76 protein-coding genes (2 of these 76 only partly in view) are annotated in these 52,477 nt (G+C 66.2%); 65 read left to right on the top strand and 11 right to left on the bottom strand.

What is annotated here, in order from left to right:
• Both glp and ACNQR1_RS09760 read right to left on the bottom strand, forming a co-directional pair.
• Window positions 1-691, bottom strand: partial view of a gephyrin-like molybdotransferase Glp gene (gene glp / locus ACNQR1_RS09765; RefSeq protein ID WP_418045599.1) — the 5' portion only. Its footprint begins 548 nt before the window's first position; the window shows 691 of its 1,239 coding nt (coding positions 1-691); it begins with the start codon at window positions 689-691; its stop codon lies beyond the left edge, outside the window.
• A gap of 45 nt (window positions 692-736) precedes the next feature.
• Window positions 737-1,666: a UTP--glucose-1-phosphate uridylyltransferase gene (locus ACNQR1_RS09760; RefSeq protein WP_418045597.1), complete on the bottom strand. Its 930-nt coding sequence runs from the start codon at window positions 1,664-1,666 to the stop codon at window positions 737-739.
• 27 nt (window positions 1,667-1,693) lie between these two features.
• Between ACNQR1_RS09760 and ACNQR1_RS09755 the strand changes: the two genes are divergently transcribed.
• From ACNQR1_RS09755 to ACNQR1_RS09745, 3 genes are all read left to right on the top strand, one after another.
• Complete coding sequence (locus tag ACNQR1_RS09755) at window positions 1,694-2,293, top strand: 5-formyltetrahydrofolate cyclo-ligase (protein ID WP_418045595.1); 600 nt, start codon at window positions 1,694-1,696, stop codon at window positions 2,291-2,293.
• A gap of 139 nt (window positions 2,294-2,432) precedes the next feature.
• Entirely contained in the window at window positions 2,433-4,265 is a 1,833-nt protein-coding gene (locus ACNQR1_RS09750) for an amino acid permease (protein ID WP_418045593.1), read from the top strand.
• Window positions 4,262-5,149 (top strand): universal stress protein, encoded by an 888-nt coding sequence (locus ACNQR1_RS09745; RefSeq protein ID WP_418045591.1) that lies wholly within the window; start codon window positions 4,262-4,264, stop codon window positions 5,147-5,149. The genes ACNQR1_RS09750 and ACNQR1_RS09745 overlap by 4 nt, the downstream gene beginning before the upstream one ends.
• Here the strand turns inward: ACNQR1_RS09745 and ACNQR1_RS09740 are convergent.
• The gene (locus ACNQR1_RS09740; RefSeq protein WP_418045589.1) at window positions 5,146-5,784 is read right to left on the bottom strand and encodes an HNH endonuclease family protein; all 639 of its coding nucleotides are present in this window, start codon (window positions 5,782-5,784) and stop codon (window positions 5,146-5,148) included. The two genes, ACNQR1_RS09745 and ACNQR1_RS09740, sit on opposite strands and share 4 nt — an antisense overlap.
• Window positions 5,785-5,980: 196 nt before the next feature.
• Between ACNQR1_RS09740 and ACNQR1_RS09735 the strand changes: the two genes are divergently transcribed.
• The 3 genes from ACNQR1_RS09735 to mscL all read left to right on the top strand — a co-directional run bounded on the left by ACNQR1_RS09735 (window position 5,981) and on the right by mscL (window position 7,643).
• The gene (locus tag ACNQR1_RS09735; protein ID WP_418045587.1) at window positions 5,981-6,313 is read left to right on the top strand and encodes an FmdB family zinc ribbon protein; all 333 of its coding nucleotides are present in this window, start codon (window positions 5,981-5,983) and stop codon (window positions 6,311-6,313) included.
• 70 nt (window positions 6,314-6,383) lie between these two features.
• Window positions 6,384-7,043 (top strand): SAF domain-containing protein, encoded by a 660-nt coding sequence (locus ACNQR1_RS09730; protein ID WP_418045585.1) that lies wholly within the window; start codon window positions 6,384-6,386, stop codon window positions 7,041-7,043.
• A gap of 135 nt (window positions 7,044-7,178) precedes the next feature.
• Window positions 7,179-7,643 (top strand): large-conductance mechanosensitive channel protein MscL, encoded by a 465-nt coding sequence (gene mscL, locus ACNQR1_RS09725; protein WP_418045583.1) that lies wholly within the window; start codon window positions 7,179-7,181, stop codon window positions 7,641-7,643.
• Between the two features lie 77 nt (window positions 7,644-7,720).
• Here mscL and ACNQR1_RS09720 read toward each other — a convergent pair whose 3' ends face one another.
• From ACNQR1_RS09720 to rpmF, 6 genes are all read right to left on the bottom strand, one after another.
• Entirely contained in the window at window positions 7,721-8,356 is a 636-nt protein-coding gene (locus ACNQR1_RS09720) for an MspA family porin (RefSeq protein ID WP_418045581.1), read from the bottom strand.
• A 692-nt stretch (window positions 8,357-9,048) separates the two neighbouring features.
• Complete coding sequence (locus ACNQR1_RS09715) at window positions 9,049-9,543, bottom strand: MogA/MoaB family molybdenum cofactor biosynthesis protein (protein WP_003885700.1); 495 nt, start codon at window positions 9,541-9,543, stop codon at window positions 9,049-9,051.
• Window positions 9,544-9,623: 80 nt separating this feature from the next.
• Complete coding sequence (locus ACNQR1_RS09710) at window positions 9,624-11,021, bottom strand: S1C family serine protease (protein ID WP_418045579.1); 1,398 nt, start codon at window positions 11,019-11,021, stop codon at window positions 9,624-9,626.
• A 203-nt stretch (window positions 11,022-11,224) separates the two neighbouring features.
• Window positions 11,225-12,688: a HAMP domain-containing sensor histidine kinase gene (locus ACNQR1_RS09705; RefSeq protein WP_418050328.1), complete on the bottom strand. Its 1,464-nt coding sequence runs from the start codon at window positions 12,686-12,688 to the stop codon at window positions 11,225-11,227.
• Between the two features lie 40 nt (window positions 12,689-12,728).
• Window positions 12,729-13,415, bottom strand: a complete 687-nt coding sequence (locus tag ACNQR1_RS09700) for a response regulator transcription factor (RefSeq protein ID WP_418045578.1) — start codon at window positions 13,413-13,415, stop codon at window positions 12,729-12,731.
• 146 nt (window positions 13,416-13,561) lie between these two features.
• The gene (gene rpmF / locus ACNQR1_RS09695) at window positions 13,562-13,735 is read right to left on the bottom strand and encodes a 50S ribosomal protein L32 (protein WP_044521728.1); all 174 of its coding nucleotides are present in this window, start codon (window positions 13,733-13,735) and stop codon (window positions 13,562-13,564) included.
• Between the two features lie 206 nt (window positions 13,736-13,941).
• Between rpmF and ACNQR1_RS09690 the strand changes: the two genes are divergently transcribed.
• Window positions 13,942-14,853: a hypothetical protein gene (locus tag ACNQR1_RS09690; protein WP_418050327.1), complete on the top strand. Its 912-nt coding sequence runs from the start codon at window positions 13,942-13,944 to the stop codon at window positions 14,851-14,853.
• A gap of 65 nt (window positions 14,854-14,918) precedes the next feature.
• Here ACNQR1_RS09690 and ACNQR1_RS09685 read toward each other — a convergent pair whose 3' ends face one another.
• Window positions 14,919-15,215 carry a helix-turn-helix domain-containing protein gene (locus ACNQR1_RS09685; RefSeq protein WP_418045577.1) on the bottom strand — a complete coding sequence of 99 codons (297 nt, stop codon included), beginning with the start codon at window positions 15,213-15,215 and terminating at the stop codon, window positions 14,919-14,921.
• Window positions 15,216-15,356: 141 nt separating this feature from the next.
• Here ACNQR1_RS09685 and ACNQR1_RS09680 point away from each other — a divergent pair, with 141 nt between their 5' ends.
• From ACNQR1_RS09680 to ACNQR1_RS09435, 50 genes are all read left to right on the top strand, one after another.
• Entirely contained in the window at window positions 15,357-15,524 is a 168-nt protein-coding gene (locus tag ACNQR1_RS09680; RefSeq protein WP_418045576.1) for a MerR family transcriptional regulator, read from the top strand.
• Window positions 15,524-16,381: a phage antirepressor KilAC domain-containing protein gene (locus ACNQR1_RS09675; RefSeq protein ID WP_418045575.1), complete on the top strand. Its 858-nt coding sequence runs from the start codon at window positions 15,524-15,526 to the stop codon at window positions 16,379-16,381. Before ACNQR1_RS09680 ends, ACNQR1_RS09675 begins: the two co-directional genes overlap by 1 nt.
• Complete coding sequence (locus ACNQR1_RS09670) at window positions 16,378-16,545, top strand: hypothetical protein (RefSeq protein WP_418045574.1); 168 nt, start codon at window positions 16,378-16,380, stop codon at window positions 16,543-16,545. The genes ACNQR1_RS09675 and ACNQR1_RS09670 overlap by 4 nt, the downstream gene beginning before the upstream one ends.
• Window positions 16,542-16,988: a hypothetical protein gene (locus ACNQR1_RS09665; RefSeq protein ID WP_418045573.1), complete on the top strand. Its 447-nt coding sequence runs from the start codon at window positions 16,542-16,544 to the stop codon at window positions 16,986-16,988. Before ACNQR1_RS09670 ends, ACNQR1_RS09665 begins: the two co-directional genes overlap by 4 nt.
• Before the next feature lie 75 nt (window positions 16,989-17,063).
• Window positions 17,064-17,468 (top strand): hypothetical protein, encoded by a 405-nt coding sequence (locus ACNQR1_RS09660; protein ID WP_418050326.1) that lies wholly within the window; start codon window positions 17,064-17,066, stop codon window positions 17,466-17,468.
• The gene (locus ACNQR1_RS09655; protein WP_418045572.1) at window positions 17,465-18,043 is read left to right on the top strand and encodes an exonuclease domain-containing protein; all 579 of its coding nucleotides are present in this window, start codon (window positions 17,465-17,467) and stop codon (window positions 18,041-18,043) included. The genes ACNQR1_RS09660 and ACNQR1_RS09655 overlap by 4 nt, the downstream gene beginning before the upstream one ends.
• On the top strand, window positions 18,040-18,276 hold the full coding sequence (locus ACNQR1_RS09650) for a hypothetical protein (RefSeq protein ID WP_418045571.1): 237 nt from the start codon (window positions 18,040-18,042) through the stop codon (window positions 18,274-18,276). Before ACNQR1_RS09655 ends, ACNQR1_RS09650 begins: the two co-directional genes overlap by 4 nt.
• 100 nt (window positions 18,277-18,376) lie before the next feature.
• Window positions 18,377-18,724 carry a hypothetical protein gene (locus ACNQR1_RS09645; protein ID WP_418045570.1) on the top strand — a complete coding sequence of 116 codons (348 nt, stop codon included), beginning with the start codon at window positions 18,377-18,379 and terminating at the stop codon, window positions 18,722-18,724.
• Window positions 18,721-19,794, top strand: coding sequence for a PD-(D/E)XK nuclease-like domain-containing protein (locus ACNQR1_RS09640; RefSeq protein ID WP_418045569.1), 1,074 nt, complete (start codon window positions 18,721-18,723; stop codon window positions 19,792-19,794). Before ACNQR1_RS09645 ends, ACNQR1_RS09640 begins: the two co-directional genes overlap by 4 nt.
• On the top strand, window positions 19,787-20,098 hold the full coding sequence (locus tag ACNQR1_RS09635; protein WP_418045568.1) for a hypothetical protein: 312 nt from the start codon (window positions 19,787-19,789) through the stop codon (window positions 20,096-20,098). The genes ACNQR1_RS09640 and ACNQR1_RS09635 overlap by 8 nt, the downstream gene beginning before the upstream one ends.
• A 26-nt stretch (window positions 20,099-20,124) precedes the next feature.
• Window positions 20,125-21,441 carry a hypothetical protein gene (locus ACNQR1_RS09630; protein WP_418045567.1) on the top strand — a complete coding sequence of 439 codons (1,317 nt, stop codon included), beginning with the start codon at window positions 20,125-20,127 and terminating at the stop codon, window positions 21,439-21,441.
• A gap of 32 nt (window positions 21,442-21,473) precedes the next feature.
• Complete coding sequence (locus ACNQR1_RS09625; RefSeq protein ID WP_418045566.1) at window positions 21,474-21,896, top strand: hypothetical protein; 423 nt, start codon at window positions 21,474-21,476, stop codon at window positions 21,894-21,896.
• Complete coding sequence (locus ACNQR1_RS09620; RefSeq protein WP_418045565.1) at window positions 21,893-22,270, top strand: hypothetical protein; 378 nt, start codon at window positions 21,893-21,895, stop codon at window positions 22,268-22,270. Before ACNQR1_RS09625 ends, ACNQR1_RS09620 begins: the two co-directional genes overlap by 4 nt.
• On the top strand, window positions 22,267-22,512 hold the full coding sequence (locus ACNQR1_RS09615) for a glutaredoxin family protein (RefSeq protein WP_418045564.1): 246 nt from the start codon (window positions 22,267-22,269) through the stop codon (window positions 22,510-22,512). The genes ACNQR1_RS09620 and ACNQR1_RS09615 overlap by 4 nt, the downstream gene beginning before the upstream one ends.
• A complete protein-coding gene (locus tag ACNQR1_RS09610) occupies window positions 22,509-22,853 on the top strand; it encodes a hypothetical protein (RefSeq protein WP_418045563.1) in 345 nt (114 codons plus the stop codon). The genes ACNQR1_RS09615 and ACNQR1_RS09610 overlap by 4 nt, the downstream gene beginning before the upstream one ends.
• Complete coding sequence (locus ACNQR1_RS09605; RefSeq protein ID WP_418045562.1) at window positions 22,850-23,119, top strand: hypothetical protein; 270 nt, start codon at window positions 22,850-22,852, stop codon at window positions 23,117-23,119. The genes ACNQR1_RS09610 and ACNQR1_RS09605 overlap by 4 nt, the downstream gene beginning before the upstream one ends.
• A 1-nt stretch (window position 23,120) precedes the next feature.
• The gene (locus ACNQR1_RS09600; protein WP_418045561.1) at window positions 23,121-23,420 is read left to right on the top strand and encodes a hypothetical protein; all 300 of its coding nucleotides are present in this window, start codon (window positions 23,121-23,123) and stop codon (window positions 23,418-23,420) included.
• On the top strand, window positions 23,420-23,707 hold the full coding sequence (locus ACNQR1_RS09595) for a hypothetical protein (protein ID WP_418045560.1): 288 nt from the start codon (window positions 23,420-23,422) through the stop codon (window positions 23,705-23,707). Before ACNQR1_RS09600 ends, ACNQR1_RS09595 begins: the two co-directional genes overlap by 1 nt.
• Window positions 23,707-23,928, top strand: a complete 222-nt coding sequence (locus ACNQR1_RS09590) for a hypothetical protein (protein WP_418045559.1) — start codon at window positions 23,707-23,709, stop codon at window positions 23,926-23,928. Before ACNQR1_RS09595 ends, ACNQR1_RS09590 begins: the two co-directional genes overlap by 1 nt.
• A gap of 210 nt (window positions 23,929-24,138) precedes the next feature.
• Window positions 24,139-24,429, top strand: a complete 291-nt coding sequence (locus ACNQR1_RS09585) for a hypothetical protein (RefSeq protein ID WP_418045558.1) — start codon at window positions 24,139-24,141, stop codon at window positions 24,427-24,429.
• Entirely contained in the window at window positions 24,426-24,641 is a 216-nt protein-coding gene (locus ACNQR1_RS09580) for a hypothetical protein (RefSeq protein ID WP_418045557.1), read from the top strand. Before ACNQR1_RS09585 ends, ACNQR1_RS09580 begins: the two co-directional genes overlap by 4 nt.
• A gap of 123 nt (window positions 24,642-24,764) precedes the next feature.
• Window positions 24,765-25,376: a hypothetical protein gene (locus ACNQR1_RS09575; protein ID WP_418045556.1), complete on the top strand. Its 612-nt coding sequence runs from the start codon at window positions 24,765-24,767 to the stop codon at window positions 25,374-25,376.
• Entirely contained in the window at window positions 25,376-25,753 is a 378-nt protein-coding gene (locus tag ACNQR1_RS09570) for a hypothetical protein (protein WP_418045555.1), read from the top strand. Before ACNQR1_RS09575 ends, ACNQR1_RS09570 begins: the two co-directional genes overlap by 1 nt.
• Complete coding sequence (locus tag ACNQR1_RS09565) at window positions 25,743-26,786, top strand: hypothetical protein (protein ID WP_418045554.1); 1,044 nt, start codon at window positions 25,743-25,745, stop codon at window positions 26,784-26,786. Before ACNQR1_RS09570 ends, ACNQR1_RS09565 begins: the two co-directional genes overlap by 11 nt.
• Window positions 26,783-27,088 (top strand): hypothetical protein, encoded by a 306-nt coding sequence (locus tag ACNQR1_RS09560; protein WP_418045553.1) that lies wholly within the window; start codon window positions 26,783-26,785, stop codon window positions 27,086-27,088. The genes ACNQR1_RS09565 and ACNQR1_RS09560 overlap by 4 nt, the downstream gene beginning before the upstream one ends.
• Window positions 27,085-27,627 carry a hypothetical protein gene (locus tag ACNQR1_RS09555; RefSeq protein WP_418045552.1) on the top strand — a complete coding sequence of 181 codons (543 nt, stop codon included), beginning with the start codon at window positions 27,085-27,087 and terminating at the stop codon, window positions 27,625-27,627. Before ACNQR1_RS09560 ends, ACNQR1_RS09555 begins: the two co-directional genes overlap by 4 nt.
• On the top strand, window positions 27,618-28,136 hold the full coding sequence (locus ACNQR1_RS09550) for an NUMOD4 motif-containing HNH endonuclease (protein ID WP_418045551.1): 519 nt from the start codon (window positions 27,618-27,620) through the stop codon (window positions 28,134-28,136). The genes ACNQR1_RS09555 and ACNQR1_RS09550 overlap by 10 nt, the downstream gene beginning before the upstream one ends.
• 114 nt (window positions 28,137-28,250) lie before the next feature.
• Complete coding sequence (locus ACNQR1_RS09545; protein WP_418045550.1) at window positions 28,251-29,057, top strand: hypothetical protein; 807 nt, start codon at window positions 28,251-28,253, stop codon at window positions 29,055-29,057.
• A 326-nt stretch (window positions 29,058-29,383) separates the two neighbouring features.
• Complete coding sequence (locus ACNQR1_RS09540) at window positions 29,384-29,692, top strand: HNH endonuclease (protein WP_418045549.1); 309 nt, start codon at window positions 29,384-29,386, stop codon at window positions 29,690-29,692.
• A 24-nt stretch (window positions 29,693-29,716) separates the two neighbouring features.
• Window positions 29,717-30,154: a hypothetical protein gene (locus ACNQR1_RS09535; RefSeq protein ID WP_418045548.1), complete on the top strand. Its 438-nt coding sequence runs from the start codon at window positions 29,717-29,719 to the stop codon at window positions 30,152-30,154.
• Window positions 30,111-31,781 carry a hypothetical protein gene (locus ACNQR1_RS09530; RefSeq protein WP_418045547.1) on the top strand — a complete coding sequence of 557 codons (1,671 nt, stop codon included), beginning with the start codon at window positions 30,111-30,113 and terminating at the stop codon, window positions 31,779-31,781. The genes ACNQR1_RS09535 and ACNQR1_RS09530 overlap by 44 nt, the downstream gene beginning before the upstream one ends.
• The gene (locus tag ACNQR1_RS09525) at window positions 31,778-31,987 is read left to right on the top strand and encodes a hypothetical protein (RefSeq protein ID WP_418045546.1); all 210 of its coding nucleotides are present in this window, start codon (window positions 31,778-31,780) and stop codon (window positions 31,985-31,987) included. Before ACNQR1_RS09530 ends, ACNQR1_RS09525 begins: the two co-directional genes overlap by 4 nt.
• Before the next feature lie 6 nt (window positions 31,988-31,993).
• Window positions 31,994-33,298, top strand: a complete 1,305-nt coding sequence (locus ACNQR1_RS09520) for a phage portal protein (protein ID WP_418045545.1) — start codon at window positions 31,994-31,996, stop codon at window positions 33,296-33,298.
• Window positions 33,298-34,053, top strand: a complete 756-nt coding sequence (locus tag ACNQR1_RS09515; protein WP_418045544.1) for an HK97 family phage prohead protease — start codon at window positions 33,298-33,300, stop codon at window positions 34,051-34,053. The genes ACNQR1_RS09520 and ACNQR1_RS09515 overlap by 1 nt, the downstream gene beginning before the upstream one ends.
• A gap of 29 nt (window positions 34,054-34,082) precedes the next feature.
• The gene (locus ACNQR1_RS09510; protein ID WP_418050325.1) at window positions 34,083-35,396 is read left to right on the top strand and encodes a phage major capsid protein; all 1,314 of its coding nucleotides are present in this window, start codon (window positions 34,083-34,085) and stop codon (window positions 35,394-35,396) included.
• Window positions 35,397-35,471: 75 nt separating this feature from the next.
• Window positions 35,472-35,654: a hypothetical protein gene (locus tag ACNQR1_RS09505; RefSeq protein ID WP_418045543.1), complete on the top strand. Its 183-nt coding sequence runs from the start codon at window positions 35,472-35,474 to the stop codon at window positions 35,652-35,654.
• Window positions 35,644-36,126 carry a hypothetical protein gene (locus ACNQR1_RS09500; protein WP_418045542.1) on the top strand — a complete coding sequence of 161 codons (483 nt, stop codon included), beginning with the start codon at window positions 35,644-35,646 and terminating at the stop codon, window positions 36,124-36,126. Before ACNQR1_RS09505 ends, ACNQR1_RS09500 begins: the two co-directional genes overlap by 11 nt.
• Window positions 36,126-36,455: a hypothetical protein gene (locus ACNQR1_RS09495; protein WP_418045541.1), complete on the top strand. Its 330-nt coding sequence runs from the start codon at window positions 36,126-36,128 to the stop codon at window positions 36,453-36,455. Before ACNQR1_RS09500 ends, ACNQR1_RS09495 begins: the two co-directional genes overlap by 1 nt.
• The gene (locus ACNQR1_RS09490; protein ID WP_418045540.1) at window positions 36,455-36,757 is read left to right on the top strand and encodes a hypothetical protein; all 303 of its coding nucleotides are present in this window, start codon (window positions 36,455-36,457) and stop codon (window positions 36,755-36,757) included. The genes ACNQR1_RS09495 and ACNQR1_RS09490 overlap by 1 nt, the downstream gene beginning before the upstream one ends.
• Window positions 36,735-37,136 carry a hypothetical protein gene (locus tag ACNQR1_RS09485; protein WP_418045539.1) on the top strand — a complete coding sequence of 134 codons (402 nt, stop codon included), beginning with the start codon at window positions 36,735-36,737 and terminating at the stop codon, window positions 37,134-37,136. The genes ACNQR1_RS09490 and ACNQR1_RS09485 overlap by 23 nt, the downstream gene beginning before the upstream one ends.
• Before the next feature lie 96 nt (window positions 37,137-37,232).
• On the top strand, window positions 37,233-38,021 hold the full coding sequence (locus tag ACNQR1_RS09480; protein WP_418045538.1) for a hypothetical protein: 789 nt from the start codon (window positions 37,233-37,235) through the stop codon (window positions 38,019-38,021).
• A gap of 103 nt (window positions 38,022-38,124) precedes the next feature.
• On the top strand, window positions 38,125-38,451 hold the full coding sequence (locus tag ACNQR1_RS09475) for a hypothetical protein (RefSeq protein WP_418045537.1): 327 nt from the start codon (window positions 38,125-38,127) through the stop codon (window positions 38,449-38,451).
• Window positions 38,452-38,570: 119 nt separating this feature from the next.
• Entirely contained in the window at window positions 38,571-38,849 is a 279-nt protein-coding gene (locus ACNQR1_RS09470; protein WP_418045536.1) for a hypothetical protein, read from the top strand.
• On the top strand, window positions 38,846-41,149 hold the full coding sequence (locus ACNQR1_RS09465) for a hypothetical protein (protein WP_418045535.1): 2,304 nt from the start codon (window positions 38,846-38,848) through the stop codon (window positions 41,147-41,149). The genes ACNQR1_RS09470 and ACNQR1_RS09465 overlap by 4 nt, the downstream gene beginning before the upstream one ends.
• Before the next feature lies 1 nt (window position 41,150).
• Window positions 41,151-42,560, top strand: a complete 1,410-nt coding sequence (locus ACNQR1_RS09460) for a hypothetical protein (protein ID WP_418045534.1) — start codon at window positions 41,151-41,153, stop codon at window positions 42,558-42,560.
• Window positions 42,560-42,808, top strand: a complete 249-nt coding sequence (locus ACNQR1_RS09455) for a hypothetical protein (protein ID WP_418045533.1) — start codon at window positions 42,560-42,562, stop codon at window positions 42,806-42,808. The genes ACNQR1_RS09460 and ACNQR1_RS09455 overlap by 1 nt, the downstream gene beginning before the upstream one ends.
• Window positions 42,805-44,163, top strand: coding sequence for a hypothetical protein (locus tag ACNQR1_RS09450; protein WP_418045532.1), 1,359 nt, complete (start codon window positions 42,805-42,807; stop codon window positions 44,161-44,163). The genes ACNQR1_RS09455 and ACNQR1_RS09450 overlap by 4 nt, the downstream gene beginning before the upstream one ends.
• A complete protein-coding gene (locus tag ACNQR1_RS09445; protein ID WP_418045531.1) occupies window positions 44,121-44,621 on the top strand; it encodes a hypothetical protein in 501 nt (166 codons plus the stop codon). Before ACNQR1_RS09450 ends, ACNQR1_RS09445 begins: the two co-directional genes overlap by 43 nt.
• Window positions 44,615-45,046 carry a hypothetical protein gene (locus ACNQR1_RS09440; protein ID WP_418045530.1) on the top strand — a complete coding sequence of 144 codons (432 nt, stop codon included), beginning with the start codon at window positions 44,615-44,617 and terminating at the stop codon, window positions 45,044-45,046. Before ACNQR1_RS09445 ends, ACNQR1_RS09440 begins: the two co-directional genes overlap by 7 nt.
• Window positions 45,043-47,541: a hypothetical protein gene (locus ACNQR1_RS09435; RefSeq protein WP_418045529.1), complete on the top strand. Its 2,499-nt coding sequence runs from the start codon at window positions 45,043-45,045 to the stop codon at window positions 47,539-47,541. The genes ACNQR1_RS09440 and ACNQR1_RS09435 overlap by 4 nt, the downstream gene beginning before the upstream one ends.
• Here the strand turns inward: ACNQR1_RS09435 and ACNQR1_RS09430 are convergent.
• A complete protein-coding gene (locus ACNQR1_RS09430; protein ID WP_418045528.1) occupies window positions 47,538-47,966 on the bottom strand; it encodes a hypothetical protein in 429 nt (142 codons plus the stop codon). The two genes, ACNQR1_RS09435 and ACNQR1_RS09430, sit on opposite strands and share 4 nt — an antisense overlap.
• A gap of 65 nt (window positions 47,967-48,031) precedes the next feature.
• On the opposite strand from ACNQR1_RS09430, the gene ACNQR1_RS09425 reads away from it, so the two are divergent.
• The 8 genes from ACNQR1_RS09425 to ACNQR1_RS09390 form a co-directional block, all read left to right on the top strand.
• A complete protein-coding gene (locus ACNQR1_RS09425) occupies window positions 48,032-49,285 on the top strand; it encodes a hypothetical protein (protein WP_418045527.1) in 1,254 nt (417 codons plus the stop codon).
• Between the two features lie 27 nt (window positions 49,286-49,312).
• A complete protein-coding gene (locus tag ACNQR1_RS09420; RefSeq protein WP_418045526.1) occupies window positions 49,313-49,603 on the top strand; it encodes a hypothetical protein in 291 nt (96 codons plus the stop codon).
• 4 nt (window positions 49,604-49,607) lie between these two features.
• Window positions 49,608-50,036, top strand: a complete 429-nt coding sequence (locus ACNQR1_RS09415) for a hypothetical protein (RefSeq protein ID WP_418045525.1) — start codon at window positions 49,608-49,610, stop codon at window positions 50,034-50,036.
• Window positions 50,036-50,164: a hypothetical protein gene (locus ACNQR1_RS09410; RefSeq protein WP_418045524.1), complete on the top strand. Its 129-nt coding sequence runs from the start codon at window positions 50,036-50,038 to the stop codon at window positions 50,162-50,164. Before ACNQR1_RS09415 ends, ACNQR1_RS09410 begins: the two co-directional genes overlap by 1 nt.
• Window positions 50,165-50,248: 84 nt before the next feature.
• Complete coding sequence (locus tag ACNQR1_RS09405) at window positions 50,249-50,929, top strand: hypothetical protein (RefSeq protein WP_418045523.1); 681 nt, start codon at window positions 50,249-50,251, stop codon at window positions 50,927-50,929.
• Window positions 50,926-52,107, top strand: coding sequence for a hypothetical protein (locus tag ACNQR1_RS09400; RefSeq protein WP_418045522.1), 1,182 nt, complete (start codon window positions 50,926-50,928; stop codon window positions 52,105-52,107). Before ACNQR1_RS09405 ends, ACNQR1_RS09400 begins: the two co-directional genes overlap by 4 nt.
• Before the next feature lie 11 nt (window positions 52,108-52,118).
• Complete coding sequence (locus ACNQR1_RS09395) at window positions 52,119-52,373, top strand: holin (protein WP_418045521.1); 255 nt, start codon at window positions 52,119-52,121, stop codon at window positions 52,371-52,373.
• Window positions 52,370-52,477: the beginning of a hypothetical protein gene (locus tag ACNQR1_RS09390; protein WP_418045520.1), read on the top strand. 174 nt of this gene lie beyond the right edge of the window; 108 of the gene's 282 nt are visible here — the first part of the coding sequence; the start codon lies at window positions 52,370-52,372; its stop codon lies beyond the right edge, outside the window. Before ACNQR1_RS09395 ends, ACNQR1_RS09390 begins: the two co-directional genes overlap by 4 nt.

Here is a 52,477-nt window from a genome sequence, read left to right as displayed (position 1 = left end):
CCCGTGCGTCGGTGCTGATGATGCCGACGCGGTTGACCTCGGCACCGGCATCCCGGCCCGCCGCGGCCAGCGCATAGGAGTTCACGTCGTACACCTGCCCGGTGCCCGGGCTGCGGGATACGTCGACGAGCTCGCCGCCCACGCACATCACGGACAGCCTCGGCCTCGGGTGCACCAGCACCCGGTCCCGCCCGACGGCGGCCAGCAGTCCCACCTGGGCCGGGCCGATGATGGTGCCGGCGCGCACCGCGACGTCGCCGGGTTGCACGTCGTCACCGGTGCGCCGGACATAGGCGCCCGAACGCACACTGCGCAGGATCCGGACCCGGCTCTCGCCGCCGTCGGTCCACCGCAACGGCAGCACGGCGTCGGCCAGCGTCGGCATCGGCGCTCCGGTCTGCACCCGGGCGGCCTGCCGGGGCTGCAACCGGCTCGGGGTACGCGCCCCGGCTTCGATCGAGCCCATCACCGGCAGGCTGATCTCGCCTGCGCCGTCACCCACGGACAGCACGTCGACACTGCGCACCGCATAGCCGTCGATGGCGGCCTGATCGAATCCCGGCATCGGCCGTTCTGTGACGACCTCTTCGGCACACATCAGGCCCTGTGACTCGGCGATGGCCACTCGCACCGGTCGGGGGGCCACTGCGGCAGCGGCTACCCGAGCCTGCTGTTCCTCCACCGAACGCACAACACGCCTTCCTATCTACGGGCCGACGTGCGGGCCAGCTTGTTGCTAGCCCTCCTGTCCGGTCAGACCCAATCGTTCGACCAACCACCGCCGCAAGTCGGGGCCGTAGTCGTCACGTTCCAACGCAAAGTCAACCGCAGCCTTCAGGTAGCCGCCGGGATTTCCCAGGTCGTGTCGGGCTCCGCGGTGCACAACCACGTGTACCGGGTGGCCCTCGTCGATCAGCAGCGCGATGGCGTCAGTCAACTGGATCTCCCCGCCCACCCCGCGCGAAACGCGACGCAGCGCATCGAAGATCGCCCGGTCCAGAAGGTAGCGGCCTGCGGCCGCATACGGGGACGGCGCATCGTCGGGCTTGGGCTTTTCCACCATGCCCTTGACCCGCAGCACGTTCGGGTTGGCGGCGTCGGGCACGGTCTCGACGTCGAAGACGCCGTATGCGCTGATCTCGTCACCGGGCACCTCGATGGCGCACAACACGGAACCGCCGCGCTTGGCCCGCACCTTGGACATGGTCTCCAGCACGCCGGTCGGCAGCACCAGGTCATCGGGCAGCAGGACGGCGATCGCGTCCTCGTCGGGGGCCAGCGCGGCCTCGACGCAGCTGACGGCATGCCCGAGGCCCAGCGGCTCGGCCTGCACCACGGACTCGACCTTGATCAGCGCGGGCGCGCGCCGGACCTTTTCCAGCATCGTCTTCTTGCCGCGCGCCTCGAGCGTGCCCTCCAGCACCAGGTCCTCGACGAAGTGCGCGACGACGCCGTCTTTGCCCTCGGAGGTGATGATGATCAGTCGCTCGGCGCCGGCCTCGGCCGCCTCGGCCGCCACCAGCTCGATGCCCGGGGTGTCGACCACCGGCAGCAATTCCTTGGGGACCGTCTTGGTGGCCGGAAGGAATCGCGTACCCAGACCGGCCGCCGGGACCACGGCCGTGTAGGGAATCGGCACCTCAGGCGCCTTGTGAGACGTGCTCATCGTTCACACACTAACGTCCGTTCTGAAATGGTGGAGGGCGTGACCCCGCCGACGAAGACCGAGTTGCGAACCGGCGTTCTCCGTGCAAGACGGGCCTTACCTGCCGATTGCCGCGACCGTGAGGCGCAGGCGCTTTGCCGCTGGCTGCCCACTCTGGTGCGCAGCGGGCAAACAGTGTGCGCCTATGTTCCGGTGGGCTCGGAACCGGGATCGCAGGCCCTGTTGGACGGCTTGTCGGAACTCGGTGTGCGCGTGCTGCTTCCGGTCGCCCGCAACGACGAGGACGGCCGGGCATTGCCGATGCAGTGGGGCACGTACGAGCCCGGCACGTTGGTGGCCGCCGAGTTCGGCCTGCGCGAGCCCGCACCGCCGTGGTTGCCCGCCGGACGGATCGCCGATGCCGCGGTGGTCCTCGTGCCGGCGCTGGCCGTCGACCGCCACGGCAACCGGCTGGGCCGGGGCGCCGGGTTCTATGACCGGACCCTGATCTACGCCGCACCCGATGCGCGCCTGGTCGCGGTGGTACGTGACGACGAGCTGGTGGACGAGCTCCCCGCCGATCCCCACGACGTGCGAATGACGCATGCACTCACGCCGTCGGGCGGAATCGTGACGTTGCCGCGCTGAGCTGGTCCAGAATCGTCAGGTGTCCGAGTTTCCTACAGTTTCGGCCCGATTTCGGCTCCGTCGACACGTCACCGGGCATAGCGTTCACTTCTGGCCGCTTGTGACCTGAGTCACATATCACGGAGGAGTCGGTACGCACATGGGTGAAACACCCGCACTCAAAAAGGCGCTCAGTCAACGACAACTGCGGATGATCGCGATCGGCGGAGTCATCGGCGCCGGACTGTTCGTCGGCTCAGGCGTGGTGATCGGCAAGACCGGCCCGGGAGTCTTCATCACCTACGCCCTGGCCGGAGTGCTCATCATCATGGTGATGCGGATGCTGGCCGAGATGGCCGTCGCCAATCCGTCGACCGGATCGTTCGCCGACTACGCGCGCAACGCGATGGGCAACTGGGCGGGCTTCTCGGTCGGCTGGCTGTATTGGTACTTCTGGGTGATCGTGGTCGGCTTCGAAGCCATCGCAGGCGCCAAGATCATTCAGTACTGGATAGACGTACCGATCTGGCTGACGGCCCTGATCCTGTTGATCGCGATGACGGCGACCAACCTGTTCTCGGTGTCGTCGTTCGGCGAGTTCGAGTACTGGTTCGCCGGGATCAAGGTGGCCGCGATCCTGGCGTTCATCGGTCTGGGTTCGCTGTATGTCATCGGACTGTGGCCGCACAAGGACATGGATTTCTCGAACCTGTGGGCCAACGGCGGATTCTTCCCGCTCGGCGCCATGGCGGTCACGGTCGGTGTGGTGACGGTGATCTTCTCGATGGTCGGCGCCGAGATCGCCACCATCGCGGCCGCCGAGTCGGCCGATCCGGAGCGCGCCGTGGCCAGGGCCGCGAACTCCGTGATCCTGCGTATCGCGGTGTTCTTCGTCGGCTCGGCGTTCCTGCTCGTCACGATCCTGCCGTGGAACAGCGAGCAGGTCGCCGCGTCGCCGTTCGTGTCGGCCTTCACCGAGATCGGCATCCCCTACGCCGACCACATCATGAATGCCGTGGTGCTGACGGCGGTGCTGAGCTGTCTGAACTCGGGCATGTACACCGCGTCGCGGATGCTGTTCGTGCTGGCCGCCCGCCGCGAGGCGCCACCGCAGCTGGTTTCGGTGACCAGACGCGGGGTGCCCGCCGCCGCGATCCTGGCGTCGTCGGTGATCGGCTTCCTCGGGGTGATCGCCTCGGCATTCTCGCCGGACTTCATCTTCAAGTTCCTGCTGGATTCCAGCGGCGCGGTGATCCTGTTCGTCTACCTGTTGATCGCGATCTCGCAGATCGTGCTGCGGTACCGGACGTCGGCCGACAAGCTCAAGGTGAAGATGTGGCTGTTCCCGGTCTTGTCGATCCTCACCGCGGGCTGCATCTTCGCGATCCTGGTGCAGATGTTCGTGCAGGGCGGCGACAACCGCAAAGCGCTGACCATGAGCTTGTTGTCGTGGGCCGTGGTGATCGTGCTGTTCCTGGCCAACCGCTGGTTCATCGGGCACCGGCCCGAGGTGGCCGGGGTGGCCCCGACCCCCGGCGCCGCGCCTCCGCACCGGGTGTTGGTGCTGGCCAACGAGACCGTGGAGTCCAATGAACTGCTCGACGAGCTCCGGCGCATCGGCGCCGACCGCGACGCCGTCTATCACGTCGTGGTGCCCGCCAGCCCGATCGACACCGGCGTGGCCGCCACCCACGGTCCTCTCGACATCTCGGAAGCCACCACGCGCGCGGCCCAACGCCGTCTCGATCAGACCCTGAGCACGCTGCGATCCGAGCAGTTGCAGGCTGACGGCGAGCTGGGTGACTACCGTCCGCTGCGGGCCCTTGCCCATGCCGTCGAGACGTTCCGGCCCGACCAGATCGTGATTTCGACGCTGCCGCCGGAGGATTCGGTGTGGCACCGGTTCGACGTCGTCGACCGGGCCCGCGCCGACCATCAGATCCCGGTGACCCACGTGGTGTCGCGGGTGCGCACCCAGGAGCACGCGTCGTGACCATCCTGGCCGCATTCAGCGCGAGCCGGCACAGCAGCGCACCGCTGAATCTGGCCATCCAGCTCGCCCGCACCACCGGTGAGCAGGTGATCGCCGCGGCGGTGGTGGAGCGGTCCTGGCCACCACGCGACGACCCGGTCGAGGGCGAGTATCTGGCGTACGTCCGCGCGCAGGCCACGCAGGCGTTGCAACGCGCCGTCGCAGTGCTGCCCATCGACCTCGACGTCACCCCCGTGGTACACGAATCCACCTCGATACCAACCGGTTTGATCGAGCTTGCGGAAGCCCATCGAGCGACCGTGGTGTCTGTCGGCTCGTCCTCTTCGGGGATGATCGGCCGGGTCACGCTGGGCAGCGTCACCGAGCGCCTGGTGCACACCGCCCGGGTTCCGGTGGCGTTCGCCCCGCGCGGGTACGCCCAGACCGATGCCGCCATCCGCCGCCTCACCGCGGCCTACGGCGGAGAGGCCGACGTCAACGGGCTCATTCCGGCGACCGCCGAACTGGCCGCGGATTGGAAGGCCAAGCTGCGCATCGTGTCGTTCACCGTCCGCAACACCGCGGCGTTCGCCGGCACCATCGAAACCTCGGCCGAGGAGTTGGTGGTTCAGCAGTGGTCACGACGGACCATTGCCGAGATCACCAGGCAGCTCAACACCATTCGTGACCAGATGACGGTTCCTGACGTCGACGTGGTCGTCGGCGCAGGCCACGACTGGAACGCCGCCGTGCAGAGCATCGGGTGGGATCCCGGGGACATGCTGGTGCTCGGCTCGGGTGCGGCGGCCCCGACTGCGCAGGTGTTCCTCGGCTCGGCCGCGGGCAAGATACTGCGCCACTCACCGGTGCCGGTGATGATCGTGCCGCGTTACCAGCCGGGCTAGCAGTTGTTCAGCACCGCCGCCATGGCGTGCTTCTCTTTGGCCGACACCCACAGCTGGTAGGCGGCTTTCACCTCTACCTGGCGGGCCACGAACGCGCAGCGGAAGGCGGCATCGGGCGGCAGCCAGCTGGCCGCGTCGCGAAATGCCTTGTCGAAGTTGGGTTGCGCGGCAACCGCGATCAGGTTTCGCGGATCGTTCGCGAAGTCCTTGCGCCGCTGCGGGTCCCAGGCCCGCGCCCCCTTGTACCAGGCGTCCGACAACGACACCAGGTGGTCGATCTGCACCGCACCGGAGGTCTCGGGCCCACGGGTGAAGGCGATGTCGACGCCGGTGTAGGGGTCGTGCAGGACACCGGTGGCGGCGTAGCAGGTTCCGGGGCGGACAGTCAGCTGGGCCAGGTCGCGGCGCAGGATGTCGTCGCGAGTGTTGCAGCCGTTGTGCCCGAATTCGACGTTGACGTCGTCGCTCCACGCCTCGCCGAAGCGGTACCGGGCGTAGTCGGCGTCACGGTCCCAGCCCTTGACCGGCAGCCCCGACAACAGCGTGCGGGCGTGGTCGTAGCCGGCGCGTGCGCGGCATCGGCTGCCGCGCCTGACCGGTGCTCGGCGGCGGAACTGCAGGCGGGGCCGCCGCATCCTCGGGCCGGGCCTCTCGCATTCGGGCCACCACGAGCACGGCCAATACCGCCACGATTACCGCCACCACGAGCAGTACCGCTAACCTTCCGGTGCGCCGGCGCCGGCGGCCCGCGGGAATGACATGGCCCACGTAGCGGTTCTAGCACTTGAGCCGGTAGAGTGCTAACAAGTTTGACCAACTCGGAGGGTTTTCGTGCCTACCTATTCGTACGCGTGCACTGAGTGCGGCAATCGGTTCGATGCGGTGCAGGCCTTCAGCGACGATGCGCTGACCACCTGCCCCAAGTGCTCCGGAAAGCTGCGCAAGCTCTTTGGCTCCGTCGGAGTGGTGTTCAAGGGCAGCGGTTTCTACCGCACCGACAACCGCGAATCGGGCAAGAGCTCGTCCAACGGCTCGTCGGCCAAGAGCTCGGAGAGCAGCTCGTCGAGCACGTCCTCGGAGTCGTCGTCGAGTTCTTCTTCGTCGAGTGCTGCGTCTTCGACGTCCAGCAGCTCCAGCACCCCCGCCGCGGCCGCCTCGAGCTAGCCCCAGGGGTTATCCACAGGACGGCGAAGACGCCGTTCTCACCAGGCCGTCGCGCGCCTACCGTGGCGCCATGGCCGATTCACTCAACCCGCCCGCCTGGCGTCGGTTGACTGCTGCCCGGCCCGATTGGACCCGCACGGTGGCCGCCCGCCGCGTCGCCGCGGCCGGGTTGGTGGTGCTGGCGGCAATCGCGGCCCTACGCTCCGATCCGCACGGCGATTACACCGAGATCGCGGTCGCCGTCCACGACCTGTCCCCCGGCGTCGCGTTGACCGCCGCTGACGTGCGACTGGAACGCCGCAGCACGGCCACCCTGCCCGACGGCGCCCAGCGTGACGTGGGTCCCGTGATCGGGGCGACACTGACCGCACCCGCCCGCCGTGGCGAGGTCCTCACCGACGTCCGACTGCTCGGGTCGAGGCTGGCGGAATCGGCGGCAGGCCCGGATGCCCGGATCGTGCCGCTGAAACTGAGCGACACGGCGCTGCTCGACCTGATCCGCCCCGGTGACGTCGTCGATGTGCTGACGGTGAATGCCGATCAGGACGGCGAACAACCGGCCCGGCCGCTCGTGGTGGCCTCGGAGGCGGTGGTGGTACTTGTCTCGGAGAAGCCCCGCGGGGCCGGAGTGGGCACCGACCGTGTCGCGCTGGTGGCTCTTCCCGCCAGGTCGGCGAACGAGGTAGCGGCCACGAGCCTGGTGCAGGCAGTCACGCTGACGATCCACTGACACTGAATAACAGTGCCGGACAGCATAATTCGTTCTTTACGAAGATGTTGACCGACAATCCCCCAGCCATTCGACCAACTCGGTTACTGTTTGCTTGTCGCATTGAAAACACCACACTGCAGGAAGGGTCCCCGCATGTTGAAGGGCTTCAAAGAGTTTCTGTCTCGCGGCAACGTCATCGATCTTGCGGTTGCTGTGGTCATCGGCGCCGCCTTCACCGGCTTGGTCACCGCCTTCACCGAAAAGGTGGTCCAGCCACTGATCGATCGGATCGGCGCAGGCCCGGGCAAGGAGTACGGCATCCTCAAGATCTCGCTGGGCGGCGATCCTGAGACGTTCATCGACTTCAACGCCGTCCTGTCCGCCGCCATCAACTTCATCCTGGTGGCCGCGGTGATCTACTTCGTCATCGTCCTGCCGTACAAGAAGCTGCGCGAGCGCGGCGAGGTCGAACAGGCCCAGGACACCGAGCTCAGCCTGCTCACCGAGATCCGCGATCTGCTGGCCTCCAACGGTGACACCGGCAAGCACGTGACCGGCCCCGGCACCGGCCCCAGCCCTGACACCGCCAAGTACACGAGCGCCGACCGCGACAAGTAGGCGGCCCCGCACACGAAAACGGCCCCTGGATTTCTCCAGGGGCCGTTTTTGAGGCCTAGAACGTGACGTTCATGTGCTCAGTTCATATTCCAGGGCTCGCCGTAGGTGGTGACACTGTCACCGGTCGAGGCGATCAACCGGGCGAACGGACGCAGCAGCACACCACCGGCCGCACCGGTCACGGTGCCGTGCGCGTTGGACACCGCCACACCGCCGGCCGGACCCTTGACGTCCACCGAGAAGGTCGCCACTTCCTGGATACCCGGGCCGTTGCCCAGGTCCGCGCTGATCGACACACCCGGGAACAGGTTCGGGGTGATGACCGACTCCAGGCCGAAGGGCGGGCCGGTGATGTCACCATCGTCGATCAGGATGTTCGGGGTGGTGTAGGAGAAGTTGATACCCACACCGAGTGACCAGGGGAAGCCGATCTGGTAGCCCAGCTCCAGCGTGCCCTCGAAGTCGTCGGCACCCGGGCCCGCCACCACGTACTTGGCCCGGCCCGAATGGAACCACTCACGGGTCAACCGGTTGCGGTCCAGGGGGAACACACCGTTGAGGAAGGTGTCCCACTGCTGAACGGTCAGGGTCCGGTCCTGACCATCAACCAGGCTCAGTTCATTGTCCAGACCCGCATGTGAAGTGCCCGTGCTCGTAAAAAGCGCCGCGATGGCTGCAACCATCGCGACCAGCACCCGACTGAATGCCTTCATGTTCTCCCTAGCTATATCGCCGGTGGCCCCAGGGGCCAGCCGTTTGTGGTCGACGTCCCGGCCCCCGCAGACCGTACCGCCGCGCAAGACCTACATGTGATGCGGATTAGAAACCCCACACGTTGCTCTTACGTAATGCTCATCGTTGACACGAGGAACATAACGGCAGCCCATCGGGGCGGCAACGCAAGCACATATCTCCGGCGGTGCATACGGTCAATCGATCAAAATTTGCTGGAAACTGGCTGAGAGGTCGCGCACTACGTCGTGACCCTGCGATTTGGCCCACCCGGCAATGCTGTGATGCCGTTCGCCTCGATAACGATCTGAGGTCCAGAACACAGGGTTGACCACAGGTTTCCCGCCCCTCACAAGCCGCTCACCTTCTCAGTGATGATGAGGCGGAATGTTGTTCCTCAACCACCGGTCTCGGTCGGCATCGTCCTCCGGCGAAGCGCTGTCACGTTCGTCAGGAGCGATATCCGGGATCGCCTCACCGAAAATCTTGTTAACTGCGTGCGGGGACATTTTGTTCGCTTCAGGCATCGTCAATTCCCTTTGTGATGAAGATCACATCTCATCGTAGGTGACGCTGCAACAACCGTTAACCTGCTCTTAACCAGCACCATCACTCTGCCTAACATTCGCCTGGAAAAAGAAACGGCGGCCGGTGGCCGCCGTTTCGTTCTTGTTCAGATTTCCAAACTTGATAGCTGGCCTATCACTTGAGCGGCCAGTGGCCCGAGAGTCGCCATGCCGTCGCGAACGGCAGCACGCGACCCGGCGATGTTCACCACCAGCGTGCTGCCCGAGACACCGCACAGGCCGCGGGACAACCCCGCATCGACGATGCCGGCCGACAGTCCCGATGCCCGCAGCGCCTCTGCGATGCCCAGCAGCTCCCGGTCGAGGATGTCGAGGGTGGCCTCCGGCGTCACGTCGCGCGGTGTCACCCCCGTCCCGCCGACCGACACCACCAGATCGACGCCGCCGATCACCGCGGTGTTCAACGCGTTGCGGATCTCGACCTCGTCGGCGGCCACGACCACGACACCGTCGACGACGAACCCGGCCTCACCCAACAATTCCGTGACCAACGGACCGCTGTGGTCTTCCTCGCCGTGTGCAGTGCGATCGTCCACGACGACGACGAGCGCCCGCCCCACCAACTCCCCTGGCTGTTCCATGCCTGCAACCGTATATCCGGCGGCAGACAACGGTGTAGCCAGACGGAGTGTGGCGATCCCGCCGGGTCCGATCACGGTGCTCACTGGTCGGCCCTTCCCAGAGTGACCTCGAGGGTCTGTGGCTTGCCGCCCGGGTCCAGGAAGGTCAGCGTGACCTTGTCGCCGGGGGCCTTGGACCGCACCGCGGCCACGAGCGCGTCGGCGCTGCCGATCACCCGGTCATCGACCTTGGTGACCACCACACCGCTGGGCAGACCGGCCGCTGCGGCTGCTCCGCCGTTGGTGACCTCGACGATCTTGGCGCCGTCGCTGGTCTTGTCGTTGGCCACCTGCACGCCCAGCGAGGCATGCGAGGCCGTGCCGTTCTGGATCAGCTCGTCGGCGATGCGCTTGGCCTGATCCACCGGGATCGCGAAGCCCAGCCCGATCGAGCCGCTCTGCGCCTGCGGTGAATCTCCGCCCATGGTGGCGATGGCCGAGTTGATCCCGACCAGTTCACCGTTCATGTTGACCAGCGCGCCACCTGAGTTGCCCGGGTTGATCGCGGCGTCGGTCTGGATCGCGTCGAGCACGGTGTTCTGGTTGCGAGTGTCACCGCCCGCCGCGACCGGACGGTTCAGCGCGCTGATGATGCCGGTGGTGACGGTGCCTTCCAGGCCCAGCGGCGAGCCGATGGCCACCACGTCCTGGCCCACCCGCAGGTTGGCCGACGAGCCGATCGTGATCGGGGTCAATCCCGAGACGTCCTGTGCCCGCACGACCGCGATGTCACTGCTGGGGTCGGTACCGACCACGGTGAATGCCTTGGTGGTCCCGTCGGAGAACGTCACCTTGGTCTGGGCGCCCGCCGGTGCCGGTGCGCTCCCCGGTGCAGTTACGGGCGCGGGCTCACCCGGCTTGGCCGCCTGCACGACGTGGTTGTTGGTCAGGATGAGGCCGTCGGCGGTGAGGATGATGCCGGAGCCCTCCTCGGACGCGCGGCCCAGATCGGTCTCCAGCTTGACCACACTCGGCACCACCTTGGCCGCCACCTGCTCCACAGAGCCGGGGGGCAGGGCGGCCGCGGGCACGGTCGGCGCGGCACCGAGGCCCTGCGTGCCCAGGCGCGGGTGGTCGTCGTGCACCAGCGTGGCCACGCCGCCGCCGATGCCCGCCGACACCACGGCCACCGCGAGCGCACCGGCGACCAGGCCGGACCTGGAGCGCTTCTTGGCCGGGACGGGCTGCGGGCCGGCCGGAATCCGGTACGGGTCGAACGGCGCGCGGTACGCCTGCTGCTGCGGCTGGTGCTGCTGGGTCTGCGGCTGGTGCTGCTGGGTCTGGTGCGTCTGGGTCTGGTGCGTCTGCGGCTGTTGACGCGCGTAGCGCCAGTCATAGGGCTGTTGCTGGTAAGGATCAGGACGCGCACCGGCGTATCCGGGGGCAGCGCCGCCGGGATGCTGCTCCGGCTGCTGGGGGTACCTCGGGTGGTTCGTCATTGTGCTGCGTGCTCTTCTCTTGTAAACGGTCTGCCGGCCAGTGACGCCGGCCCGGTCCGACCCGTGTGTCCAACCCTCGTGTCTGTCAGTGCGTCCACTTCGTCAAACGAACTCGCCGCCACTCAGGTTGCCGAGATGGACTGAGAATCCACTTAGAGATTCCTGGTCCATCCGTGACTGGTCCCCCGACCGATTCAACTGTCTCATCTTTTGTCCGCGCCAACAGTGTGCCCACCGCCGACCCGGGGCAACTGTGTCGCATCGCCATTGGGGATCAGCTGGCCCGGCAGCACCATGTGGAAGGACGCCCCCGGCGGGGTGCCACCCGGCACGGTTTCGTCAATCCGCAGTGCGCCACCGTGTTTGAGCACCACCTGCTGGACGATAGCCAACCCGAGGCCGGATCCCGGCATCGCCCTGGCGGCATCCGAGCGGTAGAAGCGCTCGAACACCAGCGCGCGTTCCTGCGGCGGGATGCCGGGCCCGTGATCGGAGACCACGAGTTCGGCGTGCGTCGGATCGACCTGATGCAACCGGACGCCGACCCGTCCGCCGGCCGGACTCCATTTGGCGGCGTTGTCCAACAGATTGAGCACGGCCCGGCCGAGCCCGGGTGCATCGCCGAACACCTGCCAGCCGATGACGTCGACATCGAATTCGATGTCGTTGCGCCGCCGCCGGACCCGCTCCAAGCTGCGGTCGACGACCTCGGACATGTCGACCGCCTCCGGGGTGATGCCACCGGCATCGTCGCGGGTCAGGTCGACGAGGTCACCGACCAGCGTGGAGAGCTCCTCGATCTGGGCGATCACATCCTGCTGCAGTCCGTCCATCTCGTCCCTGGGCAGCGGCGGCGCCCCGGGCGCCTGCGAGGCCATCAGCAGTTCCACGTTGGTCCGCAACGAGGTCAACGGCGTTCTCAGCTCGTGCCCGGCGTCGGAGACCAGCCGGGACTGCCGTTCCCTCGATTCGGCCAGGGCCCGCAGCATCATGTTGAACGCCTCGGTGAGCCGGGCCAGCTCGTCGCTGCCGACCACCGGGATCGGCCGCAAGTCGTCGGTACGGGCCACCCGCTCGGCGGCCTCGGTGAGTCTGCCCACCGGTCTGAGCCCCGCTCTGGCCACCGCACCACCGGCCATGGCGGCCACCGCCACCCCGACGCCGCCGACGATGAGCAGCACGGTGCCCAGCCGTCTCAGCACTTGGACAGTGGGCGCCAGGCTCTTGGAGATCAGCAGGGAGCTGCCGTTGGCCAGATGCACCGCGAGCACCCGCTGATGGTTGGCCGTGCGCAGGGACATCAGCAGCTCGCCGGAGATGACGTCCTTCTCCGGCTTGCCCAGCGGCAGCATCTGGCCCTGCTGGTTCGCCGTGTAGATGGACCGGCCCGGGATCACCAGCATCGCGTTTACGTCCGAGTAGGCGGTGCCCTCGATCGCCTTGCCGGGGTCGGCGGCCAGCGAACCGCTCTCGATGAGCAGCCGGGCGCGGCTGTGCAGCTGGTTGTCCAGGTCGTCGTAGAGCGCGCGTGAGACCACGGCGTAGACGGCGACCGCCATCAGGACGACGACCATGGCCACCATCGACATCGCGAGCATCATTACGCGCCAGCGCAATGACAGTGAGCTGGTGTTCCGTAGGACGGCGGCGGGCCGCCCAATGTACATGGGGGTGGTGCGACCGTCGTTGTCGTTGAGCGCCATCAAATCAGGGGGGTGTTTCGCGCAGCACGTAACCGACGCCACGCACGGTGTGGATCAGCCGGGGCTCGCCTTCGGCCTCGGTCTTACGGCGTAGGTAACCGATGTACACCTCAAGGGCATTGCCCGAGGTCGGGAAATCGAATCCCCACACCTCTTCGAGGATGCGGCTACGGGTCAGCACCCGCCGCGGATTGGCGATGAGCATTTCCAGCAGCGAGAACTCGGTGCGGGTGAGGCTGATCTGGCGCTGGCCGCGGGTCACCTCGCGGGTCACCGGGTCCAGGGTCAGGTCGGAGAACGTCATCTTCTGCGAATCGGTGCCGTCGTCGTTGACCGTCCGGCGCAGCAACGCGCGCATCCGCGCCAGCAGCTCCTCGAGCGCGAACGGCTTGGGCAGGTAATCGTCAGCGCCGGCGTCCAACCCGGCGACCCGCTCGGAGACCGAGTCGCGGGCGGTCAGCACCAGGATCGGCAGATCGTCGCCGGTGCTGCGGAGCTGCCGGCACACCTCCAGGCCATCGAGCCGCGGCATCATCACGTCCAGAACCACAGCGTCAGGCCGGTCACTGGCAATGGCTTCGAGGGCCTCGACCCCATCCTGGGCGAGCTCGACCGAATAACCATTGAAGGAAAGCGACCGGCGCAGGGATTCGCGCACAGCGCGATCGTCGTCAACGACAAGTATGCGCACAGGCACAGTTTCAACCCGCTGTCTGAGAGTGGGCTGAGAGGCGCGCCGCAAATTCGCCGAGCGTTTTCACGGGGCCGCGACAACCCTGAGCACGACAAAAAGCGCTATCACGAGTGATAGCGCTTTTTGAGAAAGTGTTTGCGGTTCTAGCGCTTGTCGAGGTCGACCAGGCCGAGACGGGCGGCCTTGAGCAGACGGCGCGGCACCTTGTGCTGCTGACCGGCGACACTGACGCCGACGAGACCGGTGGCCTCGGCCTTCCACTGCGCGCGCCGGCTACGGGTGTTCGCGCGCGACATTCTGCGCTTGGGCACAGCCATGACGTGCATCTCCTTGCTTTGGGTTGTTGCCGCGCGAATCGCAGCGGCAGACGACTGTCCTACAGAGTAACGGTTGACCTGCGCAGGCTCCAAAACGTGGGATGGACCTGGCCGACCCGGCCGTAGCCTCGTGGCCGCCTCGTCGTCGTCTCGTGGCCGCCGAGATTGCACCGAGGTACAAAACCCCGGCCATTTGTGTCCCTGGAATCAATCTCGACGCCATGTCGGTGCCTCGTGCCAGCATTCCGCTCGTGGGCGGGGTGTTGATCGGCAGCGAAGCGTTGGCCAAAGGGGTCGTCACGCGCAACGACCTGAGGTATCACTGCCAACGAATCTTCCCGGACATATATGTACGCGGCGAAGCCACGCTTCGTGACCGAACTATCGGCGCCTGGCTCTGGTCGGGACGTCGGGCAGTGATCGCGGGGGCCGCCGCGTCAGCACTACACGGAGCCGCCTACGTCAATGCCGATATCCCGATCGAGCTCATCTGGCGCAACGGCAGGCCACCGCACGGATTGATCGTGCGCAACGAGACCTACGCCGATGACGAGATCACACGTGTGGCCGGCCTACCGGTGACGACACCGGCACGTACCGTGTTCGATCTGGGCCGTCACCTCCCTCGCGACGAGGCGGTCGCACGGATCGACGCGCTGGCCTGGACCCTGCAGGTCCGTGTCGACGATGTCGTCCCGCTGATCGATCGCTATCCGGGGGCCCGCGGAAGCCGGGCGCTGAGAATCGCACTGCCGCTGGTCGACGCGGGCGCCGATTCCCCGCGGGAAACCTGGCTGCGCCTGCAGTTAACCGACGCCGGAATGCCTCCCGAGCAGACCCAGATCACGGTGATTCACGACCGCCGCCGCATCGCGATCATCGATATGGGCTGGGAAAAGTACGGCGTCGGAGTCAACTACGACGGAATCTTTCACCAGTCTGACCGCAGGCGTTATGTGCAGGACCAGAAGACCATGCGCAAGCTGGAAGCCCTGGGCTGGATCGTCATTCGGGTGATCGCCGAGGACGACATCGTCGACGTGCTCACTCGTGTCGAACGAGCATTGCGCAGCCGTGGTTGGCACCCAAGTTGCACGCAGGGACAAAACGCGGCCTGATTCTGTCCCTCAGTGCAATCTGGAGGTGGGCCCGACACCCCTTGACGTGGTACCGACGGTACCCGCTAACCTACCGATTTGTTTTGGTCAGACCGGGTTCCGCCGTCGTCGGGTGGCGTTGATTGCCCCACTCCGGTCATCAGCCAGACGAAGTTGCATCCGCTGCGGTCGGAGATCTGCCGGCAGACGCCTTCGTAGTCGCGTGGCTTGCGGTTTTCCAGTTCCCACTCGCGCCATGACTGGGCTTTCACTCCGCACGCGAGGGCGGCCTCTTTGAGGTTCCAGCCCATCTGGTGACGGACCAGGACGAGGCGCGCAGCGAAGTCGCTGGTGCTCGGAATCCAATCCCTGAGTGTGCTCATAGCGGTAAGTCTGCACAAGTCGTGCATTGCGCGCAATACGTACAAGATCACATTTCTCTGGGTGCCATGGCCGGATAGCCAACACAAACACCCGTTAAGTCGTGCTTGACACGTATTACACGTGTGTGGCACGGTATCGACATGCCACAAGTCGTGTTACTCACGACTACCGAGGTCGCAGAACGATTCCGCGTAGACGCCTCCGTAGTCCGCCGCTGGGTCGCCAACGGCAAGCTCAAGCCCACCATCACCACGCCCGGCGGCCACTACCGCTTCGACGAGGCGTCGCTCGCGGAGTTCACCTCCTGATGTCCGCCGGCATCCCCGACCCGGGCGGCGTCTCGGGCACCTTCGCCGCGCTGGAGCGCACCAGCCCGATCGTGGAGACCGAGAGCGGCGTGCCCGTCACGACGTCGATTCGGATCGCCAACGGCACGCAGGTTCAGCACAAGAACGTCCTGGAGCTGGTGCGCAACAACCTGAAGGACTTCAGCGAGTTTGGGGTTGTCGCGTTTGAAACGCGGAAACTCGATGGCCCTGGTCGTCCCGAGCTGTACGCAGTGCTCAACGAGGAACACGCGACGCTGCTGCTGACCTACATGCGGAACAGCGACGTCGTCCGCGACTTCAAGAAGCGGCTCGTGCGCGCGTTCCACGATCTGCGGCAAGCCCGGTACGACGAGCTCCGCAAGTGGGCTGCCGAGCGCCAGCCGGCCACGCCCGCCATTCCGCAGACCTACGCCGAGGCGCTGCGGCTGGCCGCCGACGAGCACGAGGCCCGCGAGCTGGCCGAGGCCCGGGTCGCCGAGCTGGAGCCATCGGCCGAAGCGTGGGACACGCTGCAGGAGATCGGCGCCGACTACGAGGTGGGCGACGCGGCGAAGATTCTCAGCCGGGATCCGCAGATCAATATCGGTCGGAATCGGCTGTTCGAGTTCATGCGTGACCGGGGCTGGATCTACCGGGGCCGGCACAACGCGTGGAAGGCGTACCAGGGCCCGGTCGACGCTGGCCGGTTGGTGCAGCGCCCGGGTGCCCAGTACTTCTGCAAGAAGTACGACGAGTACCGGACCGGTGACCCGACGATCCTGGTGACGCCGAAGGGTCTGGCTGAGCTTCGGCGTCTGCTCGGTGGTGGCCAGCTCGAACTGGTGGCCGCATCGTGAGCGCCCGCCGTTACACCCAGGCCCAGATTGAGCGGGCATTCGCGGAGGCCGAAGCGTCGGCCGACAAGAACGGTGTCCTGGCTCGCAATCGGGACGCCTACGTGCTGGGTTTCCTTTCGTCTCGGTTCAACGTCACCATCGGCCGATTCGCGGTGTCCTCATGAGCGCGCTGGGTGAGACGGTCGGCAACTTCCGGTCGTTGGGTGCTGCTGCGGCTCGCCTGGTCGCGGACCTGTTGGACGGGCCCGAGCCGTGCGTCCACGACCTCTCCGAAGACGTCGAGTGGAGCCGCGGCTGGGATCGCGGCTGGAGGTCGGCCGAAGAGGCTTACGGCGTCGGCCCGTGCCAGAAGGAAGGGACGCGGCGTGCTGAGGGGACGCAGCACGCGCAAACCCCGGGGGAGGTGAGCGACGGCCAATCCCCCGATCCGTCGCCCTCCCCCGGGGACCTCGACCTTCCCGATTCCGCGCTGTACGACTACCTCGCCGACCTAGTCGATCGGCATTCCCGCCGCTATCTCGGCGATTCCTATACCGATTCGGTGGTCGCCATTGTGCGCGATCGCAGTGCGCAGTCCGCGGCGCTCGAATCCATCGACACCCCGTAAGTAAGTGGCCCCCGCGCCGCTTGCCTCGGCGGGGGGCCTTCACCCACCAAAAGGAGGTCAATCCCAGTGAGCAACATGATTCTACGACTCAGGCACCGCACGGTGCACAAGCGGACGGTCCGGCGGTTCCTGGCCGGGATGTCCGTGGGCGTCGTGCTGGCCACCGGCGTCCTACACGCGGCCGTGCCGGCCAAGGCCGCGCCCGGTGTGGGCTGCGAAACGATCCGCTGGGGTTTCCTCGGTACGCAGCGGCGCACCGTGTGCGACACCCCGCGCCGCCCGGACGGTTCGTGGACCCGGGCGCGTGAGGTGTGGGTGCCCGCGGGTTGGGTGCCCGGGTATTGCTCGCGCTACTCGTGCACGTCGGGCTACTACAACGCGGGCGGCACCGTGGCCTACGAGGAGTACCCGGTCACCGACGAGACGGTCCTGCCGGATGAACCGGGCTGGCTGCCAACAGGATCGGTGGTCATCCGATGAGCAAGCAGCGTCAACTCATCGTCGTGGACCTGGAAACCACTGGGCTCAACACGGCCACCTGCTGGCCGCTGGAGGTCGCAGCGATCAACACCGCAACCGGTCAGGAGATCCGGTTCAACCCGTTCGTCACGCGAAGTGCGCTCGGGGAAGCCGACTTTCAAGCCATGCAGGTGAACCGGTACTACGAGCGCGGCTCATGGGAAGACATGCTCGCCAGCCCGTCGGAGAACCATGCCGCGTATCAGGAACTCGAAAAGATGCTGACCGGCAACACCCTCGGCGGCTCCAATCCTCGGTTCGATGCTGCGGTCTTGGCCCGGCTCATGGGCGAGGTGTGGCACCACCGGCTGGCCGACCTTTCTGCCTACGCAGCGCCGGCAATGGGCCTCAGTCCCGACGAGCTCCCTGGGCTGGCCAAGGTCTGCGAACACTTCGGCATCACGAACCACGACGAGCACTCAGCCTACGGCGATGCGACGGCCACGGCGTCGTGCTTTCGGGTCGCTCGGGAGTGGTATCTCGACCGCGGCAGCAAGGCGGCTGTCGTTCCGATTGACCAGGTGGTGACGCGATGAATCACCTGCTCCGTTGCCCTGCGTGTGGTCCGTTCGGGATCCGTGGCCGGGCGCGTAACCGGCGAGCCGCGGACACCGCGCTGGTCCGGTTCTGGGCGCAGATGGTCGCCGAGGTTCGCGCCGAACGCCGCCAGCCGCGTGTCACGTTCTACGACAACCGGTTCCGTCGGATCGGCAGGCCGATGACATTCGACCAGCTCGCCGACGCCGGCATAGAGGTGGTGCCCGCGTGATCCGCGAAACCGTCATCCCGATCGCCTGGCTGATCATCGCCCTGTTGATCCCCGCCGTGCCCATCGCTCTGCAACTGGTCGGTGCCTGATGGGCCGGCGCATGACACTCGACGACGAGAACCGCATCGTCGAACTCACCAAGCAGGACCAATCAGCCGCCCTCATCGCCGAAATCATCGGCACCACAAAGCGAACCGTCCAACGGGTCCGTTCCCGCCGTCACGCCACCGTCAGCCAGCGCCGATACCCGCACCAGCTGACCGCCGAGCAGATCAGCACCGCGGAACAGCTACTCGACGACGGCGCCTCCTACGCAGAGGTCGGCCGCACGATCGGCATCGACCCACAGTCCGTCCAGTTGCGGTGGCCGAATCGCGGCTGGACACCGCAGATGCGCGGCCAGCACTCAGCATTCATCCGCAACATGCGGAAGAGAGGCATCGCATGACCGTCCCGAAGCGCCCGGAGAAGTGCCAGAACTGCGGCTTCTCGACGCGGCACTCGCACCAAAAGCGCGGCGAGGTACCGAAATTCGTGACGTGCTGCAACGCGTGGATGTGCGCATACTGCCGCGAGCTGCGTGGCTGCGTCGACCCGGCCAGCCCGCAGACCGCCGAAATGCGCAGCCGTCACGCCCTGGCCGCCGTCGTCCCGGTCAACGATGGTCTGTATCCGCGGATCCCCGACACCGTGTACCACGGCGACCCGCACAGCCTGTCCTCGTCCGGGGCCCGGTTGCTGTTGGCCAAGACGCCGGCCGAGTTCCTGCAGGAACGCATCGAGCCGCCGAAACCGAAGAAGCACTACGACGAAGGGCACGCCGCCCACTACGTGGTGCTCGGCGAGGGCACCCAGCTCAAGGTGCTCGATCCGGCGGTGCACGGGCTCAAGGCGGATGGGAAACCGGCCGACAAGCCGAGCGCGACGGCGAAGTGGAAAGCCGCTGAGGCTGCCGCCCGCGACGAGGGCAAGACCGTCATCACCAAGGCGCAGATGGACAACGTTCAGCGCATGGCGGGCAAGGTGTTTCAGAACCCGTACGCGGCGAAGCTGCTCGGTAAGGGTGATGCCGAGGTGTCCGCGTACTGGCACGACGACGCCACCGGGGTGCGGTTGCGGGCCCGGTTCGACTATCTGCCCGAGCGCAAGGGCCGGCAGATCATCGTCGACTACAAGACCGCGATCTCCGCAGCGCCGGCCGAGTTCGAGAAGGCCATCGTCAACTACGGCTACAACCAGCAGGCCGCCTGGTACATCGACGCGGCGATCGAGCACGGGTTCGACGATCCGGCGTTCATCTTCATCGTGCAGATGAAGGCCGCGCCGTGGCTGGTGTCGCTGCACCAGATCGAACCGGAGTGGATCGAGCTGGGCCGCAAGAAGAATCGCGAGGCCATCGACCTTTACGCCCAGTGTGTCGCGACGGACACGTGGCCGGGTCACAGCGATGAGATCCATACCGCGCAGATGCCGTACTGGCTGCGCCGCCAGATCGAAACGGAGACGGAAAATGCCTGACCTGTCACGCAACCCTGACGACTACGCCGACCCCGACGCGTATGCGCATGCCCAGGCGCTGAACGCCAAACACAGCGGCGACGCCGACATTTTCGCGATCGGTAACGACGACAGCCTTGATCGCAGCGGAACGGAATATGCGATCGAGCCAGCGCCGGGGTGGTGCTCCGAAGGTGTCACGGATGACATTGCGACCGCGATCGAAAACATCGTCGCGTATCGGGACGGTGCCCGCCTTATCACCCGCACCGTCACGTATGGCCCTTGGCGATATGTGACACCCGAAGAAATCGAAGCGCTGTAACCACCCACCACCGAGAGGAATCCCCCATGCCTTCAACCGATGTCGCGACCGTCGAGGAATCGTCGCTCGAACTGCTGCCCCCGACCCAGGCCCCGTCACTGGTGGCGCGGCAGATGCTCGTGGCGCACGCCGAGATGATGCAGACCGCCTGGGAACTCGCGTCGAAGATGTGCAACACCAAGATGGTGCCGGCTCGGTTCTTCCAGAAGCCGGAGGATGGCACCGCCGCGATCCTCTACGGCGCGGAGCTCGGTCTGAACCCGATTCAGTCGCTGCAGCGAGTGATCCCCATCCACGGCATGCCGTCGATGGAGGCCCGGACGATGGTCGCACTGCTTAAGGCTCGCGGCTACAAGGTCAAGACCACCGCGCAGAGCAGCGAGTCCGTCACGGTGCAGGGCATCGACCTCGACGGCGAGACCTACGAAGCCACCTGGACGATCGAGCGCGCGCGGCAGGCCGGATATGTGCCCGAGATCAACCCGCAGACCGGGAAGTACAAGACCAACGCCAACGGCAAGCTGATCGGCAATGAGAAGTACCTGACCGATCCGCAGGCCATGCTCAAGGCCAAGGCGCAGTCCGAGGTGTGCCGCGACATGGCACCCGATGTGCTGATGGGTATCTCGTACACCAGCGAGGAATTGCAGTCGGAGAACTGGGACAACGGCGCCACGTTGGCCCAGGCGCAGGTGCAGGCGCCGAAGGGTCGTGGCGCGGTGATCACCACGGACGACATCCTGGCCGATGAGGTCCCGGTCCCCGCCGCCGAGCCGGTGCCTGCGGAGGACGAGGCCCGGGCCGACGCGGTGCAGCGCGCCAAGGACCACCTCGACGCCGGAACGATGCCTGATCCCAGCGAGGACATCGAAGCGGCCGAGGCGTACGCCGAGCAGAACCTGAGCGATGACGAGGCTCTGACGTACCTGTCCGGGGGCGACGGTGTCGCGGAGTCGGATCCGGCCGACGAGCACGCCGACCATTTGCACGTCGCCACCGATACCGAGCCGGAACCGGCTGCCGCCGAACCTGAACCCGAGAACGCCCCCGCCGAGCCGGAGCCGGCGCCCGCACGGAAGGTGTCCAGTCGTCGCGCCGCGCTCGAACGCCGCCTGGTCAAGCTGATTGGCGCGGCTGACATCGGCGAGGACAACACGGAGGACCAGCTGATCGTCTACCGGTTCATCTTGGGCCGAAACGACGTTCAGTCGGTCGAGGAACTCAGCGATGAGCAGGTCGGAGTGATCTGCGACGCGCTCTACGACTGGCAGCAGAAGAAGCAGTTGGGCGAAAAGGTCACCGACATTTTGAACAACGCGACCCTCGCGTCCGAATCCGAGTAGTTCCCAACCAATTCCCGAAAGGAACCTTGCACATGCTCGTCAAAGATCAGCCCGAAGACCTGCCCACCACCAACGCCCTCGACGATGTCCCGGACGATCTGCTCGGAGGGCCGCAGCCTCCGGCGTACCTGAGCTTCGGCATGACCCCCGCCGCGATCGAGAACCCTCCCGCCAACGGCGATGTCGTGGTGTACATGGTGCGGGCCCGCTGCAAGGGTGAGCACGGCCCGCTGACCCGCGCGGACGGTGAGGAGCGGTACAAGCGCGACTTGCAGATCCAGGCGATCTGGCTGCCCGGGGAGCCGGAGCCTGAGGAGCCGAAGACGCAGGCCGAGTTGGACGCGGAGGCCGAGGCTGAGGCCGCCAAGGATCAGCCGCCGCTGTTCGGGGACGATCCGGACGCGGAGCTCGGCGACACGTTCGAGGGGCCCTCGTTCTCGGACGGTGAAGCGTGACCGCCCTGGTCTACGTCGACGTGGTGCGCGCTGAGCCGATCACGCGCGCCGAATGGGCCCAGGACCATCCCGGCTCGGACGTCGACGACGAGAACGCGGCCTACCGCAAGTACCTCGACGGTTTCCAGGCGTGGCGCTGGCTGGCCAAGTCGGGCGACAACCACGAGGTGCTGGCGGTCTCGTCCGAGCGGTACTTCAATCGAGGCGACTGCCTGCACGCCGTTGAGTTGTTGTTCGGCAACGGCTCTCACGTCTACCGGCGTGAGGCAGAGCACGGAAACGTGCTGTTGCGCTACGCGGATGGCAAGGCAGCTGAGGTGCTCAACATCGCCGACGACGGCACTGCCACGATTCGGCCGGAGCCGTCATCGTGACCGCCCCGGTGGTGACGGTGTACACGGCGACCGCGTGCCCGCAGTGCACGGCGACGAAGCAGCACCTGGTCAAGCTCGGCATCCCGTTCACCGAGGCGGCGATTGACGATCAGACGCGGGCCGCTGCAGCGGAGCTGGGCATCACGTCCGCGCCGATCGTGTGCGCGTCCGTGGATGGTGAGGAGCGCTGGTGGGGCGGTTACCGCCCGGACAGCATCAAGGCCCTGGTGAGTGCGGCATGAGCGGCCTGACACCGGAGCGCATCCGCGACGCCGCCGAAGTGCTGGAAACTCTTGCGTCGCGATTCAACAACCCGGACCCGGGTCTGGCTGTTTTCAGCGCCCACACCCTGAGGGGCGATGCCGACCACCTGGAGCGCGAGCAGGCCGAAGAAGCCAAGCGGGAGAAGCGCGTCGGTGATCTCGCAGCGGAACTGCGCGGCCTGTACTCCACACCCACAGCGGCGTGGTCTGACATCGCGCGCGCACTCCTGGAGCGTTACCCAGCTCTCGCCGATCCGGGCCCCTGCGATAAAGGGCCGTGCTGCCTCGCCAACCACCACGAGGGACGGTGCGAGCTATGACCGCCGTCATCGGTTTCCAAGTCCAGTGCGTGATCTGCCCGCAGCAGGCGCTCGTCGACGAGCAGCCCGACGGTGACTGGACGTGCCCGCGCTGCGCCGAGGTGACTGGCGGGTTCGGGGACGTCGACGTCGCGGCGGCTGAGCGTCCGGACGAGCGGCAGAACCGGCTGATCGGCGGCGCCATCGACATGGCCCACGCGACCAGCCAGCCAGCCGGTTGCGCCTGGGACGGCGACGAGTGGTGGCTGAACAAGGTGCGTGGCTGACATGGACACACGTGAAGTGGTCGAACACGCCGCCGAACTCGGATTTCTGAGTGGTGTGGATCTAGCGAAGGCGCGCAGGCTCGCCGAGGCACACCAGCAGGTGCGCAGCCTCATGCACACGCGCATCGACGCAATGGTTGGCGCGTTCGACAACCACGATCCCGGCATCCTCCGGGCCAAGGACGTCGACGCGGTGGAGGACATGTACCGGTGCCCGCGCGACTGCGGATTCGTTGGCACTGAGGCCGAGTGGAAGCGGCACCTGGCCGACAAACTCGCCGACGCACTGGCAGGTGCCTGATGGCCGACGAGTACGGGACCGACGAGAGCGGCGACCGCGGCTACCTCGTGCCGCGTGGGAGCGAAGCCCACTACCGCTACGGATACCAGGTTGGTGACGCGGCACCTCGCTACCTGGGCATCATCAGCGACTACAAGAAAGCCGTCGAGAAGGCCAAGACCGCCGCCGTCGAGGTACGCGAGGAACTGGCCAAGCTCGGCGCACCAACCGACGTGGCGTGGTGGACGCAAAAGGTCACCAGCACAACGACCGTCGACGGTGACGAGCCGAAGGTCGAGGCGATCTGATGACCGCCGCGACGCTCACTGAGGATCAGCGGTGGCTGCTGTACGTGGCTGCGCGGCACGTGATGCCGATCGCGCTGATCGATCCCGACTACGGGATCACCAGCATCAAGCAGAGCCACGCCGGCGGATGCTGGCCGCCCGGGCGTGGGTGTGGCCATCCCGTCCGCACCGCCAAGGACTGGGCCGAGCACGTCAACCAGGCGCTCGGCGGTGCCCAGTGAGCGCGCGCCGACCGTGGTTCGAGACCGGTGCCGCGCCAGCCGAACAGATCGACATGAAGCGGACAGATCGCCCGTGCGAGGGCTGTTTCCGGTCCTCGTGCCCGGCCGCCTGCCCGCACGCAATCCCGGAGCGTGCCCTGTGAGCGCGGAGTTTGTGCGTTGGTGCCAGACCCAGCGCGCCCTGTACGGATCAATGTGGAGGACAAGACGATGAGCGACCCGTACTGCATCGAGTGTGGCGAAATCGTGCCCGGGACCGAGTGCTACGACGACAACGGGACGCCCATGCACGCGAGCGGCGTCACCGGGCTTGCCGAACCGCACGAACTGGGGGACCGCATCAAGGTCCAGCCGGTCCGTGCCACCAACGGACGCATCCAAGGCTGGGCAATCAACCGAGGCAACAGAGAACTTGGGTTTTACACGCTTGACCGGCTTGACCGGAGCGCCCACGCACGCGCCATGATCCGCGCCCAACGCATCGCGCGAGGTGCCCGATGACGCGTCAGCTTCCGAAACCTGTTGCCGCCACGCTCGGCTGGGTCATCTTCGGCACCATCAACGCAGCCATCTACAGCGGCGGCTGGGCGCTCATGCGCATCGACGACCTGTGCGCGGCCCGGCGCCGAGCCTGGACCCTGCTGCTCAACGAATACCAGGCCCGCCGCGTCGGCGCCCACACCGAGAAATGGCTCAAGGACGGTGCCCGATGACAACTCCCGAAATGTGGTGCATGCGCCACCAAACGACCCGGGAACTGTGCCCGCGACTGGTCGGCTGCGACCCGCGGTGCCGTGCTGATGACCGCGCGGTCAGCTCGACGCACGAGGCCGCCAATGTCTGACATCCGGCCTCCGATCCCCGCCACATGCGAATCCCGTCCCACCATCGGCGGGCTCGTAATCCCTTGGATCAACGTCCAACTCGCAGACGGCGGGGTCGACTTCCGTTCCCAGCACAGCAGCCGCGCACAGAGCTGCTTTCTCGAATCCCTGTGCCAGGTCTGTGGAACCTTCATGGCCGGCCCGCCGTATGTGCTGATCGGCGGGCCCGGCCAGCTCGCCCGCCTGCAGTTCGACGAGCCGCCACTGCACCCCGAGTGCGCCGCGTACGTCTCCAGCGCCTGCCCCATGGTCGCCGGCCGAATGGAACGGTTCGCCGACCGTGACCCGATCAGTGAGAGCCACCGAGGCGAGGTGTGCCCCGACCCCGACTGCGACTGCGGCGGCTGGGTTCCTACCCCCGACTCAGCGCGAGTGCCGAACGGCCGCCCCGCGCACGACTGGTACGCCGTGTACGCCACCACCTACGCCGTCGGCGCTACCCCTGACGGCCGCGCACACTCCGCGATCCTGACAGCCGATCACGTCCGCGCCGTGCGTCACATCTCAACACCCGGCGTCGGCCGCACCTGGAAACGGGTCTCACTCGACGAGGCGGTGCGCTGATGCCGATCCGCCCCGAGAACCGCGACCGCTACCCACGCGACTGGAAACAGATCAGCGAACGGATCCGGTTCGAACGCGCCCAGAGCCGCTGTGAGTGCCAAGGCGAGTGCGGCCGCGGCACCCACACCGGACGGTGCCCAAACCGCCACGGACAGCCCGCATACGGCACCGGCAGCAAGGTCGTGCTCACAGTCGCCCACCTCAACCACACGCCCGAGGACTGCGCCGACGACAACCTCCGTGCGATGTGCCAGGGCTGCCATCTCCACTACGACATCGAGCACCACATGCAAACCGCCGCCCAGTCGCGCACCGCCGCGCTGGAGGCACAGATGGACCCGCTATTCGACATCCAGGAGGCCCACCGTGGCGCGTGAATACGCTCGCATCCGCATCAGCATCGCCGGCGACGACCACATCGAGGAACTCAGCCCCGCGGCCCAGTGGCTCTACTTCCGGATCCTCATCCCCGACCCACAGCTCACCCACTGCGGCGTCACCCGCTGGCTGCCCAAGCGGCTCATCCACAAGGCCGCCGGCCTCACCCTCGACTACATCCTGGCGGCCGCGGCCGAGCTCGAACGCGAACGCTTCGCCCTCTTCGACGACAACACCGAAGAGGTCTTGGTCCGGTCCTACCTTCGATCGGAGGAGCTGCTGCGCAACCCGAAGATGGCTGTCGCTGTGGGCGACGCGTACCTCGGTGTGGCGTCCCGTCAACTCAAGGCAGCGATCGCGTCAGAGGTTCACCGGGACAAGGCCGATCATCCGGATTACTCGTCGTGGACGCACTCGATCAGCCGTGAAGCGGTGGAGTTATTACTGACCGCGAAGACCTCGGATGAGGTTCCGTATGTGGACACGTTCACCAATCCGAACCCGGTGAGAAATGGTGATACCGAACCGGTCCCGACTACCAACCGGAACAGGAATCAGAAACCCAATCCCGACCGGGGTGACGAAACCCAATCGGAACACCAAGCGGATTCCCTGCACCTAGTACCTACTTCCCTACAGCCTGCACATGTAGAGGGTTACGTAAGTACGGAAGGTAACCAGGGCACCGAGCCCGATCCGAGCAGCCCCCCGCCCCGCTACTGCCCCAAGCACATGCCCAGCGGCACCAACGAATCGTGCCCACCGTGCGGGAACCACCGACGCGCATTCGACGCGTGGATGGCCAACGCCACCCTCGACGAGAAACGAGCCGAGCAGGAACGCGCCCAGGCCGAAGCCGCCGAACGCGCCCAGGCCGCCGCATCCCGGGCCATGTCCATCGCCGAATGCGAACTGTGCGACGACGACGGATACCGCGGCACCACGGTGTGCGACCACCAGGAGCACGCCGACACCAACGCTCGCGGCATGGCGATGGTCCGCGCCGCGATGGCCAAGGGAGACGACCAGTGAACGCCGCCGAGCACCTCGACAGCGCCAAAGCCGCCATCGCCCGCGGCAAGGCCCAAGACGCCACCGCCCACGCACTCATCGCCATCGCCGAACAAGGCCAACCCGTCGAGGTCGTCCTGGATCACAACGACCTCGCTGACGCGCCCGTGCCAGAGTTGCCGATCGGCAGGACCCGCACCGAGAAGCCCGACGCCGCAGCGTTCGTCCACGTGTGGGCGCTGTGCCCGTGCTGCGGCAAGCGCATGTGGATCATGTTCCGCGCGCAGAACAATCTGCTCGTAGCGGAGGCGAATCACCAGTGATCGTCGCCGGTATCGACCCCAGCCTCACCAGCGCAGGCGTCGCCATCCTCAACTGCGGCCGGCCCACCCTGGTCGCCAGATTCGGCCACGGCGGCCACAACGGCGCCACCTACCAGACCCGCAGCCGCCGCGTCCGCAAGCAAGTCGCCGACGTCACCCGCGCCATCGGCCGACCCGACCTCGCCGTCATCGAGGAACACCCCTACGCCGTCCGCATCAGCGCCGGCGAATTCGACCGATCCGCCCTCTGGCACGGCATCTACGGCCAACTCGACGCCAAAGGCATCCCCGTCGTCGTCATGAACAACACCACCGCCAAGAAGTGGATCACCGGCAAGGGCAACGCCAAGAAGCCCGACATCATCGCCGCCGTCAACGAATGGTGGAGCGCCGACTCGCTATTCGAGCCCGTCGACAACGACGACATCGCCGACGCTCTCGGCCTGGCCGCCATCGGCGCATTCCACCTCGGCGACCCCATGCCCTTCCCCGTGAAACCCCGCCACACAACAGGTCTGGAGAAAGTCCAATGGCCGTGACCGAACAATGGCGCCCAATCCCAGGATTCGAGGGCGCCTACGAAGTCAGCGACCAAGGCCAGGTCCGCAGCCTCGACCGAGTCACTGGACGACAGCGCCCCACCAAACGCCAAGGGAAGCTCCTCAAACAAGCGCCCACATCGAGCGGCCGATACCTGACAGTCAGCCTCTACGACGGCACCCGACGCACCAACGCCCGAGTTCACCGGCTGATCCTCACCGCATTCGTAGGCCCCTGCCCAGTCGGCATGGAATGCCTGCACGCCAACGACATTGGAACCGACAACCGACTCGAAAACCTCCGCTGGGGAACCCGCAGCACCAACACCACCGACAAAGTTCAGAACGGCCGACACCCAGTAGCCAACAGGACCCACTGCGACTTCGGCCACGAATTCACCCCCGAGAACACCGTCTACCGGAAAACCGGCTGGGGCACCTACCGACGCTGCCTGACCTGCAAACGCCGCGAAGACCGCGACGCCAAGCGCAAGAAGCGAGCCGCATAGATGACCACTCGGACTCCATGCGCCAGCTGCACAGCACCGTCAACGCTCTACCTGTGCTCTCACTGCACCAACAACCTGAGGGCACAACTACGGGCGCTCGTCCACGGACCCGAAGTGGCCGGCCGCCGCACCGCGGGCACGCTTGAGGATCTCGGCGACGTGGCACTTGGACGCACACGAATGGCAACCGGCGGAAGTGGACATCGGAAGCGCGGCGACGAATTCAAGTCGCTATTCGAGCCCGACACCGAAAACGGGCGCCGAACACGCCAAGCCGACGCGGCCATCCTCCTCGGCGAGATCAACACCACGCTCGTGCTCATCATCGAAACCATCCACACCGGCGTCATCACCCCACGCGCCACCAGCACCGACATGGCCATCTACCTCACCCACCACGTCCCGGCCATTGCCCAGCACGAACAGGCAGGCCACTGGCACAACACGCTCACCAGCCTGACCAAACGCATCGAACGGATCACCGACCGCCCAGCCCGACGCGTCTGGCTCGGCCCCTGCCCCACCTGGGATGAAACCACCCGCCATGCTTGCGGCGCAGACCTCTACGCACCCGAGGACGCCATCGAAGTCTACTGCCGCGCATGCCGCGCAACACACAACTGCAATCGCCTAAAGCTGTTGCAGCAGAACGATATTGAACGAAAGCTACTCACCTGGGATCAGGTACTCAACGCCAACAAGTGGCAGCCCGACGACTGCCGCGTACCCGAACGCACACTGCGACACTGGCGCAAGACCGGCAAGCTCACACCGAAAGGCTGGCTCCGACCCAACGGCCGACACGGCGGAACCCAACACAGCACCCAAGATCAGCCGCTCTACCGCTGGTCAGACGTCCGCCGCCTCCGCGCCGAGAAGCCGCAACGCGCAAACACGGGAGCCGCAGCACACAGGCGATGAACACCGCAGGTGCTACTCTTGCCGCATCAACTGGGACTGACCAACCGTGCCCAGAAACTCCCGCCCAGCAAACAACCAGCAGGGCAACCCAACCACCCCGATGCATGAATATGCACCCGCCATACGCATACTCATGCACTGTTTATGCACCGGAAACGCCACAAAACCGCAGGTCAGACGGGGTAAGGGGTCAAAATCGCTCTGACCAGCACCGATGGAAACCTCCCCGCGGTAGGGGTTCTCTCCCCCCGCGCGAAAATGTCGTTGCGTGGATGGTTATGCATGGGGTTTATGCAGGGTTTATTCACGTCTGGGGGTGCTAGCAAATGTCGGCTACGCACCAGGAGATTCGGGCGGTTCGGGAGTCGCGGCGGTACAAGAAGCTGCGTGGTGAGTTTCGGTCGGAGTGCGTTGACCTGCAGCTTCCGTGCTGGTTGTGTGGGAAGGCGATCGATTACGGCCTGCCGTCGGAGCATCCGGATGCGTGGAGTTTGGATCATGCGCACACGGTGAGTGAGTTCCTGGAGCTGGCGTTGGATCCGGCGAATTTCCGGCCGTCGCATCTGGATTGCAACAAGCGGCGTGGGAATGATGCGCCGTTCATTCAGCTGGGGACACCGAGTGAGGACTGGTGAGTTTGTGCTGGTCAGAGGCGTGTTGTGAAGGCTGCTGAGCGGGTCGAGCGGGAGCAGCGGATTCTGCAGCTGTGGATCTCCGGGGCGTCGTATCCGCGGATCGCGCAGGTTGTGGAGCTGTCGGCGCGGCAGGTGGAGCGGATCGTGCGGGCGGCGCTGGCGGCCGGGGCGTCGCGGCGCGCGCTGCTGACTGAGGAAGCTCTGGCGGTGCATCAGGAGCGGTTCGACACGCTGTTCGGCGCGCATTGGGGTCGGGCGTTGGAGGGTGATCACCGGTCGGCTGAGTTGTGCCGTCGCATGTTGGAGCAGAGCGCGAAGTTGCAGGGCCTGTATGCGGATGCTGCTCCGTTGCCGGCGCCGACGACCACGCCTCTGACCAGCGGTGATGGTGACGGTCGGGAGAGCGAGGAGCCTGTCGATGAGCTCTCGAAGCTCCGCGCTCGTCGCGACACCGCCGGCTAAAGGCTGCACGACTCCGCGGCTGTTCACGCCGCCGCTGCCGTCGAACTGCGACACTGAACGCACGGATGGCTGCTTGTGTGGCTGCGGGCTGAATCCGGACACGTCGTGGGGTTTCGAGTGCATCGAGTTCCTGGAGAACGTGCTGCGCTGGGAGCTGATCCCGTACCAGAAGTGGCTGTACATCCACGCCCTGGAGAAGGACGAGACCGGGCTGGGGTTCCGTTTTCGCACGCTGATCATCCTGATCGCGCGTCAGAACGGTAAAACCCAGTGGCTCAAGGGCCTTGGACTGTGGAAGCTGTATCTGGACGGCGCCGAGCAGGTGCTGATCACGGCTCAGAACCTGGAGCTGGCCGAGAAAACGCTGTCCGAGGCTGTCGCGGACGTGAAGGCGAATCGTCTTCTGCGGCGGGAGTATCGCCGGTTCTCGCAGACGAACGGCAAGTTCAAGCTGGTCTTGAAGTCGATCAACGAGTGCCGTCGGGCTCAGGGATTGGATCCGCTGGAGACGCCCAGCGCGGAGAACCCGCGGGAGTGGCGGACGACGCCGACGACCCGCAAGGGTGGCCGGTCGCTGTCGGTGGATCTGGCGATGCTCGACGAGTTGCGCGAGCACCAGAACTGGCTGGCGTGGAACGCGATCACGCCGACGACGAAGTCCCGGCCGCGGTCGCTGAATGTGGGTGCGTCGAACGCTGGCGATGCGTCGTCGGTGGTGTTGCGGTCGCTGCGCAACGCCGCGATCGGGAAGATCGAGGCCGGTTCGACGGAGAGCACTCAGGTGTTCCTGGCGGAGTGGTCGATCCCAGACGACGACGAGGCCGGCAACACTGTCGACTTCACGGATCCGCAGTACTGGCCGATGGCGAATCCGGGGATGGGTTACCTGCCTGGGCACACCATCCGTGACATGCAGGGCGTCCTGGAGGAGATGCAGGACAACCTGCCGGGGTTCCAAACCGAGTACTGCTGCATGTGGGTGTCGACGCTGAAGCCGGGCATCCTGCCGGGACCGGACTGGAAAGACACGACCGACACGGAGTCTCGGCGGCGCGAGGATGCGCCGGTGTGGGCGTCGCTCGACGTGAATTTCGAGCGGACCAAAGCGTACATCGGTGTGGCTGCGGAGCGTTCGGATGGGCGTTGGCACAACGAGGTGATCGCGGCGGCCCGCGGCACGGACTGGGTGTTGCCGTGGTTCACCGATCCGAAGCGGCTCGTCGAGGACGAGCTGGGCCCGATCACGGTGGACGGCAAGCAGTACCGGTCGAAGTTCGCCGGCGTGGTGATCCAGGCGCGTGGCGCTCCGGCTTCTGGGCTGATCGAGACGCTGACCGAGGCGGGTGTGCCGGTGGTGGAGCTCGGCGGCCCGGACCTGACGAAGTCGTACGGCGATTACTTCGACCTGCTGACTCAGCACCGGGTCCGGCACCGGCCGTCGCCGGCCCTGGATGAGGCGGCGGCGCACGCGCAGAAGAAGAACCTGGGCGATGCGTGGGTGTTGGACAGGAAACAGAACGACTGCTCGGCGGTGATCACCGTCGTGCAAGCGACGTGGGGCGCAACGAAACCCGTTGAGCCGGTACTGCAGTCGGCTTACGAAACTGAAGGGCTGATGGTCGTATGAGGCTGAAACGGCATCCAGGCCTGAACCGTGAGGTGCTGGTGTCGCTGTACTCCGGCAACGCGGTCCGCGGTGTGCTGACGAAGACACCGGGCCCGCTGCTCATCTTGCAGGGCTGCACCGTCCACGAGCCCGGTGCAGAAGCGGCGCCGGCGGACGGCGAGATCGTGATCGATCAGGCGAATGTGGACTACATCCAGCTACTTTGAGAGGCGGTGACCGTGGCTTTCGTCGCCTCCTCCGGCTCCGTGCAGAGTCTGTCTCGTCCGAATTATCGGGCGCCGCAGCGTATCGCGCTGTCGTCGACGTTCTCGGCGGACTACCACCAGATCTGGCGCACCCAGGCGTCGGTGCGGATGGTCGTCACGTTCCTGGCGCGCAACATCGCGCAGCTCGGCCTGCCGATGTATCAGCGCAACGGCGACGCGGATCGCACGCGGCTGCAGGACCATCCGCTGGCGAAGCTGCTGCGGCAGCCGAACCCGTGGACGACGCGGTATCGGTTCATCAACGCCCTGGTCCACGACTTCGCGATCCATGACGTGGCGTACTTCTTGAAGACCAAGGTCGACGGGTCGACGGCCGGTCTGACGCGTCTGCCTCCGATGATGGTGACGCCGAAGGGTGACAACTGGCTGACGCCTGAGAAGTTCGAGGTGGCCGGCACCAAGGGCCGCAAGTCCTACGACGCCGATGAGGTGTTGTATCTCCGCGGATACGGCGGCGGCGACGGCATCGACGACGCCGGTGTTTCGCCGCTGGAGTCGTTGCGACAGACGCTCCGCGAGGAGTGGAGCGGGTCGCAAATGCGCGAGCAGATCATGCGCAACGGCGCCCGGGTGTCCGGGTATCTGGAGCGGCCAGCCTCGACGTCGCAGTGGAGCAAGGAAGCGCGGGACCGCTTCCGTGATTCCTGGCGGTCGCAGTATCAGGGCGACGGCGCAGCGCAGGCCGGCGGAACACCCATCCTCGAGGACGGCATGACCTTCAAGGAGGCCAGCCAGACCGCGAAGGATCTGCAGTACGTCGAGGGCCGGAAGCTGACTCGAGAAGAAGTCGCCGCGGCGTACTTCATCCCGCCGCCGATGGTCGGGATCCTCGACAAGGCATCGTTCTCGAATATCACCGAGCAGCACAAGATGCTGTACCAGGACACGCTCGGCCCGTGGCTGGTGATGATCCAGGACGAGATCGCGCTGCAACTGATTCCCGATTTCGAGTCGAAGCCGTATGACTTCTACGTCGAGTTCAACCTGCGGGAGAAGCTGACCGGCAGCTTCGAGCAGCGCTCGGCGTCGATCCAGACGTCGGTGGGTGCGCCGTGGATGACCATCAACGAGGCTCGCGCGCTGGACAACCGGCCGCCGATCGAGGGCGGCGACGAACTGGTCCAGCCGCTGAACGTAACCCAGAACGGATCCCAGAACCCGATCCCCGCAGAGGACGGGTCGAACCCAACGACGAATCCCACCGAAGACGACGAGCCCGATCCGGACGACGAGGACGAGCAGGAGGACTGATGCTCACCAAGAGTGCACAAATCCAGGTGAAGGCCGGCCCCGACGACGGCCTGGCCGATGGCCAGTTCGTGGCCTACGCCTCGGTGTTCGGCAACAAGGACAGCTATGGCGACGTCGTGATGCCGGGCGCGTTCGCGAAAACCCTGGCCGAGTGGACGAAGTCGGGTGATCAGATCCCGGTCCTGTTCGGGCACAACATGAGCGATCCGGACTACAACCTCGGCGGCGTGCTGTCAGCCGAGGAGGACGCCGTCGGACTCAAGGTCACCATGCAGCTGGACCTGGAGAACCCGAAGGCGCTGCAGACCTACCGCATGCTCAAGGGACGTCGGATCCGGCAGATGTCGTTCGCGTATGACGAGATCGACTCCGGGCCCGCGGTGCACGACGGTGATCACGTCTGGGAGCTGCGGGAATTGAAGCTCTACGAGGTGTCGGTCGTGACGATCGGCGCCAATCAGGAGACCGAGATTCTGGCGGTGAAGTCGATGCCGTCGGTCGCGGAGCGCGCATTGCGCGACATCAAAGCTGGCCGCGTGCTGTCGGCCAAAAACGAGGGCGAACTACGCGGGGCACACGAGGCCATCGGCCGTGTCCTGTCCGCTCTCGACAGCACAGCAGACGAGGAGAAGGCCAGCGGCACTGGTCCGTCTCAGAAGGGTTCCGAGGCCTCGGAATCCGATGAGGCCAGCCAGGAGTCGTCCGTCGATACCTCGGCACTGGATCTGCTCGAAATCGAACTCGGTTCGAGCTAAACCCTCTACCAAGGAGATTCATCATGCCGATGACGGCAACCAAGCTGGCCGACCTCCAGAAGGCCGCGCTGGTACACACCACGAAGGCCCGCGAGATCATCGAGGCCAACGCCGACAAGGACCCGCACGACTGGTCCGAGGATGACCGCAAGGCCTACGACGAGGCCCTGGCCAAGGGCCGCGAGCAGCTCGAAGCGATCAAGACCGCCAAGGCTGATCTCGCGGTGATCGACTCGGCCAAGAGCTTGGCCGATGAGATCGGCCTGCCGGACTCGGCCAAGGATGACCTGGATGCGCTGGGCAACCGTCCCGTCCGCGAGCGGGTGAAGGCGCTGGGCCTGCAGGTCGTCGAGTCGCCGGAGTTCAAGGCGATGATGGCCCCGTTCGGCGGCGGCCGGATCCCCGAGAAGCAGCGGCTGCAGTCCGACCCGATCAGCGTCAAGGGCCTGTTCGTCGGTGGCACCGACACCAGCGCCGGCGCGTTCGTGGTCAACGAGCAGACCGGCATCGTGGAGATGCTGGGCCGCAAGGAACTGAAGATCCGCGACCTGGTCTCGGTGCGACGCACCGGTTCCGATGCCGTGGAGTACGTCGAGCAGACCTCGCACACCAACGCCGCGGCGGTGGTGCCGGAGGCGACCAGCTCAGCCCCGCCCGAGGCCGATGCTGACGGCGGCCCGCTGATCCAGGCCACCGGTGGCGGCTACAAGCCCGAGGGCTCGTGGGCGTTCGTGCGGCGCACCGCCAACGTCAAGACCATCGCCGAGTGGGTGCCGGCCACCAAGCGGGCACTGGCCGACGTGGCCGCCCTGGAGGGTCTGATCAACGACGAGCTCCGGGCCGACATCGCCGAGGCCGAAGAGGCGCAGATCCTCAACGGTGATGGTTCCGGTGAGAACTTCACCGGTATCGCCAACTGGTCGGGCATCCAGACCCAGGCGTTCGCGACGGACATCTTCACCACCGCCCGCAAGGCCATCACCAAGGCCCGCACGGTCGGCCGGGTGAACCCGAACGCGATCGTCGTGTCGCCGGCCACCGCGGAGGCCATCGACCTGGCCAAGGACGGCGAACAGCGTTACTACTACGGCGGCCCCTACTCGATGGGTGGGCGCACGCTGTGGGGCGTTCCGGTCGTCGAGTCCGAGAACCAGTCGGACGCCAACATCCTGGTCGGCGACTTCTCCAAGGCGGTCCTGTGGGACCGGGAGCAGACCACGGTGACGATGACCGACAGCCACGCAGACTTCTTCATCCGCAACCTGGTGGCGATCCTGGCCGAGGAGCGTCTGGCGTTCGCGCTGACACGCCCGAAGGCGATCGTCAAGGCCGCGCTGTCCTAACGGATGGCTCTGATCAGCTCGCAGCAGGCCGCGGGGGCAACCTCGCGGCCTGCTGCGCGTCAGGAAGGTAAACCGATGGCGCTCAACGAATACAACGTCGAGATCGACGGGCATAAGACCACGCTGCAGCTGTCTGATGAGGATGCGAAGGCCATGGGTCTGGCCGAGCCGGCGCCCGCGAAGGCCGCGCCCACCAAGGGCCGCACCGCGGCGAACAAGTCGCGCACTGCGGCCAACAAGAGCGGCAATGCCGGTTAGCGACCTCCCCGCGGAGGATCTTGCCGCGGTTCGCCGGTACTGCGGCTGGCACGTGTGCCCCGTCCTCACCGACGACATCGTCACCTTGGACGGTCCGGGCTCTGCGCTGCTGGTGTTGCCCACGCTGCGGATGTCCGAGCTGACGAAGGTCGTCGAGGACGGTGTCGAGCTCGACGTGTCGACGCTGGCGTGGTCGACGCGTGGCCTGGTGCGCAAGAAGTCCGGCGCATGGTGGTCCTGCGAGTACGGGGCGATCGAGGTCACGTTCACCCACGGCTTCACCGAGGTCGAGGCTGCGGACTGGGCGCGCACGGTGCAGCAGGTCGCCGACCGGAACGCGCGCATCGCGTCGAACGATCCGATCGCGGTGGGCCCGTTCCGGTGGGCAGAGAGCTCGGCTGCTGAGGGGTCGGCGTTCACCGGTGCAGAGCGGGCCACCCTCGATCTGTACCGGCTGGAGCGGCCCGCCTAATGTCCGAGACCGTGATCCGGCACCGCGGCGCGGCCCGGGACGAGAACGGCAAGCTGATCACCGCGGCCTCGTCAGTGCCCCTCACCGCGTTCTGCGTCGCCCCGGGCACCGGCGGAACGTCGGCAGGCACCAGCGGCGGCTCAGATCGCCGTGAGCGTGGCCGGACCGGTTCCGACAATGCCTGCGTCGTCTACTTTCTCGGCGCCCCGGACGTGGTCAGCGACGACGAGCTGACGGTCCGCGGACAGCGGTACAACATCACCGTCAACGACTGGCATCAGGGTGGCCGCGGTGGCCTCGAAGTGCTGTGCACCCGGGGGCAGGGCTGATGGCGTTCGAGCTGAATCTTGAAGGCGGCGCCGAGGTTCTGAAGGAACTGTCGGCGGGCGCGATCGCCGAGCTGGCGGCGCAGATCGCCGACGCCGCGGGTGAGGGCGCCGAGGTGACGATGAGCACCACTGACCGGGCGCGGGGCTCGGTGAGTGTGCCGGCTGAGGCTCAGGCCAAGGATGGCGTGCTGACGAAGGCGGCGGCTGCGGCCGGACTGGAAGTGACGTTGCGGCCACCGCGGCAACGCAAGTCGCGCAAGAGCAAGAAGGGTGCTGCCGGTGACGCTGCCAGTGACTCGTGAGCCGGTCGACGTCGCCCGGTTGGTGAAGGACTGGCTGAAAGCTGATGCGGTACTGGCGGCCCGGTTCCCCGAGTTGTCGTTCGCGTTGGAGTTGCCGTCTGGCTGGAGTCTCGGCGATCCGCCGGTGATGGTGATCGCTGACGACGGAAGCACGTTGGACATGTGGCCGGTGGCGACTGATCCGACGATCCGCGGCACGTCGTGGACGTCGGGCCGGGAACCGAAGTACGCGTACGCGGTGATGGCGCGGCTGCTGACCGCCCGAATCCCCGGTATCGCGGCGGTGCTGCCGGGGACGGGGTTCCTCGAAGCGCGCGACTCGAAGAACAGTGGCGACCTGTGCTCGTTCACGGTTCGCACCCGGGCGCGCACCAGGTAGCGCACGCTCACATCCCGAACCGACCCCACCCAATCCTGGGCGGGGTTTTTGTTGGCCCGCAAGGGCATTCGACGCCCTTGAAGGAGGGACATCATCATGGCAGTTGATATCAATCCCGATGCCACCCTGATCCCGGATCAGGCTGAGGTGTGGATTCAGCTCAAGGAGGATGTGGCCGACATCGCGACGGTCATCCCGACCCTGGCCAGCGCCGACCTCGAAGCTCTCGGTTGGGATTTCGTCGGCCTGGTCGACGACAAGAAGGGCATCCCGATCGATCCGACGATCGAGATCAAGGAGTACGACGGCTTCGGCCATCCGGTGTTCCGGACGAAGGCCCGCAAGGGCAAGGTCAAGTCCGGGTTCACGATCTTCGAGGACAACGCCACGACCCGCAAGATCGTGCTGCCCGGGTCGGCGTCGGACAAGGTCGGCATCCCGAAGGATGTGCAGATCTACGTGCTGTACAAGTTCGTCGACGAGGACCGCACTCAGCTGTGGGTGTCGCTGCGGCCGGCGACTGCCGAGCTGAAGAGTCACGGTGGCGTCGTGGACGGTGAGCTGTCGTTCGCCGAGATCGTGGTGCACCACACCGCGGACGCCAACCGGGACGTGTTCAAGCGGGTGGGCCCGTCGGTGTCGAAGAAGTTCACGCTGGGCATCGGCGTGACCGCGTACACGGTGACAGTGAACGGTGACACCACGGCGTCGATCACCACGTTGACGAGTGCCGGGCTGCAGACCGCGCTGCGCGCGTTGGCAGGTGTCGGGGTGTCCGGTGTGACGGTGTCGGGTTCGGGTTCCGGTCCGTTCACCGCGGAGTTCACGGTGCCGGTGTCCACGGTTTCGGCTGCTGGTACGGGCGGCTCCGTCTACGTCGAGTAGCCGCACCCGCTTTCGATCTCCCAGCCCGGTCGGGTCCGACTCCCCGGCCGGGCTGGGCTTCGTCAAACCCACTGAGTCGGACCCTATTTCAAGGAGTCGGACCATGAGCACCACACCTCGTAAGCGCACCCCTGCGAAGAAGGCGACGGCCGCGCGCCAGGCCGAAGCCGGCGACGGGTTCGTGACCGTCGAGCAGTGCGGCGTCGAGCTGCGGATCCCGATCGGTGACAACGTGCCCCTGGAGGCCATCGAGGTCATCAGCCAAGAAGTCGCCGGGCCTCAGAGCAAGGCTGACGAGCTGCGCGACGACATCGCCGTGACCAGAGCACTGGTGGGTCCCGAGCAGTGGGAGACGTTCAAGGCTGCCCGGCCGACGCTGCGTGACTACCGAGAGCTCAGCTCGAAGATCGTGGGGTTGACGGGAAACTAGTTGGCCTCTTTCGCCTGCTCAATGAGCACGGCGACGACATAGAGGCTGACCTAGACCAGTTCCACAACATCGACCTGTGCGACCTCTACAACGGCACACTCTCTGTCCGCAAGCTCGGTGTGCTCGTCCGCAAGCTCCCGACGACATCACGACTGGCGACGGCTCTCAACGATGGCCAGCCGGTCTGGCAGCTGACAGACCACCTACTGGCCGACGTGTGGGTGGCGCTGGTGAAGCTGCTCGGCGACCCGGAGAAGGTGCCGGAGACCATCGACCATCCGCTGCGCGCCGAGATGAGAGCGAAAGCTACTGCCGCACATAAACAGTCGCTCAAGCAGGAATACCTGCGCCGCAAGCGTGGATACGACGCGAAACGAACCGAAGGGGTGAGCGAGTGACGACCATCGGAACTGCTGTCCTCCAGATCATCCCGTCCCTCCGTGGCGTGACTGAGGCGATCGAGAGTCAGATCGATGGCAAGGCTGTCGATATCCAGATCAAGCCGAAGGTTGATCAGCGCGCCACCGAGCAGGCCGCGAAGCAGACCCGGGAGACCGTCGAGAAGCAGACGACCGAGGTCAAGGTTCAGCCGAAGGTCGACACCCGGGCCGCCGAGCAGGCCGGCAAGGCGACGGGTGAGGCTGTCACCAAGGGCGCGAGCGATGCTGTCGAGAAGTCCAGCACCGGCAAGGACATCGCCAAGGTCATCGTCGACGGCATCGCTGACGGTGTGAAGGATGAGCTGCGCGGTGGCCCGCTGGTCGATGAGTTCGTCGAGGGTCTCGCCGACGGTGTGAAGCAGGGCATCGACCGGGGCGGCGTCAGCACGACGATCATCAGCACCATCAGCGACGGCCTGAAGTCGGGGAATGTCGGCGGGACGATCAAAGACGCTGTTCTGCCGACCATCAAGGGTCTCGGCACAGATCTGCGGTCCAGTGCGACCGACTGGTCCCGCGGGATCGCGGATTCGCTGCGTTCCGGAGACATTCAAGGCGCAACCGATGACATCGGCAACACGGTGCGGTCCGCCACCGACACCATCGCGACCATCGGGTCAACGTTCGGGCTGCAACTCGACGGCGTGCGTCAGTTCGGCGAAGGGTCAGCCACGGCACTGTCCGATGTGTCCGGCAGGGTCCAGGGTGTCATCACACCCGCGCTGGAGCTGAAGTCGAAGTTCGACGACATCGGCGGCGTCCTGGAGACCGTGCTCCCAGGCAAAGCCGAGAGGGGCGCGAAGGCGATCTCGGCCGCGCTGGCGCTGATCGTTGTCCCCCAGATCGGCAAAGAGCTCACCGACTCGATCAACGAGTGGTTGGAGGAGAACCACCCGCGGCTCGCCGAGCTCAACCAGACGAACACCCCTGACCAGTTGGGGAAGCGGGCCCGGGATTGGGTAGACCGGAACGTATTCGGCGAAGGCCGCCCGGTGAGCACCGGCGTTCCGCAAGGCCCGGTGCCGGTCGGTCAACCGCTATCTCCGGTCGATATCGTGGCACGCCCGCCCGCGCCCACACGCCCGTCGCGACCGCTGGACCCGTATGGTCTCCTGCCTCCCGGCGGTTACGGTTCCGGCGGCTATACGGGCAGTTTCCCGGTCGATCAGGTTGCCGGCGTGGTGCACGGCAAGGAATACGTAGTCCAGGCCATCTCCCAGGAGCGCATCGAGCGAGACCATCCCGGCCTGCTCGACCACATGAACGCCACCGGCAAGCTCCCCGGGTATGCGGGCGGCGGTCTGGTCACCGGCGCGCAGCAGCTTCGCGCGGTGATCGGGGAACGGTTCGGGATCTCCGACATCGGCAGCTACCGCGGCGCGGACAAGTACGGCGAGCACTCCACTGGCCGCGCCCTGGACGTGATGGTCGGCAACAACAAGTCAAAGGGCGACGCGGTCAAGGATTTCGCGCTGGCCAACTCGTCGGCGATCGACCTGAAATGGGTGATCTGGCGCCAGCACCTGTACTACCCAGGCGGCGGCGGCTACGACATGCCCGACCGCGGCAGCCCGACACAGAACCACATGGACCACGTGCACATCTTTTCTGGTACCGGTATCGCGAACGGGCTGCGCGGCGCGCTGAAGGGCGTCGGGTCCGGCAGCTCATCCCCTGCGCGGTCGGCCGGCCCGGGCGCGATTGATCCATCGAGCAGTGACACGACAGGTTCCGGTGCCGCCGACGCGGTTCCGGCCGCGGCATCGGGGGCGTCATCATCGAGCTCCGGTGGCGGGTTCGGTGTGCCGTCGACGATCTCCGGGCTGGCCGGCCTCGGTGGGCAGGCGATTGGTGGCGACATCGGATCGGCGGTCGGGGAGCTCGCGGCGGGGCAGGTGTCGTCGGCGCTCGGCGTGTTCGGTGTCAACGATTCACCTGGCTGGCTGAAGGGCATCTCGACGTTCGTCGGTGGTCTGTCGATCTCGGACAAGAACGGCAAGAAGGTGTTCGACGGCAGCAACATCGGCGGCACGTTGGGCGGTGCGGGGTCGCTGTTCGGTGGCGCTGCACCGGCTGTGCCGCCCGCTCCCGCACCAGCTGCGCTGCCCGGGGGAAGTGTGCACGGCGGCCAGGCGGGACAGAACCCAGGGCCGGCCGGTACGACGTACCACATCCGCACGGCGACGGTCGAGGATGCATTTACCCAGGCGCAGCAGCAGGAAAAGGTAAGGCTGGCATCGAAGTTGGATAGGTACTGACGTGGCTGTAGCAACGATCACGCTCGAATCGTCCAACGGTGATTCGGTGGTGGCGCCGATGGTGGTGTCCGCGCCTGACGATGACATCTATCTGCGCGATGACTTCATCGTGCTCGATGTCGACCCGCAGGGTATGTACGACACCGGGTTCAAGGTGCGCACCCAGTCGGGTGCGTTCGAGCCGGGTGGGCGTGCGGTCGGCGAGTCGATCCCGATTCGGAACCCGATTCTGCCGTTCTGGCTGACTCCGGAGTCGCGGCCGCGTTTCCAAAAGCTTTGGGGTACACCGGGGAACTTGCAGAAGGTGAAGTGCACGTGGGACGGCCCGTCCGGTCCTCGGTTCCTATATCTGAAGCTGGCCCAGGAGATCAGGTACACCACCGAGGATGGCTTCGACTCCGATATCGACGGCATCTATCACGCGGTCGTCTCGGCCAATGCGTACAACCCGATGTACGAGAGCGCCGAAGATGTTGCGGAGTGGGTGAATCCGGGCAACTTCACTGTCTACAACGCGGGGTCGGAAGGCGTGTACAAGCTTGGGTATGCGGGCGACCTGACCGGCGATCTCGATGTCGATGCGAGCATTGCCACCATTCAGTCCGCGTTGGAGGGGCTGCCGTCTCTCGGTGCCGGCAACGTCACCGTGTCGGGCACCTCGAAGCAGTTCACCGTGCTTACGCCGATCACTCACCCGGGGATGCTGACGGTCGACGGCGGCGGGTTGGCGCCGCTCGCGTTCTCTGTCACGGTCGGCACGCTGACGTTCACGTTGACGGTCGGCGGCCAGTCCACCGCGCCGATCTCGTTCTTCTCGTCGGCTGCGACAGTCCAGGAGGCGTTGGAGCAGCTGTCGAACATCGGCAGTGGCGGCGTCTCGGTGTCGAGCACATTCTTCGGGTACGTGTTCAACTTCGTGAGCGGTCCGCTGGCGGGGTTCCTGACGGCGCTGTTCACGGGCAAGACGACCGCTGTCGCTCCGGTAATCCGGGTGGTCGCGAATCCGAACACCAGTTGGTTCGAGGTGTGGAACCCGACTGATCAGAAGCTGTGGCCCGAGTGGGAGCTGGATCCGGCGGTCGAGTGGCAGTTCCCTGATTTCGGGTTCGGTCAGGAGCGTCGATGGGGGCGGCCGGTGGGTGCGGATGCGGCGCGGATGATCGTGACCCCGCAACTGACGCAGATGTTGTCGGTGATGTCGGATCCGTTCATGGACACCTACGTGTCCGCGGATCTGTCCAATGCGGCCGGCCTGTTCAACGGTGTGGAGCCGATCTATCCGGTGCCGCCGTACACCGGCACTGAGGATGATCCGGTGCTGATGCCGGTGGTGTGCCGCGGCCCGTCGGGCGCGAAAGTCACTCTGCGGCAACGCCGGTTCTGGTCGGCCGAGTCAGGTTTGGAGGCGTGATGAATGCAGCAATCCTAGGGGCCGCCGTGGCGTTCGTCATCCTGTCCGTGGCGCTCACCGTCGTCGCATTCTGGGCAGGCTGGCGACTGCACCGATGGGCATCTGAGATCGGACTCCCAGTGACACCAGCACCACCGGTGCCCACTCCGGAGCCTGTCACCCCGAAGCTTCACGTCGTCGGTAACCCCACGGACCCCCGGGCGCCGTGGGTGATCTCCCGCGACAACGAGACCGAGACGGCCCCATGACGGTTGCGACGTTCGCGGAGCCGTTCACCGGTTCGGACCACGACGACTTCGCCGCCTGGGCGCGCGAGGTCCGCGAGTACCGCATCGAACGCGCCTCCGACCGGCCCATCATCAAGCTGTACGACGGCGACTGGGTCTACCGCGGCACCGTGTACGGCGAGATCGCCGGCAACGTGAACATCACGGTCAACGAGACCGGCACGATCCAGCTGCGTCTGCCGATCGACCTCGACGACCCGCGCCGCACCTGGGCCGCGTTCTGGGCCCTCGACGAAGAAGCCCGCGGTACCAGCAACATTCATATCATCGTCGAGACGATGGGCGCCCGCATCGGCGGTCGGATGAAGCCCAAGAAGGGCGTGACCGTCGGGCGCGGGGAGAAGGGCGACGAAGTCGTCATCGACTTCTTCGACGACATCGAGGAACTGAAGCACGTTTTCGTGGCGGGCAATCCGTTCCTGCCGTTGTCGCTGATTCAACAGCCCAAGGCGTGGATGCTGCTGCTGCAGGCCGACCACGGGATCTTGTTGACGTTGGCGGCGAACCTGCTTCGGTTGCAGCTCACCAACATCGACATCGGCGACCTGCTCAAGCTGCTGGACCCAGACAACTGGACCATCGAGGGTCTGGTCGACGCGCTGCGCGGGTTCTGGCAGCAGTCGCAGATCGTGGTGAAGCCCCGGTTCTTCGGCGATTCGGCGGCGCCGCTGGCGCTGGTGGTCGGCTCGATCCGTACGTCGATGTTCGATGTCGCGGCACCGATCCTCGAAGACTCCGAGATGCAGTGGGATCTGCGACGCTGGCTGACCGGCGATCCGGAGCCGTGGCCCGGCGCCGGGACGAACTGGCGCAACGGCACCCTGTTCGTCGACATCGTCGACAAGTCGGGGTTCCGCTCAGGCACCAGCATCGGCGGAAACCTGTTCACCGGCCTGACCCGCTCGATCGCGTCGGTGCTGTCCAACCACGTCGAGGACTCCTACGACCTGTTCACCGGTGAGACGATCGACGAGACCGGTTATCGGCTGCCGGGGTTCCTCGGCACGCTGGCCCCGCATCCGTATGTGGTGTACCGCGACGGCGACATCACCGGCATCCAGACGAGCGAGTTTTCCCGGTCCCCGGGCGGCGCCGGCCGGATCACCGTCGGTGGGAGATCGATGCCGGGGGTTGTCCGTGCCCCTCTGGGAAACCGGAGGGGCACGGGCAATCTCGCCAAGTCAATGAACTCATCAGCGCGGCCATCCAGTACGGCGGTGATGTGCTGGGCGACAACATCTCTGCGGTCATCAGCGCGGGTGTCGGCTACAACGTGTCGGTCGGGTCGCTCGGCGGCGCGATCGACAGCTTCTTGAACCCGATCTACCGCGACAGCATTCTGGCGAACATCTCGGTGCCGCTGCTGCTGCGTACAGCCAAGCAGGGCTGGGGCCACTACCTGGAAGACACGTCGCCGAACGTCACCCAGGCGTTCACCGCGGCGTCCGTGATGGATCTGCGCAAGCGCCGGCGGGAGACAGACCCGGACACGGACTTCACGCTGCTGGTGGCCAACGCCAGCCCGTGGCTGATCGGGGACAACGGGTTCGGGCACTGGTGGCTCGGTGACCGCATCGGCGGCACCTCGAAGTACCTGATGCCGCGGGTGTTCGTGCGGCGCAACAGAAACCTCAACATCGACTGGGGCCAGGGGAAGGGCATCGACATCGCGGGCAAGTTCGGCGACACCCGCAACCAGAAGGACGCGATCGAGCACATGGCAGAGCTGGTCGGCAGAGCGATGAGTGGATTGCAGGAGATCGGACTGTGGTAGAGAACAGCAGGGTTGAAGGCCTGACACCGGAGTCGGCGAAGGCGCTCGCGGACAAGGTCATTGACCAGACCGTGGTGCCGAAGAAGATCCCGGCAGCCGACGATATCGACGGGCAGACGAAGGCCGTCGCCGGCGCGCTGGCGTCGGCGCTGCTGACCGCGACGGAGATGCCGCTGCACATGCTGCAACCGGTCAACGCGGAGCTCGCCGCCCAGCTCGTCGCGCTCGGAATCCGCCAGACCGAGCACATCGACCCGGCCGCGTTGCACGCGCCAGCGTGGATCACTGACGGGGTGAAGCAGGAAGCCATCAAGCTGCCTGAGCAGCCGCAGCACACTGAGGCTGAGCCGCATGTGGAGCGGACCGCGGTGGCGCCGAAGTGTCCGAAGCGGATCGCCAAGGGGGCGCGGGCGGTGCGTCGGTGACCACTCCTGGTGGTGTTCCGAATCTGCCGGCTGGTGCGCTGACGCTGGAGACGTTGGCGGCGAAGCTGCAGGACATGTCGGTGCCGGCGATGCGGGAGCGTGCCGCTGCTCGCGTGCCGAACATCTTCGACGGGTCGACGGCCGGCAATCTGCTCAGCGATTTGTCGCCAGGCGGAGTCATCGCGCAGTTGTTTGCGGGGTTCAATTCGTTTGTCGCGAACGCTGATCCGGCTGACATTCAGGGGCCGGAGGATCTGCCGGGGCTGCTCACCGACTTCATCGAATCGTTGCCGGTTGTCGGCCAGCTCGTCGGCCTGGGTGAAGCGATCATGGGCACCTACGACGGTGACGATGAGGTGCTGCTGGCGATCCAGGAGGTGTTCGAGCCGATCCGGGCGCTGCTGCAGGTTGTCGGTGGTGTGAGCGGCGCGGAGCTCCCGACCGTCGAGCAGATCCTGGATGGTTGGGCGCAGCTGGCGGCCGCGATCGGCAACAGTCTCGCGAAGCTGCGCGGCCTGATCGACATCTCGTGGCTGACCAACGAGCACCAGAACCTGGTCGATGAGTCCGGGTATGACGACCCGATCACGGTGGAGTCCCCCGACGATCCGAACATCACCCACGACGCCACTGACGGTGTTCCGGGGTCAACGCCGTTGGGCTGCATGAAGATTGTGTGCAACGGCGCCAACCACGAGCGTGGCGGCAAGCTGATCGAGGTTGGGCGCGGGTGGGTTCTGGAAGCTGAGAGCGCGGTGAAGTGGGAGGTCATCACCGCGACGGCGGCGGCCAATGCGATTCGGTTGGAGCTGCAGCCGTTCAGCGTGGTGGGCACGGTGGCCACGCCGGTGGGCGGCCGGGTGTTGGTGGGTTCGGTGGCGTCGCCGTCGGGGTCCAGTGGTGGCTCTGGCGGGTGGGGTACCAGCATCAGCGGCAACTACACGGTTCCGTCGGACGGTTCCGTGACTCACGTGGCGTTGTTCCCGCGGGTGACGTCTGCGGCGTCGGTTGGTTTGGTGAAGTTCGACAACACGAATCTGGTTGCAATTCAGGATATTCCGCAGGAGTTCATCAAAGATCTGCTGGCCGATCTGCAGTCGTTGCTCGATTGGATCACGGCGTGGGTGGATAACGGGTTGGCTGCGCTGGGGATTCCGCCGATTGGGTCGCTGTTCGACCGGATCAATGATCTGGCTGACGGGATCTCCGAGATCCAGAACAACGCCGAGGATGCCATCGCTGGCCTGGCGGACAAGCTGGGGCTGGATGAGTGGGATGACTGGTTGGCTGATGCGGTTGGTGGCTGGCAGGCGTTGCTGAACAAGTTCAAGGGCGGTGTTGGCGGCACGCTAGATGATGTCGAGGCGGCGCTGAACAACGCGGGTCAGGATATTCGGGACGCGATTGCGAATGCGTTGGGGCACAGCGGCACTGGTCATACTTCGGCGCAGATCGCGACGTATCTGGCGAATATTCCGCAGGGTGTGATTACTGGCCTGACGGATTTGGCCACGCAGACGAATCAGATCGTGGACATCCTTGCTGGCAACGCGGTGACGGCCATCAATGCGACCGTCCAGGCCGTGAAGGATTGGTTTGCGCAGTGGTTTGGCGGCGGGTCGACGAATGCGATTCCGTTGTCTCAGAAGGGCGCTGCGTCCGGTGTTGCGCCGTTGAACTCGTCAACGAAGCTGGCGACGTCGTATCTGCAGACGAACGTGGCGAACGGTGTGGCTGGCCTGGATTCGTCGGGCAAAGTGGCCACGTCACTGTTGGTGACCGACACCGCGAACAATGTCCCAACCCTGGATAGTGGCGGCAAGCTCAAGGGTGGCCAGCTCCCCGACTTCTCGTCAACGTACATCCCGGTGGGGCAGAAGGGTGCCGCGCTCGGTGTCGCGCCTCTGAACGGCAGCAGCGTCATCCCACTGGAGTACCTGCCCGAAGAGGTCGGAGGTTCAGGCGGGTCTGGCGATGGTCGGCCGTATGTCATTCTGTCGCTTTCTGCGAACCAGTCGATCACGACTGGTGGATTGGGGACTGAGGTTGCGGGCTGGTCGCAGGCGGGAAGCGCGGGCGTCACGTTCGCGGACGGAACGAACACCCGGTGGCGGTTCAACCAGGCGGGTTGGTGGCAGATGGAAATGACGATGCGGTGGCCATCGTCCAACTCCACTGGCGTGAGGGATGCTTGGGTGACCAGGTATCAGGAAGCCTCCCTTGACGACGGGGCGACGTGGGGTGTGTCGAAGGGCGTTTTCCAGGCGCCGATCGCGTCGGCGGCCTTCGACTGGCAAAACGTGCTGACGACTTCTCAGCGGGTCTCTGATTTTGAGACGTCAGCGAGCGGTATACGGGTGCGGTTCTCTGACGATGATTACTTCGGAATTACCGTCAGGCAGACTGCTGGGTCTAGCCAGAACGTGTTGGGTGGGTATCCGTATCCGATTCAGCAGGGTTCGTTTGTGGTGTGTACGTATCTCGGTGCGGCTTAGTCGACGTCGGCCCAGGTGCGGCGTTTGCAGGCTGCGGATACGGCGCACTGGGACACCCCGAACTTATCGGCGATCACCCGCAGCTTTTCGCCCTCATGGCGTAGGTGGCGTATCTGCCGCACATCATCAGCGGTGAGCTTGCGGGCCGGGTTCGGCTTCACCACCGGCTGATCCAGCGGGATGCCGCGCAGTTCACGGAAGTAGTGGAAGCTGCACAGTCCCTTGGATCGGTGCTCGCCGTCGCCGAAGTGGCACTCGTTGCGGGCAATGTGCTCGCCATCGCAGTCATCCACCGTGCACCTCGGCGGACGCACGGGGACGAACGGCACGTCGAGGTTGCCCGCCCGCCACTGGTTGTAGTGGTAGGCGCAATAACCGCGGCACCAAGCCGGATCAGCGCAGCCTTGCTCTCTGCAATCCCCCATGCCTCGGGATTGTGCCATCCGCTACTGGCGTCCACGAGTCGAACGAACGAGATGGGAGGTGAACCGTGGCCTGGTCCGATACCCCGACCCTCGACACCGGCAACCCGGCGCGGGCATGGTTCCCCGAACCACCCAACCCGGCCGCACCGCAGCACGAGCCCTACTGGCGCGCCTACCACCAAGCCACGCTGGCCGCCGAGCTGGCCGACCTCGACGCCCAACTGTCCGGTGGACAAACCCAATCCGGTGAACTGGCCGCCGCGCTGCACCGCATCGTGTTCGCCGGCACAGCCGAAAAGAGCTACCCAGGTGTCCTGGCCGCCGATCTGCACCCGCTGACAGCGTTCGCCACCAACGTCCTGGCCGCCGAAGCCACCGGGGCACTACACGGCCCACAAGCCGCCCTGGCCGGCCAGCAGATCATCGGCGGCACACTCGGCGCCACGCTGCGCCCCGTCCAGGCCGCCGCGACCGGCCAACAGCTCTACACCGGAACCATCGGCGCCGCGCTCCGCCAAGCCGCCGCGCAAATGCAGGGCAGCCAGATCCACACCGGCATCCTCGACGCCGACCTCACCCACCTACTCCTGTCAGCGACCGGGCAGCAGACCATCACCGGCGCGCTCGCCTCAGTCCTCCGCAAAGCCGTGTTCGCCGGGGTCGGCAACCAAGCCATCACCGGCACCCTGGCCGCAGCGCTCCGCCAAGCACTCGCCAACCTGTCCGGCACACACACCCTGGCACCCGTCAGTATCGCCTTCACCACCGTCGGCGCCTACACCACAGTCGGCAGCGGATTCGACATCGCCGCACTCCGCGCCGCCGGATACACCCACATCGACCGCATCGCCCTCGGCGGCGGCCAAGGCGGCTCCGGGTCCTCCGCCGGTGCAGCCAACGGCGGCAACGCGGGCGTATTCAACTCCGACACCATCGCCCTGGCCTCCTACCCGTCCCTCACGGCGATGACCGGAACAGTCGGCGACGGCGGAAACGGCGGCGCTGGCGGGTTCTTCCCGTCGGACGGCTCCGCCGGCCAAGCATCGACCTGCACCGGCAGCGGACTGCCCACGCTCACCGGCGCAGGCGGCCCAACCGGATCAGGTGGCGGCCGCAACGGAGACGCCGTGTCCAGCGGCAACACCAACGGCAACAGAGACCTGCTGCTGAACGGCCAGACATATCCCGGCGGTTCCACCACCACATCAGCGACCGCCAGCGTCCCAGGCTCCGGCGGATACGGCGGCGGCGGCGGACTCGCAGCCGGATCCAAAGGCGGACGCGGCCAAACCTGGCTCTGCGCAAGGCAAGTCGTCTAAATCGCATCACGACGAAAGGAACCACCAATGGAAGACCCCGAGCTCGACGCCATCATCCTGGCGATGGATAAGGACCGCGAAGGCGGCCGAGACCAGGCACTGGCTGTGTCGCTGGCCGACGCGTACGTTGCCGCGCACCCCGACACGTTCACGTTCCTCCAGGGCATGAACATCGAAGCGTGCGTCGGGCTGGTCGACGTGTTCCGCGGAGCTGGCGATCTCCGCAGCCTGTTCCTCGTTGAAACGTGGCTACTGCATTGCTACCCCCCGCAAAACATCGGCGGCGAGTACGTCGCCCAGGTTCGAGTGACGGAGTAATTCAATGGCTGAAACCTGGATCACCAACGCCGTCGCACAAGGCATGCTCAACGGCACCGGCCTGGCCGAAGCGATCGGGGCGTCCGGCAAGCTGCGGTTCTACTCGGGCACCAAACCGGCCAACGCCGACGCCGCCCTGTCCGGCAACACTCAGCTCGCCGAACTCGTCTTGGCTGCATCACCGTTCAGCGGATTCTCCGACACCGGCAGCGCGGGCCGAGCCACCCTCGGCTCCATCGCCTCCGACACCAGCGCCGACGCCACAGGCACCGCAACGTTCGCCCGCATCCTCGACAGTGCAGGCACCACGGTCAAGATGCAGTTCGACGTCGGCACGTCAGGCACCGCGATCATCATGGCCACTGTCGCGTTCACCGCCGGGTCCACCGTCGCCGTGTCCTCAGGCACGATCGACCTGTCCGAAGGCCCATAGTGTTCCGCGCGCTGGTCGTCGGCACTTTGGCTGGCCTGGGGTTGTCCGGGCTGCTCATGTGGGCGTTCGCGGAAGGCTGCCCGATCTTCGACGCGATCCGCGACACCGACACCACCCATCCCTTCTAAGTACGGCCAACCCTCCAACCCCTGAAACAGATTTCGCCCCGGCACCACACGGTGACCGGGGCTTCGTCATGAAAGGACCCAGTCATGCCCAAGGTCATCACCAAGCAGAAGGCCCGCGAAGTCGACATGTGGTGCCGCGCCCGCAGCGGTCTCCCATACCTCTACGGCGGCGCGTTCTCCACCGACCCGAAGCGGAGTTGCGACTGCTCGGCGCTCGTCCTCCAAACCGGCGCCTACATCATGGGCCGCACCGACTGGTCCGGAAACCGCTACGGCTCAACCGAATCGTTCCGCCTGGACTACAAGATCGTCTACGACATCGGCTTCAAACGCCTCCCCGCGGGCGGTGTCGCTGCGCTCGGGTTCAAGCCGATCATGCTCGTCGGCCTGCAGCACGGCGGCGGCGGCGTCAACTCCCACACCGCTTGCACGCTGTTCTACGCCGACGTGCCGGGCGGTGAGATCAAACAGTCGGCCCGCGGCATCGACTGGGAATCCAGCGGCAGCAACGGCGTCCGCTACTACGACTACGCCCGCGCATGGAACGACTCACTGTTCCACGACTTCTGGTACCTCGACGCCACACTCGAAACCGCGACCGTGCCTGCCACCCCGCAGCCCGTGATCGTCGGCCCCGCCGACGACCAGCTCAACATGCGGTTCAACTGCCTCGGCGGCCAAACCCTCGTCGAAGCTCTCGCCGAGGTTCGGGACAGGGTGTGCGGCACCGAGGACCGCGCCAAGCCGGGCGTGGTGACGAAGTGACTGAGCTGCGGTACGGCGGCGCCCAGGCCGCCGAAGCGATGGCCTGGCAGCGCGCCATCGTGAAATTCGCGCCCTCGTACGCGCTCGCGGCCACAGGTGGCCCGCTCAAGGCCGACGGCTGGATCGGCGACGACGACGCCAAGGTGGCCGCCGAGTACCGGCGCCGCCGCGGCCTGCCCGCGCCCCCGACCGGCGTCGTGGTCACCCACGAGGAATACGGCGCACTCGTCAAGACCGCACCACCGGCGCCGAAGCCCCGGCACCTCGGCATCGTGTTCCGCGGCACCGGTGGCATCATCGGCCAGGACTACGTCTCCCGCGTCTGCCAAGGCGCCGCCGACCTCATCGAGGAACGCAATCCCGACTTCCCGGCCAGCATGGGCGGACTACCGCCCGGGGCGGCCGGCACACCCTCGGCGCAGAAGGCGATCCAGATCGGCGTGGCCAGCGGCCGGCGCGAAATCCAATCCGGCCGCAGCTTCACCCTCGGCGGCTACAGTCTCGGCGCGATCGTCGCAGCCAAGCTCCGCGCCGAGCTCGAACCCGGCGGCCCGCTCGCCGCATACCGCGACAACTACGTGTGCGGCTTCACCCTCGGCGGCCCCTCGCGCGCATTCGGGCACACCTACTACCTCGGCGCCATCCCGAACGGTCGCGGCATCTCCGACTTCAACATGCCCGCCAGCACACTCACCTGGGACTGGTGCGACCTCGCACACCCCGACGACATGTACGCCAACGTGCCGCTCGGCGACGCCGGGGACATCATGACCGCGATCTACCAGGCCGTCACCAACACGCAACTGTCCGACCCGCTCGGCACGCTGCAGGCCATCATCGCGGCCATCCCGAAAGTGCTTCTCGAGGCAGGTGTCTCGATCCCGTTGCTCACCCAGCTCGGCGCGGGGGCGCTGTCGGGTAACCCAGCGGCCATGGCCGGGGTGCTACTGCCGATCCTGATGTCCGCCTTGCCCGGGCTGATCGGCGGCCAGGGCGGCGAGCTGACCGGTCCGGCCGCCGCGGTACAGGCCGCGATCATCGCGCTCAAGTTCGCCGTGTCGGGAACCGCGGCGCACATCAACTACCACGCCTGGGAGGTCTGGCCCGGCCAGACGTACCTCGGTTTGGCGATCCAGCACGTCCGCGACTGGGCCGGCCGCACGCCGGTCCGCAACTGAAAGGCAGTCCCATGAACACGATCTGGTCGCTCACCTTCTGGAAAGACGCCGCCGAACGCGCACTCAAGAGCGCCGCCCAGGCCGCCACACTCGCCCTCGGCGGCGACGTGTTCAACGCCTGGACCGTCGACTGGAAAACCGCCGCGGGCATCGCACTCGGCGGCGCCGGCCTGTCACTGCTGACCTCCATCGGATCAGCCGGCATCGCCAACAAGGGAACCGCGTCGCTGTCGAGCGCAGTCGAACCTGCTACCCCGGGCGAATGAGCGGCCTGTGGAACCCCGAGTTTTGGTCCAGCCTCGGGGCACCCGCTCTGGCGTTGTTGGTCGTGGTGCTGTTCGTCGTCGCCCAACTGCGGGGCTGGATCGTG

Origin of the sequence: Mycobacterium sp. 48b, from assembly GCF_048282725.1 — a bacterium.
Lineage (GTDB): Bacteria > Actinomycetota > Actinomycetes > Mycobacteriales > Mycobacteriaceae > Mycobacterium.
This window is presented reverse-complemented; position numbering and strand designations above follow the sequence as displayed.

Bases quoted from the DNA above. Each gene is read 5' to 3' on its own strand.
- ACNQR1_RS09510 (WP_418050325.1), top strand. From the start codon at position 34,083: ATGACGGCAACCAAGCTGGCCGACCTCCAGAAGGCCGCGCTGGTACAC.
- ACNQR1_RS09455 (WP_418045533.1), top strand. From the start codon at position 42,560: ATGAATGCAGCAATCCTAGGGGCCGCCGTGGCGTTCGTCATCCTGTCC.
- ACNQR1_RS09600 (WP_418045561.1), top strand. From the start codon at position 23,121: ATGGACACACGTGAAGTGGTCGAACACGCCGCCGAACTCGGATTTCTG.
- ACNQR1_RS09490 (WP_418045540.1), top strand. From the start codon at position 36,455: ATGGCGTTCGAGCTGAATCTTGAAGGCGGCGCCGAGGTTCTGAAGGAA.
- ACNQR1_RS09420 (WP_418045526.1), top strand. From the start codon at position 49,313: ATGGAAGACCCCGAGCTCGACGCCATCATCCTGGCGATGGATAAGGAC.
- ACNQR1_RS09650 (WP_418045571.1), top strand. From the start codon at position 18,040: ATGAATCACCTGCTCCGTTGCCCTGCGTGTGGTCCGTTCGGGATCCGT.
- ACNQR1_RS09625 (WP_418045566.1), top strand. From the start codon at position 21,474: ATGCTCGTCAAAGATCAGCCCGAAGACCTGCCCACCACCAACGCCCTC.
- ACNQR1_RS09675 (WP_418045575.1), top strand. From the start codon at position 15,524: ATGTCCGCCGGCATCCCCGACCCGGGCGGCGTCTCGGGCACCTTCGCC.
- ACNQR1_RS09705 (WP_418050328.1), bottom strand. From the start codon at position 12,688: ATGTACATTGGGCGGCCCGCCGCCGTCCTACGGAACACCAGCTCACTG.
- ACNQR1_RS09570 (WP_418045555.1), top strand. From the start codon at position 25,376: ATGCCGATCCGCCCCGAGAACCGCGACCGCTACCCACGCGACTGGAAA.
- ACNQR1_RS09730 (WP_418045585.1), top strand. From the start codon at position 6,384: ATGGCCGATTCACTCAACCCGCCCGCCTGGCGTCGGTTGACTGCTGCC.
- ACNQR1_RS09750 (WP_418045593.1), top strand. From the start codon at position 2,433: ATGGGTGAAACACCCGCACTCAAAAAGGCGCTCAGTCAACGACAACTG.
- ACNQR1_RS09415 (WP_418045525.1), top strand. From the start codon at position 49,608: ATGGCTGAAACCTGGATCACCAACGCCGTCGCACAAGGCATGCTCAAC.
- ACNQR1_RS09760 (WP_418045597.1), bottom strand. From the start codon at position 1,666: ATGAGCACGTCTCACAAGGCGCCTGAGGTGCCGATTCCCTACACGGCC.
- ACNQR1_RS09515 (WP_418045544.1), top strand. From the start codon at position 33,298: ATGCTCACCAAGAGTGCACAAATCCAGGTGAAGGCCGGCCCCGACGAC.
- ACNQR1_RS09505 (WP_418045543.1), top strand. From the start codon at position 35,472: ATGGCGCTCAACGAATACAACGTCGAGATCGACGGGCATAAGACCACG.
- ACNQR1_RS09680 (WP_418045576.1), top strand. From the start codon at position 15,357: ATGCCACAAGTCGTGTTACTCACGACTACCGAGGTCGCAGAACGATTC.
- ACNQR1_RS09715 (WP_003885700.1), bottom strand. From the start codon at position 9,543: ATGGAACAGCCAGGGGAGTTGGTGGGGCGGGCGCTCGTCGTCGTCGTG.
- ACNQR1_RS09630 (WP_418045567.1), top strand. From the start codon at position 20,125: ATGCCTTCAACCGATGTCGCGACCGTCGAGGAATCGTCGCTCGAACTG.
- ACNQR1_RS09540 (WP_418045549.1), top strand. From the start codon at position 29,384: ATGTCGGCTACGCACCAGGAGATTCGGGCGGTTCGGGAGTCGCGGCGG.
- ACNQR1_RS09575 (WP_418045556.1), top strand. From the start codon at position 24,765: ATGTCTGACATCCGGCCTCCGATCCCCGCCACATGCGAATCCCGTCCC.
- ACNQR1_RS09495 (WP_418045541.1), top strand. From the start codon at position 36,126: ATGTCCGAGACCGTGATCCGGCACCGCGGCGCGGCCCGGGACGAGAAC.
- ACNQR1_RS09640 (WP_418045569.1), top strand. From the start codon at position 18,721: ATGACCGTCCCGAAGCGCCCGGAGAAGTGCCAGAACTGCGGCTTCTCG.
- ACNQR1_RS09755 (WP_418045595.1), top strand. From the start codon at position 1,694: ATGGTGGAGGGCGTGACCCCGCCGACGAAGACCGAGTTGCGAACCGGC.
- mscL (WP_418045583.1), top strand. From the start codon at position 7,179: ATGTTGAAGGGCTTCAAAGAGTTTCTGTCTCGCGGCAACGTCATCGAT.
- ACNQR1_RS09635 (WP_418045568.1), top strand. From the start codon at position 19,787: ATGCCTGACCTGTCACGCAACCCTGACGACTACGCCGACCCCGACGCG.
- rpmF (WP_044521728.1), bottom strand. From the start codon at position 13,735: ATGGCTGTGCCCAAGCGCAGAATGTCGCGCGCGAACACCCGTAGCCGG.
- ACNQR1_RS09645 (WP_418045570.1), top strand. From the start codon at position 18,377: ATGACACTCGACGACGAGAACCGCATCGTCGAACTCACCAAGCAGGAC.
- ACNQR1_RS09710 (WP_418045579.1), bottom strand. From the start codon at position 11,021: ATGACGAACCACCCGAGGTACCCCCAGCAGCCGGAGCAGCATCCCGGC.
- ACNQR1_RS09395 (WP_418045521.1), top strand. From the start codon at position 52,119: ATGAACACGATCTGGTCGCTCACCTTCTGGAAAGACGCCGCCGAACGC.
- ACNQR1_RS09585 (WP_418045558.1), top strand. From the start codon at position 24,139: ATGAGCGACCCGTACTGCATCGAGTGTGGCGAAATCGTGCCCGGGACC.
- ACNQR1_RS09530 (WP_418045547.1), top strand. From the start codon at position 30,111: ATGAGCTCTCGAAGCTCCGCGCTCGTCGCGACACCGCCGGCTAAAGGC.
- ACNQR1_RS09525 (WP_418045546.1), top strand. From the start codon at position 31,778: ATGAGGCTGAAACGGCATCCAGGCCTGAACCGTGAGGTGCTGGTGTCG.
- ACNQR1_RS09685 (WP_418045577.1), bottom strand. From the start codon at position 15,215: ATGAGCACACTCAGGGATTGGATTCCGAGCACCAGCGACTTCGCTGCG.
- ACNQR1_RS09405 (WP_418045523.1), top strand. From the start codon at position 50,249: ATGCCCAAGGTCATCACCAAGCAGAAGGCCCGCGAAGTCGACATGTGG.
- ACNQR1_RS09550 (WP_418045551.1), top strand. From the start codon at position 27,618: ATGGCCGTGACCGAACAATGGCGCCCAATCCCAGGATTCGAGGGCGCC.
- ACNQR1_RS09655 (WP_418045572.1), top strand. From the start codon at position 17,465: ATGAGCAAGCAGCGTCAACTCATCGTCGTGGACCTGGAAACCACTGGG.
- ACNQR1_RS09475 (WP_418045537.1), top strand. From the start codon at position 38,125: ATGAGCACCACACCTCGTAAGCGCACCCCTGCGAAGAAGGCGACGGCC.
- ACNQR1_RS09430 (WP_418045528.1), bottom strand. From the start codon at position 47,966: ATGGGGGATTGCAGAGAGCAAGGCTGCGCTGATCCGGCTTGGTGCCGC.
- ACNQR1_RS09610 (WP_418045563.1), top strand. From the start codon at position 22,509: ATGAGCGGCCTGACACCGGAGCGCATCCGCGACGCCGCCGAAGTGCTG.
- ACNQR1_RS09665 (WP_418045573.1), top strand. From the start codon at position 16,542: ATGAGCGCGCTGGGTGAGACGGTCGGCAACTTCCGGTCGTTGGGTGCT.
- ACNQR1_RS09480 (WP_418045538.1), top strand. From the start codon at position 37,233: ATGGCAGTTGATATCAATCCCGATGCCACCCTGATCCCGGATCAGGCT.
- ACNQR1_RS09590 (WP_418045559.1), top strand. From the start codon at position 23,707: ATGACCGCCGCGACGCTCACTGAGGATCAGCGGTGGCTGCTGTACGTG.
- ACNQR1_RS09660 (WP_418050326.1), top strand. From the start codon at position 17,064: ATGATTCTACGACTCAGGCACCGCACGGTGCACAAGCGGACGGTCCGG.
- ACNQR1_RS09500 (WP_418045542.1), top strand. From the start codon at position 35,644: ATGCCGGTTAGCGACCTCCCCGCGGAGGATCTTGCCGCGGTTCGCCGG.
- ACNQR1_RS09605 (WP_418045562.1), top strand. From the start codon at position 22,850: ATGACCGCCGTCATCGGTTTCCAAGTCCAGTGCGTGATCTGCCCGCAG.
- ACNQR1_RS09580 (WP_418045557.1), top strand. From the start codon at position 24,426: ATGACGCGTCAGCTTCCGAAACCTGTTGCCGCCACGCTCGGCTGGGTC.
- ACNQR1_RS09450 (WP_418045532.1), top strand. From the start codon at position 42,805: ATGACGGTTGCGACGTTCGCGGAGCCGTTCACCGGTTCGGACCACGAC.
- ACNQR1_RS09720 (WP_418045581.1), bottom strand. From the start codon at position 8,356: ATGAAGGCATTCAGTCGGGTGCTGGTCGCGATGGTTGCAGCCATCGCG.
- ACNQR1_RS09595 (WP_418045560.1), top strand. From the start codon at position 23,420: ATGGCCGACGAGTACGGGACCGACGAGAGCGGCGACCGCGGCTACCTC.
- ACNQR1_RS09740 (WP_418045589.1), bottom strand. From the start codon at position 5,784: ATGCGGCGGCCCCGCCTGCAGTTCCGCCGCCGAGCACCGGTCAGGCGC.